General features: G+C 57.7%; 57 protein-coding genes, 2 tRNA genes and 1 riboswitch (1 of these 60 only partly in view). Of the genes, 26 read left to right on the forward strand and 33 right to left on the reverse strand.

The window, feature by feature from the left end; genetic code table 11:
* The first annotated feature begins 236 nt into the window (after positions 1–236).
* Together ACJ5NV_RS17160 and ACJ5NV_RS17165 are read left to right on the forward strand one after the other, a co-directional pair.
* Positions 237–313, forward strand: a tRNA-Met gene (locus tag ACJ5NV_RS17160).
* 192 nt (positions 314–505) lie between these two features.
* Positions 506–706, forward strand: coding sequence for a hypothetical protein (locus ACJ5NV_RS17165; protein WP_411645681.1), 201 nt, complete (start codon positions 506–508; stop codon positions 704–706).
* Between the two features lie 470 nt (positions 707–1,176).
* On the opposite strand, the gene ACJ5NV_RS17170 is transcribed toward ACJ5NV_RS17165, so the two are convergent.
* From ACJ5NV_RS17170 to ACJ5NV_RS17200, 7 genes are all read right to left on the reverse strand, one after another.
* Positions 1,177–3,750, reverse strand: a complete 2,574-nt coding sequence (locus ACJ5NV_RS17170; protein WP_411645683.1) for an ATP-binding protein — start codon at positions 3,748–3,750, stop codon at positions 1,177–1,179.
* Between the two features lie 129 nt (positions 3,751–3,879).
* Positions 3,880–4,284, reverse strand: coding sequence for a response regulator (locus ACJ5NV_RS17175; protein ID WP_411645684.1), 405 nt, complete (start codon positions 4,282–4,284; stop codon positions 3,880–3,882).
* A gap of 380 nt (positions 4,285–4,664) precedes the next feature.
* Positions 4,665–5,348 carry a hypothetical protein gene (locus tag ACJ5NV_RS17180; protein ID WP_411645686.1) on the reverse strand — a complete coding sequence of 228 codons (684 nt, stop codon included), beginning with the start codon at positions 5,346–5,348 and terminating at the stop codon, positions 4,665–4,667.
* Positions 5,345–5,812, reverse strand: a complete 468-nt coding sequence (locus tag ACJ5NV_RS17185; RefSeq protein WP_411645688.1) for a hypothetical protein — start codon at positions 5,810–5,812, stop codon at positions 5,345–5,347. Before ACJ5NV_RS17185 ends, ACJ5NV_RS17180 begins: the two co-directional genes overlap by 4 nt.
* Positions 5,790–6,290: a hypothetical protein gene (locus ACJ5NV_RS17190; protein ID WP_411645689.1), complete on the reverse strand. Its 501-nt coding sequence runs from the start codon at positions 6,288–6,290 to the stop codon at positions 5,790–5,792. The genes ACJ5NV_RS17185 and ACJ5NV_RS17190 overlap by 23 nt, the downstream gene beginning before the upstream one ends.
* Before the next feature lie 197 nt (positions 6,291–6,487).
* Positions 6,488–7,015 (reverse strand): site-specific integrase, encoded by a 528-nt coding sequence (locus tag ACJ5NV_RS17195; RefSeq protein ID WP_411645691.1) that lies wholly within the window; start codon positions 7,013–7,015, stop codon positions 6,488–6,490.
* Positions 6,993–7,385 carry a hypothetical protein gene (locus ACJ5NV_RS17200; protein ID WP_411645693.1) on the reverse strand — a complete coding sequence of 131 codons (393 nt, stop codon included), beginning with the start codon at positions 7,383–7,385 and terminating at the stop codon, positions 6,993–6,995. Before ACJ5NV_RS17200 ends, ACJ5NV_RS17195 begins: the two co-directional genes overlap by 23 nt.
* A gap of 6 nt (positions 7,386–7,391) precedes the next feature.
* On the opposite strand from ACJ5NV_RS17200, the gene ACJ5NV_RS17205 reads away from it, so the two are divergent.
* Positions 7,392–7,571, forward strand: a complete 180-nt coding sequence (locus tag ACJ5NV_RS17205) for a hypothetical protein (RefSeq protein WP_411645695.1) — start codon at positions 7,392–7,394, stop codon at positions 7,569–7,571.
* Positions 7,572–7,676: 105 nt separating this feature from the next.
* Complete coding sequence (locus tag ACJ5NV_RS17210; protein WP_411645696.1) at positions 7,677–8,300, forward strand: dioxygenase family protein; 624 nt, start codon at positions 7,677–7,679, stop codon at positions 8,298–8,300.
* 78 nt (positions 8,301–8,378) lie between these two features.
* Here ACJ5NV_RS17210 and ACJ5NV_RS17215 read toward each other — a convergent pair whose 3' ends face one another.
* Entirely contained in the window at positions 8,379–9,266 is an 888-nt protein-coding gene (locus ACJ5NV_RS17215; RefSeq protein WP_411645698.1) for a LysR family transcriptional regulator, read from the reverse strand.
* A 115-nt stretch (positions 9,267–9,381) separates the two neighbouring features.
* Between ACJ5NV_RS17215 and ACJ5NV_RS17220 the strand changes: the two genes are divergently transcribed.
* The gene (locus tag ACJ5NV_RS17220) at positions 9,382–9,744 is read left to right on the forward strand and encodes a DoxX family protein (RefSeq protein WP_411645699.1); all 363 of its coding nucleotides are present in this window, start codon (positions 9,382–9,384) and stop codon (positions 9,742–9,744) included.
* Positions 9,745–9,814: 70 nt separating this feature from the next.
* Positions 9,815–10,861 (forward strand): Atu2307/SP_0267 family LLM class monooxygenase, encoded by a 1,047-nt coding sequence (locus ACJ5NV_RS17225; protein WP_411645701.1) that lies wholly within the window; start codon positions 9,815–9,817, stop codon positions 10,859–10,861.
* Here the strand turns inward: ACJ5NV_RS17225 and iolB are convergent.
* The 11 genes from iolB to ACJ5NV_RS17280 form a co-directional block, all read right to left on the reverse strand.
* Positions 10,858–11,664, reverse strand: a complete 807-nt coding sequence (gene iolB, locus ACJ5NV_RS17230) for a 5-deoxy-glucuronate isomerase (RefSeq protein ID WP_411645702.1) — start codon at positions 11,662–11,664, stop codon at positions 10,858–10,860. The two genes, ACJ5NV_RS17225 and iolB, sit on opposite strands and share 4 nt — an antisense overlap.
* Positions 11,657–11,866 carry a hypothetical protein gene (locus ACJ5NV_RS17235; RefSeq protein WP_411645703.1) on the reverse strand — a complete coding sequence of 70 codons (210 nt, stop codon included), beginning with the start codon at positions 11,864–11,866 and terminating at the stop codon, positions 11,657–11,659. The genes iolB and ACJ5NV_RS17235 overlap by 8 nt, the downstream gene beginning before the upstream one ends.
* Positions 11,863–12,768 carry a myo-inosose-2 dehydratase gene (gene iolE, locus ACJ5NV_RS17240; protein ID WP_411645705.1) on the reverse strand — a complete coding sequence of 302 codons (906 nt, stop codon included), beginning with the start codon at positions 12,766–12,768 and terminating at the stop codon, positions 11,863–11,865. The genes ACJ5NV_RS17235 and iolE overlap by 4 nt, the downstream gene beginning before the upstream one ends.
* The gene (iolD, locus tag ACJ5NV_RS17245; RefSeq protein WP_411645707.1) at positions 12,769–14,598 is read right to left on the reverse strand and encodes a 3D-(3,5/4)-trihydroxycyclohexane-1,2-dione acylhydrolase (decyclizing); all 1,830 of its coding nucleotides are present in this window, start codon (positions 14,596–14,598) and stop codon (positions 12,769–12,771) included.
* Positions 14,599–14,608: 10 nt separating this feature from the next.
* Positions 14,609–16,531, reverse strand: a complete 1,923-nt coding sequence (locus tag ACJ5NV_RS17250; protein WP_411645708.1) for a bifunctional 5-dehydro-2-deoxygluconokinase/5-dehydro-2-deoxyphosphogluconate aldolase — start codon at positions 16,529–16,531, stop codon at positions 14,609–14,611.
* A complete protein-coding gene (iolG, locus tag ACJ5NV_RS17255) occupies positions 16,524–17,519 on the reverse strand; it encodes an inositol 2-dehydrogenase (RefSeq protein WP_411645710.1) in 996 nt (331 codons plus the stop codon). The genes ACJ5NV_RS17250 and iolG overlap by 8 nt, the downstream gene beginning before the upstream one ends.
* 94 nt (positions 17,520–17,613) lie before the next feature.
* A complete protein-coding gene (locus tag ACJ5NV_RS17260) occupies positions 17,614–18,396 on the reverse strand; it encodes an ATP-binding cassette domain-containing protein (RefSeq protein ID WP_411645712.1) in 783 nt (260 codons plus the stop codon).
* Position 18,397: 1 nt separating this feature from the next.
* Positions 18,398–19,519 (reverse strand): ABC transporter permease, encoded by a 1,122-nt coding sequence (locus ACJ5NV_RS17265; RefSeq protein ID WP_411645714.1) that lies wholly within the window; start codon positions 19,517–19,519, stop codon positions 18,398–18,400.
* A 128-nt stretch (positions 19,520–19,647) separates the two neighbouring features.
* Entirely contained in the window at positions 19,648–20,568 is a 921-nt protein-coding gene (locus tag ACJ5NV_RS17270) for a sugar ABC transporter substrate-binding protein (RefSeq protein ID WP_411645808.1), read from the reverse strand.
* 134 nt (positions 20,569–20,702) lie between these two features.
* On the reverse strand, positions 20,703–21,521 hold the full coding sequence (locus ACJ5NV_RS17275) for a MurR/RpiR family transcriptional regulator (protein WP_411645716.1): 819 nt from the start codon (positions 21,519–21,521) through the stop codon (positions 20,703–20,705).
* 400 nt (positions 21,522–21,921) lie between these two features.
* On the reverse strand, positions 21,922–22,215 hold the full coding sequence (locus ACJ5NV_RS17280) for a P27 family phage terminase small subunit (RefSeq protein WP_411645718.1): 294 nt from the start codon (positions 22,213–22,215) through the stop codon (positions 21,922–21,924).
* Between the two features lie 204 nt (positions 22,216–22,419).
* On the opposite strand from ACJ5NV_RS17280, the gene ACJ5NV_RS17285 reads away from it, so the two are divergent.
* Positions 22,420–23,067 (forward strand): hypothetical protein, encoded by a 648-nt coding sequence (locus ACJ5NV_RS17285; RefSeq protein WP_411645720.1) that lies wholly within the window; start codon positions 22,420–22,422, stop codon positions 23,065–23,067.
* Positions 23,068–23,583: 516 nt separating this feature from the next.
* Here ACJ5NV_RS17285 and ACJ5NV_RS17290 read toward each other — a convergent pair.
* Positions 23,584–23,659, reverse strand: a tRNA-Lys gene (locus ACJ5NV_RS17290).
* Between the two features lie 100 nt (positions 23,660–23,759).
* On the opposite strand from ACJ5NV_RS17290, the gene dapF reads away from it, so the two are divergent.
* The 4 genes from dapF to ACJ5NV_RS17310 are packed head-to-tail and all read left to right on the forward strand — an operon-like array spanning position 23,760 to position 27,087.
* Positions 23,760–24,569 (forward strand): diaminopimelate epimerase, encoded by an 810-nt coding sequence (dapF, locus tag ACJ5NV_RS17295; protein ID WP_411645722.1) that lies wholly within the window; start codon positions 23,760–23,762, stop codon positions 24,567–24,569.
* Positions 24,569–25,828 carry a tRNA (N(6)-L-threonylcarbamoyladenosine(37)-C(2))-methylthiotransferase MtaB gene (gene mtaB / locus ACJ5NV_RS17300; protein ID WP_411645723.1) on the forward strand — a complete coding sequence of 420 codons (1,260 nt, stop codon included), beginning with the start codon at positions 24,569–24,571 and terminating at the stop codon, positions 25,826–25,828. Before dapF ends, mtaB begins: the two co-directional genes overlap by 1 nt.
* A 3-nt stretch (positions 25,829–25,831) precedes the next feature.
* Positions 25,832–26,464: a glutathione S-transferase gene (locus ACJ5NV_RS17305; protein ID WP_411645724.1), complete on the forward strand. Its 633-nt coding sequence runs from the start codon at positions 25,832–25,834 to the stop codon at positions 26,462–26,464.
* A gap of 23 nt (positions 26,465–26,487) precedes the next feature.
* On the forward strand, positions 26,488–27,087 hold the full coding sequence (locus ACJ5NV_RS17310; protein WP_411645726.1) for a glutathione S-transferase: 600 nt from the start codon (positions 26,488–26,490) through the stop codon (positions 27,085–27,087).
* 3 nt (positions 27,088–27,090) lie between these two features.
* Here ACJ5NV_RS17310 and ACJ5NV_RS17315 read toward each other — a convergent pair whose 3' ends face one another.
* Positions 27,091–27,738, reverse strand: coding sequence for an outer membrane protein (locus ACJ5NV_RS17315; protein ID WP_411645728.1), 648 nt, complete (start codon positions 27,736–27,738; stop codon positions 27,091–27,093).
* 424 nt (positions 27,739–28,162) lie between these two features.
* On the opposite strand from ACJ5NV_RS17315, the gene petA reads away from it, so the two are divergent.
* From petA to ACJ5NV_RS17330, 3 genes are read left to right on the forward strand one after another with little or no spacing between them, the layout of a single operon-like run.
* Positions 28,163–28,723 carry a ubiquinol-cytochrome c reductase iron-sulfur subunit gene (petA, locus tag ACJ5NV_RS17320; RefSeq protein WP_411645729.1) on the forward strand — a complete coding sequence of 187 codons (561 nt, stop codon included), beginning with the start codon at positions 28,163–28,165 and terminating at the stop codon, positions 28,721–28,723.
* A gap of 12 nt (positions 28,724–28,735) precedes the next feature.
* Positions 28,736–30,085: a cytochrome b gene (locus tag ACJ5NV_RS17325; RefSeq protein ID WP_411645731.1), complete on the forward strand. Its 1,350-nt coding sequence runs from the start codon at positions 28,736–28,738 to the stop codon at positions 30,083–30,085.
* A 16-nt stretch (positions 30,086–30,101) separates the two neighbouring features.
* Positions 30,102–30,965 carry a cytochrome c1 gene (locus tag ACJ5NV_RS17330; protein WP_411645733.1) on the forward strand — a complete coding sequence of 288 codons (864 nt, stop codon included), beginning with the start codon at positions 30,102–30,104 and terminating at the stop codon, positions 30,963–30,965.
* 47 nt (positions 30,966–31,012) lie between these two features.
* On the opposite strand, the gene ACJ5NV_RS17335 is transcribed toward ACJ5NV_RS17330, so the two are convergent.
* Genes ACJ5NV_RS17335 through thiB form a run of 3 tightly spaced genes read right to left on the reverse strand, consistent with a single transcriptional unit; the run spans position 31,013 to position 34,216 of the window.
* Complete coding sequence (locus ACJ5NV_RS17335) at positions 31,013–31,735, reverse strand: thiamine ABC transporter ATP-binding protein (protein ID WP_411645735.1); 723 nt, start codon at positions 31,733–31,735, stop codon at positions 31,013–31,015.
* Positions 31,722–33,251: a thiamine/thiamine pyrophosphate ABC transporter permease ThiP gene (locus ACJ5NV_RS17340; protein WP_411645737.1), complete on the reverse strand. Its 1,530-nt coding sequence runs from the start codon at positions 33,249–33,251 to the stop codon at positions 31,722–31,724. The genes ACJ5NV_RS17335 and ACJ5NV_RS17340 overlap by 14 nt, the downstream gene beginning before the upstream one ends.
* Positions 33,227–34,216, reverse strand: coding sequence for a thiamine ABC transporter substrate binding subunit (gene thiB / locus ACJ5NV_RS17345; protein WP_411645738.1), 990 nt, complete (start codon positions 34,214–34,216; stop codon positions 33,227–33,229). Before thiB ends, ACJ5NV_RS17340 begins: the two co-directional genes overlap by 25 nt.
* Positions 34,217–34,252: 36 nt before the next feature.
* A riboswitch (TPP riboswitch) is annotated at positions 34,253–34,350 on the reverse strand.
* Between the two features lie 90 nt (positions 34,351–34,440).
* Here thiB and aroC point away from each other — a divergent pair.
* Positions 34,441–35,544, forward strand: a complete 1,104-nt coding sequence (gene aroC, locus ACJ5NV_RS17350; RefSeq protein WP_411645740.1) for a chorismate synthase — start codon at positions 34,441–34,443, stop codon at positions 35,542–35,544.
* Between the two features lie 11 nt (positions 35,545–35,555).
* On the opposite strand, the gene ACJ5NV_RS17355 is transcribed toward aroC, so the two are convergent.
* Positions 35,556–36,419 carry a DMT family transporter gene (locus ACJ5NV_RS17355; RefSeq protein WP_411645809.1) on the reverse strand — a complete coding sequence of 288 codons (864 nt, stop codon included), beginning with the start codon at positions 36,417–36,419 and terminating at the stop codon, positions 35,556–35,558.
* Between the two features lie 630 nt (positions 36,420–37,049).
* Entirely contained in the window at positions 37,050–38,066 is a 1,017-nt protein-coding gene (locus tag ACJ5NV_RS17360) for an NAD-dependent epimerase/dehydratase family protein (RefSeq protein ID WP_411645742.1), read from the reverse strand.
* A gap of 112 nt (positions 38,067–38,178) precedes the next feature.
* Here ACJ5NV_RS17360 and ACJ5NV_RS17365 point away from each other — a divergent pair, with 112 nt between their 5' ends.
* On the forward strand, positions 38,179–38,718 hold the full coding sequence (locus ACJ5NV_RS17365) for a TetR/AcrR family transcriptional regulator (RefSeq protein ID WP_411645744.1): 540 nt from the start codon (positions 38,179–38,181) through the stop codon (positions 38,716–38,718).
* 217 nt (positions 38,719–38,935) lie between these two features.
* On the opposite strand, the gene ACJ5NV_RS17370 is transcribed toward ACJ5NV_RS17365, so the two are convergent.
* Both ACJ5NV_RS17370 and ACJ5NV_RS17375 read right to left on the reverse strand, forming a co-directional pair.
* A complete protein-coding gene (locus tag ACJ5NV_RS17370) occupies positions 38,936–39,640 on the reverse strand; it encodes an anti-sigma factor (protein WP_411645746.1) in 705 nt (234 codons plus the stop codon).
* Positions 39,637–40,185 carry a sigma-70 family RNA polymerase sigma factor gene (locus ACJ5NV_RS17375; RefSeq protein ID WP_411645748.1) on the reverse strand — a complete coding sequence of 183 codons (549 nt, stop codon included), beginning with the start codon at positions 40,183–40,185 and terminating at the stop codon, positions 39,637–39,639. Before ACJ5NV_RS17375 ends, ACJ5NV_RS17370 begins: the two co-directional genes overlap by 4 nt.
* A gap of 738 nt (positions 40,186–40,923) precedes the next feature.
* Here ACJ5NV_RS17375 and ACJ5NV_RS17380 point away from each other — a divergent pair.
* From ACJ5NV_RS17380 to ACJ5NV_RS17420, 9 genes are all read left to right on the forward strand, one after another.
* The gene (locus tag ACJ5NV_RS17380; protein ID WP_411645750.1) at positions 40,924–41,982 is read left to right on the forward strand and encodes a C4-dicarboxylate TRAP transporter substrate-binding protein; all 1,059 of its coding nucleotides are present in this window, start codon (positions 40,924–40,926) and stop codon (positions 41,980–41,982) included.
* Positions 41,983–42,047: 65 nt separating this feature from the next.
* Positions 42,048–42,575 carry a TRAP transporter small permease gene (locus ACJ5NV_RS17385; RefSeq protein WP_411645752.1) on the forward strand — a complete coding sequence of 176 codons (528 nt, stop codon included), beginning with the start codon at positions 42,048–42,050 and terminating at the stop codon, positions 42,573–42,575.
* Positions 42,575–43,912, forward strand: a complete 1,338-nt coding sequence (locus ACJ5NV_RS17390; RefSeq protein ID WP_411645754.1) for a TRAP transporter large permease — start codon at positions 42,575–42,577, stop codon at positions 43,910–43,912. Before ACJ5NV_RS17385 ends, ACJ5NV_RS17390 begins: the two co-directional genes overlap by 1 nt.
* A gap of 14 nt (positions 43,913–43,926) precedes the next feature.
* On the forward strand, positions 43,927–44,730 hold the full coding sequence (locus ACJ5NV_RS17395; RefSeq protein ID WP_411645756.1) for an IclR family transcriptional regulator: 804 nt from the start codon (positions 43,927–43,929) through the stop codon (positions 44,728–44,730).
* 21 nt (positions 44,731–44,751) lie between these two features.
* Positions 44,752–45,195 (forward strand): PaaI family thioesterase, encoded by a 444-nt coding sequence (locus tag ACJ5NV_RS17400; protein ID WP_411645757.1) that lies wholly within the window; start codon positions 44,752–44,754, stop codon positions 45,193–45,195.
* A 26-nt stretch (positions 45,196–45,221) separates the two neighbouring features.
* Positions 45,222–46,715, forward strand: coding sequence for a class I adenylate-forming enzyme family protein (locus ACJ5NV_RS17405; protein ID WP_411645759.1), 1,494 nt, complete (start codon positions 45,222–45,224; stop codon positions 46,713–46,715).
* Positions 46,716–46,725: 10 nt separating this feature from the next.
* Complete coding sequence (locus ACJ5NV_RS17410; protein ID WP_411645761.1) at positions 46,726–47,940, forward strand: acyl-CoA dehydrogenase; 1,215 nt, start codon at positions 46,726–46,728, stop codon at positions 47,938–47,940.
* A 180-nt stretch (positions 47,941–48,120) separates the two neighbouring features.
* Positions 48,121–48,597, forward strand: a complete 477-nt coding sequence (locus ACJ5NV_RS17415; RefSeq protein WP_411645763.1) for a peptidase associated/transthyretin-like domain-containing protein — start codon at positions 48,121–48,123, stop codon at positions 48,595–48,597.
* Between the two features lie 19 nt (positions 48,598–48,616).
* Positions 48,617–49,201 (forward strand): ferric reductase, encoded by a 585-nt coding sequence (locus tag ACJ5NV_RS17420; RefSeq protein ID WP_411645764.1) that lies wholly within the window; start codon positions 48,617–48,619, stop codon positions 49,199–49,201.
* A gap of 23 nt (positions 49,202–49,224) precedes the next feature.
* Here ACJ5NV_RS17420 and zapE read toward each other — a convergent pair whose 3' ends face one another.
* Complete coding sequence (zapE, locus tag ACJ5NV_RS17425; RefSeq protein WP_411645811.1) at positions 49,225–50,289, reverse strand: cell division protein ZapE; 1,065 nt, start codon at positions 50,287–50,289, stop codon at positions 49,225–49,227.
* 44 nt (positions 50,290–50,333) lie between these two features.
* Positions 50,334–50,819 carry a GNAT family N-acetyltransferase gene (locus ACJ5NV_RS17430; protein ID WP_411645766.1) on the reverse strand — a complete coding sequence of 162 codons (486 nt, stop codon included), beginning with the start codon at positions 50,817–50,819 and terminating at the stop codon, positions 50,334–50,336.
* A gap of 105 nt (positions 50,820–50,924) precedes the next feature.
* Between ACJ5NV_RS17430 and ACJ5NV_RS17435 the strand changes: the two genes are divergently transcribed.
* Positions 50,925–51,539, forward strand: coding sequence for a hypothetical protein (locus tag ACJ5NV_RS17435; RefSeq protein ID WP_411645768.1), 615 nt, complete (start codon positions 50,925–50,927; stop codon positions 51,537–51,539).
* Positions 51,540–51,639: 100 nt separating this feature from the next.
* Here the strand turns inward: ACJ5NV_RS17435 and ACJ5NV_RS17440 are convergent, their stop codons facing one another.
* From ACJ5NV_RS17440 to ade, 3 genes are all read right to left on the reverse strand, one after another.
* Positions 51,640–51,930, reverse strand: coding sequence for an HU family DNA-binding protein (locus ACJ5NV_RS17440; RefSeq protein WP_411645770.1), 291 nt, complete (start codon positions 51,928–51,930; stop codon positions 51,640–51,642).
* Positions 51,931–52,063: 133 nt separating this feature from the next.
* The gene (locus tag ACJ5NV_RS17445) at positions 52,064–53,545 is read right to left on the reverse strand and encodes an AMP nucleosidase (RefSeq protein WP_411645772.1); all 1,482 of its coding nucleotides are present in this window, start codon (positions 53,543–53,545) and stop codon (positions 52,064–52,066) included.
* Positions 53,542–55,056: the 3' portion of an adenine deaminase gene (gene ade, locus ACJ5NV_RS17450; RefSeq protein ID WP_411645774.1), read on the reverse strand. Its footprint extends 285 nt past the window's final position; only the last 1,515 of its 1,800 coding nucleotides appear in the window; its start codon lies beyond the right edge, outside the window — the gene reads right to left on this strand; its stop codon occupies positions 53,542–53,544. Before ade ends, ACJ5NV_RS17445 begins: the two co-directional genes overlap by 4 nt.

The following is a 55,056-nucleotide window of genomic DNA, read 5'->3' on the forward strand; positions in this document are numbered from 1 at the left end:
GCAGAAGGTTGGGTAGCAGAGCAAAACGACGAAAAACTCTGGCCCTCAGTGGCAGAAGGTTGGGTAGCAGAGCACAGAGCCGGGAAATTCCAGCTCCAGGCGGTCCAAGGTTGGGTAGCAGAGCAACAGGTTGCGTGCGTTCAACAGTGCTCTGCTGCAAATCTTGACCAAAATTAGGATTCTTACTAAACAGGGGTTGTGATCACCCCACGAACCTCATACACAGCAAAAATTGGCGCGGGATGGAGCAGCTCGGTAGCTCGTCAGGCTCATAACCTGAAGGTCGTAGGTTCAAATCCTACTCCCGCAACCAAAAAACAACGCATTATCAAATGCTTATACGCCGCCCTCCGGGGCGGCGTCTGCGTTTCTAAACCCCGTGGAAGCACTGTGGAAGCAAGCGAGGCGAAGTCAGTGCTGTGGTAACACTGCAACGGGCAAGCCTCATCAATCCAACCGAGTCCAACCAGCACGATCCCGAAACATACTTTTAGGAGATTCTAGCATGACCAAGACATCTAAACTGGACGGGTTCACAACTGCACAGCCTCGGAATGAGACACCGATGGAAAAGACGACCCGCGCAGTCAAGGAAATCACCGACGCAGAGACGAAGAAACGCCAAGACAAGGTCGCCCGCCTGCGCAAGGCACGCCACGAGAGCGAGGCCAAAGACCGGCGCGAAACGGACGCCACAAAGAACTAGCAAACACGACAGGGCAGGCTAAGTCGGCCCTACAAGCGGCGTCTAGGCCACTGAGCGGGGGTGTGCCGGCTCCCGGCCCATAAGAGACATTCACCAACCAACTCTGATACTGCGGTCGCATTCCGCATTGCCGACATTCGTGCACTGTACAGCATTTTGGAGAGGGTCAAACGTCGATCAGCTGACGGAGATGTTGTAGATATTCCTATCTTGAATGGGTTGCGCTTCAAGGCCGAAATCTAAGAGCTCGAAGGCGGGGCTGGTTGGTCGCCAGTGGGTGCAACCGAAACCAGGGCGATTATTGGCACGAACAATCTGATTGCGGGAGACCGAGTGGAATTGGAAGAGGCAATCAACGCCATTTGAAGCACAGAAGTGATCGCTTTTGCCGATTTTGGTGCTAGGGTCGCCCCGTTTAGGCGGCAGGCGTACTGCCCAAGTCCGCGATTTTGGCTTTTTCCCAAAACCGCTTATGACCCCAAAGCGTCCGCAACAGCATTCAGAAAGTCGGATTTGGCGACAGGCTTCATCAGGCGTATGTCCGCTGGACGCAGACCATTGCCATGGACGGTTGCCTCGCTGGCATAACCGGACAGGAAGATCATGGGCAATTCCGGATCCAAAGCCCGAATTGCCTTGGCCAGAGTCGTGCCCTGAAGCGTGCCGGGCATGACGATATCGGTGACAAGCAAATCAAAGGCCGCCGAGCTTTGGAACACCCTCAGCGCATCATCCCCGCTTGCCGCCTCGACCACATCATAGCCTGCACTGCGCAGCATGGTTGCAAGCACCTGCCGGACCTGCAGTTCGTCTTCGACAAGCAAGATCCGCCCAGCATCATGGGCTGTCGCATCGAACCGCGCCGTAGCATCGTCCGATGGGCAAGGCGCCGGTGCATTCACGGCGGGAAAGTACAGCTTGAACGTCGTGCCAACACCAAGCTCGGTATAGACTTGGACCGTACCGTTCGATTGTTTGACGAAGCCTTCCACCATGGCCAGTCCCATGCCAGAGCCTCCGCTTGGCCCCTTGGTTGTGAAGAAGGGTGAAAAGATCTCCTTCAGCGTATCGGGGTCGATGCCTGATCCGGTATCACTGACCGCAAGCATGACATAGCGGCCCGGTTGCAACTCTTCGTCACGCTGATCGGCGTAGCTTTGGTCGATGCGCACATTGGCCGTTTCGATGGTTAGCTTGCCTTGCCCTTTCATGGCGTCGCGGGCGTTCAGCAACAGATTCAACAGCGCGCTTTCAAGCGACGCCCGATCAAGCTTTGTGTGCCAAAGACCGGCCAGAAGCGAGGTTTCGATCTCGATCGCCGCTGGTAGGGCGCGTTCCATCCAGTTTTTTGAGTTTCGGACGACACAGTTAAGTTCCAGCATTTCGGGGGCGAGACGCGCCTTGCGCGCGTGGGCGAGCATGGCCCGCGTAAGCGCCGCCCCCCGTGCGGTCGCTTCCAGTCCGGCCTGAATGTAGCGCTGACGTACGATGTCTGCCTCGTCATCCTTGAGCAACTCGAGATTGCCCATGATGATCGCGAGAAGGTTGTTGAAGTCATGCGCAATGCCGCCGGTCAGCTTGCCAATACTTTCCATGCGCTGCGCGCTTTGGGCGATCTTGGCTTGGCGTTCCGCATCCTGCTGCGCGGCCACTTCGGCGTTGACGTCGATCAGAACCCCTTCAATGCGATAGGTGCCATCGCCCAGGTCCGTGGCTTGGCCGTGGAAATCAGCCCAGCCCGGGGGTACTTGATGCCGCACATACACCGGCGTGCCGGTTCGAGCGCTTTCAACGATCTTTTGAAAGACCACCTGAAACACGTCATTCGGAAGCAGGTCGCCCAACACGTTTGGATCGTCGTAGGCCTGCTGAGGGGAAATGCCCCAGATATCAATAATCTTGTCGCTAAGGTAGATGTTCTTTACGATCCGGTCGGGTGCAATGATCGCTTGGAAGACCAAACCCGGAAGGCCCTCGATCGCCAGTTTGAGACGTTCGGCGGTCTCGTTGTTTTGTGTGCGCAGGTTCCAGATGTCGGTCAAGTCAATGTTCAGACCGAACAGCGTCGCATTCTGCCCATTCTGCGTTTCGTTGAAATGCCAGACCCGCTTGACATACAACATCTCGCCGGTGGTCTTGTAAATCCGGCCAAAATCATGCGTCATGGCGTTGTCACCACTTATTGCTCGGACGCCATTGCCCAGCATTTCGTCGCGATCTTCGGGATGGATCAGATCTGCGTAGGCTTGTGCGCGTTGCTCTGGCGGTACGTCTTGAATGCCGTACATCTCAAGAAGGCTATCGCTCCAGAAGAAGCCACTGGCGTCGGGCGTTGCGTCAAACGAACCGGTACCGGCATCGTCGGGATTGTTGCTGAACGCACCGACACCGGCCTCTTTGAACAACAATTGCATCTGGCGGTCGCGTGTCGCGCTCTGACGCCTTGCATCACTCAAGCGCGCAAGATCCCGAACTACGAACCATACCAGAGAGACGGATACAGCCTGCGCGGCGAGGGCGATGCCCAAAATCGGCAAGCCCGACAGAACATAGGCAAAGCCGGTCCGGTTGGCTACAACCAGATATCCGACGACGACCACCGTGCAGGCCAATGCGATAGCAAGTGGAACCGTGCGTATCGGAGGATTGGGCCATTTTTCGAACGGCGCCAGCCTTTGCATCCAAAGACCTGCAAGGACATAACCTGCCTCTACCGCTACGCCAACGGGGTGCAACTCGCCCCCCATGACATAGCGGGTGACACCAGCGAAGAGAAACGCGATCAGCCCGCTCAGCGGCCCGCCGATGTACGCCGCAAAAACTAATGGGCCAGAGACGCCGTTTATCAGCCCCGCTTGGTTTGGCAGTTCATATCCGGCGCGCACCATAAGCGCCGAAGTGATGCCGAAGGCCAGACCAAGCAAGCTGCGGTGCACCGCCCCAGTCCGTGGCTTGTTCCGGTACAGGAAGACGAACGCCAATGTCGCGCCAAGCAAAGTGGTCGCCACAGCGGTGTCGATGATGGATGCGAAAATTTCACTCATCGCAGGACGCTCGTTTTTTGGGTTTCCGTGATGAAGAACACTCAGAAAAAGCTGCCGTCACAGCGGCATGCGATGAAAGGGAGCGGGTATGAGGCCGGAATTGAGGGGGGGGGGTATTCCTTTCGCATGTCAATCGTCACGCGTTGCTATCTGATCAAGGAACTCCGCTTCGTTTTCCAGAATGTCGAGGAAGCGTTCTTTCGGGATGGGTTTATAGACATTCTTGCCCACCGATAGATCACGCGCCGCGGCGATCATCTTTGCGGCCACGATCGGCGCATCGTCCCCACCGGTCATAAAACGTAGACGCATTGGTCTGGGCACGGAGAGAATGTCATCGATTGCCTCGATGCCATCTTTTTCTGGCATGTTGATATCGATCAGCAAGAGGACCGGCTCATCCCCCTGAGCCAACAACGCTTTGATGCCGGCCCCCGAGTTGCACGTCTGGACATTCCAACCAGCGCGTTCAGCAAACGATCTATATACGTTCGTAAGCTCGGGATCGTCTTCAGCGATAATTAGATGGCGCATGAAATGGTCCGATTGAATTGATTTCTGTATCTGTAATTTGCCGTCAAGCTAATAGCGTTTTTCACCCCTTTCGGGTGAGCATGCACCAAACTGTGTTTTGCGGCAAGCATTGCGGACCAGGGTCCGAAGCTGCAAGGCGGACGGCCAATGCGGCATCACAAATAACTTGATGCATGTTCGCTACACGCTGGAGCTCGGACGCCGTACGGAAGCTCCCCTGATACATAAGAACGGAATTGCTTGCACATCTATGGCTAACGACCCCTTCCCACCCTCTGCCTGTAACTTTAACAGATCGCTGAGGTCAGGTCCAAAGTCCGCTTTAGTCGTCGCGCCAAAAAGTCACGCAACCGCAGCGAAGGTCTCCTTCCCGCCCAACTTTACGTCCACCGATAGCGCCCACTGGCCTTCTGCAGCCGTTCCTCTAAAGTCTTCGGGTGTTCTTCGCTGTAGCGCTGCAGGGCATCGATGTGGCGTTCCATGAAGTCGTAGAAGTCTGCCGGTGCCACGTCTGACACAGCCGCGCGGCTGACGAATAGTCCCAATAGTTGCCGGTCCAGTTCGCGCATTTTGGCGGTGCGGTTGGCATAGATCACTTGGTCGGGTTGTACGCCGCAGCAATGTGCAGACAGGTCATTGCCGATGGTGTCTTCGAATAACCGCCACAGCTCATGTACGGGCCACCGGGCGCGGTTGCTGTCATTTGTGGGGATGCAGTAGCGCAAGCGCCCCAAAGCGTCGTTATACGCATCCCCCAGCGTGTCGCGCAGGTCTTGCCATGTATGCATCTCGAACCTGCCGCGCAGTTGCTTTTGCCCCAAGCGCAACTCGAACCGCCAGATTTGGCTTTGGTCGCGGTCGCTCAGGTCAAGTGGTGCCTGTTGGCAAGAATAGCGTTCCGCATTCCAGATTTCCAGCCAACCGTCTTTGGCCTTCTGCATGATCTCGATACGCTTGTCGTAGATCGCGAGCTGGCGGTTATTGACAGCCCCGGCGCGCAGGCCCGTCACGCGCCCGCCGGTGGCTTGCGTCGCGGTCTCATCGATCCCGGTATATTCTGTCACCTTGGTCCGGGTGGGGTGATCAGGGCGAGCCTGTCAGGCTCAAACCAAGGGGCCAGTATGTCCACGGCAAAGTCCACGCGCGAGACGCGCAGCTGATGCTCTGCGTAAGGAATGCCAAGGGCGGTCATCATGTCCCGGAAATGCCGTTCTGCGTGGTCCAGCCCGCCAGTTGCCAAACCGAACGCGCGGAAATCGACTGTTACTCCGGGATTATTGGGAACACGGTCGTCGGGGTCTTGGAACATCCAGACGGCCCCAAGCTCTCCGGTGTGGCAGGTGAAATTGCGTCCACCACCTTGCGTGACCGACAGAACCTGTCTGCCAAAATGCAGATCGCAATCATTGCCCGATTGTCTGGCATGGGCTTTGGCTCCGGCCAGTTCCGCGCGTAGCTCTGCCGTGATCTCTGTCTGAATGGTGAACCGCAGACCATCAAAACCACTATGCAGGATTTGTCCGTTCATCTGCGCTGGCCTTCAGGACAGGTTCGCCACGCTGTGCGGACCGCTGCAGGGCATGCCAGGCGTATTCTGTTGCCCGCCCCATCCAGGGCATGTGCGAGTGGAGCTCCGCAGCGATTTCATCTGCCCAATTCAGATCTTTGGCCATGACGATCTGCATACTCCCGACAGAAGGTTTCAGTCGGTCATACTCTTCGCTCTTAAGGTGAGAGACGCCGGCGGCTGCGACACGGCGCTTCGATAGCTTATTTGCCTTCGCTGTAATGCGGCGCTTGTCGCTGTATGACAACTCAACGCTGTCAGATGACTCATCTCCGAAAACGTCGATGTCATCAAAGCCTGCATAGCTGTCGTTGGCTTCGCTCGTCACGTTTTGAAATTTCGATTTGCGGACTGCTTTCAAGAAGTCTGTCAGGTGATCAGCGATCACATTTGGGTCCGTTTCATAGAGGGGTACGTCGATAATTTTGATACGCTTCACAGTCAGTTTCCATATCCAAAAGACAGGTCAGGAACCGGCATTATGAGCACATCTTTGGAAATTCTGAAACGCGCAGCGCAATACCGATCCCGGCTAGGGACAAGTCAGATCGCGGATATGAGGTTGTTGTAGCTTCGCATATTCATGCTCAATAGAGGCACCTATTTGCACGGCGAGGTCAAGCCCCGAAGTATACGTTACTCGGAATCTAAACTATTTGCAGGCAAATCTGAAGCATCGGCAATCTGAAGGCGCCTCCTCCATGCCAGAAGATCACCACCGCCTTCCTGCTCGGTCCAGCATTTATAGGCACGTCCAAAATCCAGCGGTACAAGATCGTAGCCAGCACGTTTCAAGGACATACTCAGCGACTCACCGGCAAACGGTTGATCGATACCCTGTCGGCTAGGAAACACATACCCCTCATCAACGCCATGTGCGTGTGTCGATGCCCTCTTGAGGATCTGCAGCAGCCCGTCATGCAATTTCACCTCAACCATTACACCTCCAGCTTTTTGCATCGCTGGGAACCGCCATATCGCCGCTTCCATGTCGAACTGCTGCCAGGTTGCCAGACGGCACTCTTTTGCGTGGCGGGTCGATAGCAGAATAAACCTGATCGGTAAGAACGATGCGGGCCGACGATGATCCTGCTCGATTTGTTTTAGGAACGTGGGAAGTGCATCAAGGATATCACGCCAGTCATTCGTCTGTTCGACACGCACGGGCAGCAATCCGGGTGAAGCTGATCTCGACACCCATCCGCCGCAGGGGCGGGATGATCCGGCGGATGGCTGTTGAGAGCTTGTTTTCCTGCCGTGGGAAGCTGTAGGCGTCTTCTGTCAGGAGCGGATAGCGGTTGCGCAGGACGGTCTTCAGCTCGGTCATGGTGCCGGACCAGCGGGTGTCCTCTTTGGCCAGTTTGAGGATCGCCAATCCCACAGCCTGATTGGGTATGTGGATGATCTGGTCTATACTGCAGAACTGAACTACGCACAGGAGTTTTTGCGAGACTGGCGTTTGGACGTCGAAATCTAAACCGCCATCGGTCAGTTTGAAGCGGTCTGTGCTGGTGCCGGCATCGGCATTTGCCATGACTTTATGGCGTCAGACAAAGCAGGTCTTGTTCGGCTTTGTCCCAAAAAAGCAGTTACCCGCACCTATTGGACAGTCTGGAACAAAAATCAGCGTAGTACCCGCCGCGTGCGTACTGTCGCTGATCTGATCGAGAAAATCATGCGCGAGGACAGAGCGCTTGTTCGACCTTTATCAGATGAGTGAGCGCGCGACGTAAAGGGGATCGGTCTTGATGAAAAAAACATTGGTCTGAGCGACAAAAAGACCAGCTGCTTCGTATAATGATCGAACCACAACTGGAGACGCCTTATGAAAAACTCAAATCACCCACGCCGCAGAGTGTTGACTTGGGCCCTCGGCGTTTTTGGATTTGCCACGGCCAAACCGATCCTCGCTGCAGCGCAAACACCAAGCGCAACAGAGGGTCCCTTTTATCCAACACCCACGATGCGGCGCGCTGATGTGGACAATGATCTTGTCAAAATTCTTGACTCTGTCCAAGAGGCCGGCGGCGACGTTTTCATGTTAAAAGGGCGTGTTCTTGATGGTGATGGTGTCCCTCTAGCCGGGCGGCGCATCGAAATCTGGCAATGCGACATGAACGGCAAATACCTGCACACAGGGGACCGTCAAAACATCGAATTTGACGCGGCGTTTCAGGGCTTTGGCCATGACATTACAGGGGATAGTGGTGATTATGCGTTTCGGACGATCAAGCCCGTAACCTACCCCGGTCGCACACCGCACATTCATGTCAAAGTCTTTGACGGCGACCGCGAAGTTTTGACTACGCAGTTCTATATCGCTGACCATCCCGCAAATGGCCGCGACCGGATTTTTGGTAGGCTATCCCAAAACGATGCGGCGGCCGTCTCTATGGTCTTTGGAGTCGTTGACGGTATCGAACAGGCCGTTGTGGATGTTGTCGTGTGATCGCTGAAGCGACACCGATGGCTTAACAGATGATCTCGTCTTAATATGCGCGCTTGATCAAGCCACGCCTGACAGGTTTCAACGCGAGCGGCCTTTGGTCAATGGGCTGTGTGCCTTGATACTGTTCAACATGGCCTGCACCTTTTGGGTGTGGTGCAAATCGACATGGGTCACGAGCCAACCGGAAATTTTCCATTCCGCCTGCGCGGGGAGAATGGGATGTAGATTGCCACGCCTTTGTGCCTCTATATTTCCCATAAAGCCGATGCCCAGCCCTGCGCTAATGGCTTCTTCGATTACACCGATATCGCGCGAAGATAAGGCCACCATTTCGGGGCGAATATTGTCCTTGATCCAACTGCCGAACGGTAGTCGTTCGTGGGGAAATTCGGGCAGGACAAAAACATGGCCTGCAAAACCGTCAGACACATCAGGTGCCCCACGCCGCACCAAATAGCTGTCATGAGCATAGAGGCTAAAACCGATATCGCCGAATTGCGTGACCACGTAATCAGGATGTTCGGGCTTGCCTCCTGCGCGCAGGGCGATATGGGCCTCACCGTATTCCAGTCGGGCCAGATCCTCGCCTACGTCAACCTGAACGACGCACTGTGGATTTTCTGCGCGGAACCCGTCAATGGCCCCCATCAGCAAACCTGCAAACGGAGGTAGCAACGTGAGTTTTATTTCGCCCTCGATCTGGGCGTTACCACCCCGCACGCGTCCGGTCAGATCCTCGATCAGGTCTTCGGCTTTCTGGCCGACACGCAAAACATCCTGCCCCACCTCGGTCAACGAATAGCCGCGTGCATGCCGGATAAAGATTTTGGCTTTGAACTCATCCTCCAGCGCGTCGATATGACGGTTCACGGTGGCGCGGTGCAGCCCAAGCGCATCTGCGGTAGCGCTGACCGTACCCAAACGCGCCACATGATAGGCCGTGCGTAATTCTGTCCATTTGTCCAATCTAGCAACCTGTACATTATCCGCGCATATCCTGCAATATTACGCACATTGATTGCAAGATTGCGACACTCTAAATGAAGACTCAACGAAAACAAGAGACCTAAGGACAATCCAAATGAAGTATCTCTCTCTCGCCCTGCGCGGCCTTCTGACACTCGCGTTCGTCGCGGCAGGCCTTGCCAAATTGGCAGGTGTAGAAATGATGGTTGGCACGTTTGACGCGATCGGCGTTGGCCAATGGTTCCGCTATGTGACAGGCGCAATCGAAGTTGCGGCGCCGATCTTGCTCTGGCTGCCAGGCAAGCAAGTAGCTGGTGCAGTTGTACTTGGTGCAACAATGGTTGGCGCCGTTCTGGCACATCTGCTTATTCTCGGTCCATCCGCTGTGCCGGCCGTAATTCTTGGACTGATCTGTGTGGCTGTCATCTATTTGCACCGCGCACAGTTGAAAGACCCGCTCGGTAAGGCCGCAGCCTAGAAACAATAATCAGGGGTCCGCACAAACCGGTGCGCGGCCCCTTTTCGTTTACTTGCAGGCAGGAACAGTTATGGAAATCGGCATCGACAGCTTTGCAGCCTTCCTTCCCGAAATGGACAACCGCAGCCCAGCGGGGGCTGTCCAGCGCATGGAAAACCTTCTGGCAGAAATCGAAACCGCCGACCTTGTCGGTCTCGACAGTTTTGGCGTGGGCGAACATCACCGCGCAGAATTTCTGGATGCATCCCCGGCAATCATTCTGGCAGCCGCCGCCGCACGCACAAAGAATATCCGGCTGAACAGTGCAGTCACGGTGCTAAGCGCAGCGGACCCCGTGCGCGTCTTTCAGGATTTCGCGACGATCGATCTGATCACGAACGGGCGCGCAGAAATCGTGGCAGGACGCGGATCGTTTGCCGAAGCCTATCCGTTGTTTGGTTTTGCACGCGAAGACTACGATGCGTTATTTGCCGAAAAACTAGGGCTGCTGATGCAGTTGAATGAAGAAACCCACGTCACTTGGCAGGGCCGCTTCAGGCCTGCGCTGACCGGACAAGGGGTGTTCCCGCGACCGGTTCAGGAAAAGTTGCCAATCTGGCTTGGGGTGGGCGGCACGCCGGGATCGTTTTCGCGTGCAGGCTCTCTGGGGTTGCCATTGATGATCGCCATCATCGGCGGCAGCTTTGAGCGGTTCCGTCCGCTTGTCGATCTCTATTATGCCGCGGGCGCGCAGGCGGGTCATAGCCGCGAAGATCTCAAGATTTCGATCCATGCCATAGGTTTTGTCGCTGAAACCGATAATGCCGCCCGCGATGCGTTCTATCCCGGGTGGGAACGCATGTTCCGCAAGATCGGGCGCGAACGCGGCTTTCCACCCCCTAGTCGTGCGCAGTTCAATGCGCTTTGCGGCCCTGACGGCGCCTTCCTTGTGGGCAGCCCCGCAACCGTCCGCGACAAGGTGATCGCTGCTGACGCAACAATGGGGGGCATCTCGCGGATCACGTTTCAGATGAGCACGGCTGCTTTGGAAACCGAACAGATGCAAAAGTCGATTACACTGTTAGGTACTGAAGTCGCACCGGCTGTGCGGGGTATCATCCGGTCGGAGCCGGACTAGGCGTCGCGTTCCATGATCCATTCGACCTCGGGTGCCGCAACAAAGCGCCATTTGCGCTTGGGGCCCGCCATGACGTTGAGGTAATACATCTCAAACCCGTAAGGCGCACCGCAAGGATGGTGGCCGCGTGGCACGCAGACAACATCGCCGTCGCTGACCGCCATCGTCTCATCAAGTTGGCTGTCATCGGTATAAACCCGCTGGATACCAAACCCCGACGCGGGGTTCAGGCGGTGATAGTAGGTTTCTTCCAGATAGGTGATGCGCGGGTAGTCGTCTTCGTCATGGCGGTGCGACGGATAAGACGACCAATGACCTGCGGGTGTAAACACCTCGGTGACAAGCAGGCTGTCGCAATAGTCTTCGTTTTCCATTGCGATATTGTTGATGTGACGTGTGTTGGTGCCTTTGCCGCGTTCGGTGAGGGTGATGCCGTCGGGTCCAATGCGGCGCGCCTTGTGGCCACTTTTGCCTGGGGCAATGCAGACGGCCACCACGCAGTCGGTCTCAGCCGTGGCTTCCCATTCGGTGCCGTTGGGCAGGTACAAACAATGGGGCGGTGTCTTTTCAAAGACGTTCATGCGTTCGCCCAACACGCCCCAATTCTGATCCGCGCCTGTGATCTTGGCCTTGCCTTCGACCATCACGAGGATCACTTCGTTGTCGCCAGTGGCCTCAGCCGCTGTGTCGCCCGCTTTAAGTTTATAAAGCGAGAACCCGACATACCGCCAACCTGCAGATTCAGGAGTGATCTGATGAACTTTGCCACGATTACCAAAAGGTTTCTTGAGCAGATCAGACATCGTTGTTTCCTTTATCTTCGGGATCAAAGGCTATGAAAAACGCATATGTGCAAATTGCAAAAAGGGCCGCAGCAAATGCAACCCATCCCGGGTGGCCGAACGTTAGTTCAAACAGGCCATAAAACCCGACCGCAACCAACGTGAGAACCCGCCGTATCAGTGGTTTGAAGAACGGATGGTTGAGGCCAAAGAGTTTTATCATTTCGTCACGACCAGCCCAGCCTTGGCACAGGCGGCCAAGATATAGTCATACCCCATTTTCGAATATGTATCAGGAGCTGCGCGTGCGGGGTCTTGTTCCGCCTCGACAACGATCCAGCCTGCGTAATCCATTGCCTTTAGCTTCGCCGTCACAGCGTCAAAGTCGATACACCCATCAGGGTCACCGGGTACAGTGAAGGCGCCGCCTGCCACCGCGTCAAGAAAACTGGCGTCATTGGCATGGATTTGATCGAGAACAGGTTGGCGCACGTCTTTGTAGTGCACGTGGTGCACGCGGTGCGCCCATTTATCCAGAACGGCAACAGGGTCAGCCCCTGCAAAATGCAAATGGCCCGTGTCATACAGCAAACCCAGTTCGGGGCTGGAGCCCTCCATCAGCCAATCGATGTCTTCGGCGTCCTGCACCATCGCGCCCATATGGTGGTGATAGGCCAACTTCACCCCTTGCCCTTCGCTCCACTTGGCAAGTTCTGACAGCTTGGCCGCATAGGCCAATACCTCGTCCCGCGTTAGCTTTGGACGGGTCGACACGGGCACGCCCATCGCGCCCTGAATTGTGTTGGAACATTCCGCATAAACGATGCACGGTGCGTTCAGGGCCGCGAATTGTTCTACCTGCTCGGCAATGGCTTCTTTTTCCTGCTCAACGGTTGACACCATCAGGTTAGCCGAACACCAGCCGCCACAGAGTGCAACCCCGTATTCATCCAAGTAAGTTCGTAAACCTTCGGTATCGGTTGGCATTCTGCGGCCGCGTTCAACGCCGCTGTAGCCAATGCGTGCAGCGTCTTCCATGGCGCCTTCGGTGGTGTAGTCTTTGGTTAGCTCTGGCAAATCATCGTTCTGCCAAGCGATCAAGGAAATGCCAATTTTAACGGCCATTTAGTCGATCCTTTGGGATTTTTTGTTTTCTTGATAATTCGCAAAGGCCTCAACGACCTCGCCGCGCTCGGATACTTCCGGAACGCCCACGTCCCACCACGTTCCACCATGTGGCGTAGATGGGTAAGGGTCTGTGTCGATCACAACGACATAGGGGCCTTTGATCTCGTGACGTTTGGCAAGTGCGGCTTCCAGTTCAGTGATCGTGCTGACCTTGATCGAAGTCGCACCCATTGACCCGGCATGCGCCGCGAAATCAATGTTGGAATTCTCACCGCCCGTTGAATGCACCAGCAGATTGTTAAACTCAGCCCCGCCGGTGCCCATTTGCAAACGGTTGATGCAGCCGTAGCCGCGATTGTCGGTGATCACGGTGGTGAAAGGAATACCGAGCATCGCCGCCGTCGCCATTTCAGAGTTCGCCATCATGTAGGTGCCATCACCTGCAAAACAGATAACGTCCCGTTCCGGCTGCGCCATCTTGATGCCCATGGCACCCGCAATCTCGTAGCCCATGCAAGAGAACCCGTATTCCATATGGTAAGCGCCGGGCTTGCCCGCTTTCCACAGTTTGTGCAATTCACCAGGCATGGTGCCTGCGGCACACATGGCCACGGTGTCCTCAGTGGCGCTGCGTTGCACCGCCCCGATAACCTGCATGTCGGTGGGCAGTGCGTCGTCCTTTGGCGCATCTGTTAGCGGGTCGACCTTGTCAAACCAGTCCTCTTTCAACGCAGCGGCTGGCATGTCGGCCCTGTAACTGCCCAAAGCGGCACCCAGTTCGGTAAGACCCACTTTGGCATCGGCCATAAGCGGCATCGCGCCGTGCTTTGCTGCATCATAGGCCGCCGTATTCAGGCTGATGATCTTGCGCGCAGGATTGGCAAAAAGCCCCCACGATCCCGTTGTAAAATCCTGAAAACGCGTGCCAACGCCCAAAACAAGATCGGCTTTGGCGCAGACCTCATTTGCAGGCTCGCCGCCTGTGACACCGATGGGCCCAAGGTTTAACGGGTGATCCCAAGCCAGCGCTGATTTGCCCGCCTGCGTTTCGGCCACGGGAATGCCATGCGTTTCGGCAAAGGACTGCAAATCGGCGCATGCATCAGAATAATGCACGCCGCCGCCCGCCACGATCACGGGGTTTTGGGCCGCTTTCACAGCCTCGGTCACGCGGGCCAGTTCGCCCGTATCGGGACGAATTCGGCGCTGATACCAAATCTGCGGCTCAAAGAAACTGACGGGATAATCAAAAGCTTCTGCCTGCACGTCTTGGCACATGGACAAAGTCACGGGCCCGCAATCGGCAGGGTCGGTCATCGTGCGGAAGGCACGCGGCAAGGCTGTCAGCAGATGTTCGGGCCGCGAGATGCGATCAAAGTAACGGCTGACCGGCTTGAAACAATCATTCACGCTCACGGTACCGTCGCCGAAGTTTTCGATCTGTTGCAACACCGGATCAGGACCACGGTTTGCAAAGACATCACCAGGCAAAAACAAGACGGGCAAGCGGTTCACATGGGCAAGGCCAGCCGCCGTCACCATGTTCAACGCACCTGGTCCAATGGAAGAAGTCACTGCCATGGCCCGTTTGCGTTTGAGCTGCTTGGAATAGGCAATCGCCGCATGGGCCATCGTCTGTTCATTGTGGCCCCGATACGTGATCAGCGTGTCTTTGGCGCCATGCAGCGCCTCACCCAAACCGGCAACATTACCGTGGCCAAAAATCGCCCAGCATCCAGCGATAAACGGCACCCCATCCTCGTTCATCTGGGCATTGATATAACGCACCAAGGCCTGCGCTGCGGTCAAACGGATCGTCTTTGTCATGGTTTGCTCCTTAGGCTGCGTTCAGCCGGGCTTCTTGGCGGGCATGGTCCCAAATATCGCAAAGCCGCTGAAAGCGGTCCGCCATTTGAGACATGGCTTCAGCATCAGACATATCACCCTTTAGCCACGCGCGCGCCGCATCGCCAAAGATTGTGCGACCCACAGCGAAACCTTTCACAAGCGGCTGTTTGGCCGCCATGGCGAAGCTTGCTGCCAATTCGTCCTCTGAGGCGTCCAACCCCAACACAACGATACCGCGGGTCCGGGGATCGTTGCGCTCGATCGCGTGGACTGCGTTTTGCCAAGCTTCATCGGTTGTGAATGGCTCTAGCTTCCACCAATCGGGGTAGACGCCAATATCATAAAATTGCTGGATCAAGGTGGCCGTTGTCTTGTCATCAACAGCGCCCACTTTCGACGGGATCACCTCAAGCAGAAATTCCAGATTGTTGCGACGCGCGGCCGTAAACAGGCGTTTCACACGGGCCTCTTGCATGGCGCGTGTCTTGTCGTCGTCGTCCGGATGACAGAATACCAACAGCTTGACCACGTTTTCACGGGCCCACTCCCTGAGGCGACCGAAATCTTCGCCCAAATCGTCCTCGAACTGGATAGGGCGCGATCCGGGGTCCTCTGTCGGGCGGCCAATCCAAAGGCCATTTCCCGTGGCACGATGCAGCGCGCGACGCCCGATACGGTTATCACACAGGATACCATACCCGGGTTGACCATTCTGGACCTGAAGGGCGGCATCAAGGCAGAGCTCTTTGAACGCGCCGCCTTTTTCAAGGGAATAGCCGTCCATCTCTTCCAGCTGCAAACGGTGGTCAAAGGCGAAAGTGCGCACCTGATCCCATGTGCCGTTCGTCAGTGTATGGCGGTTCGTGGCCCAATGCACTTGTTCAAGCACGGCATCGTTGCGCAAATCAGGCCGCTGGACACCGCGTTCAAAGAAGAACTGCAACTCATCCCAGCTGGGATAGGCAGGTGTGCATCCATGGCGTGATACCGCGAATGCACCACAGGCATTGGCGTATTTCAATGCGGTTGGCCAATCTTCGCCATCAAGCCAGCCTTTCAGAAGGCCGGACATGAAACCGTCGCCCGCACCAAGAACATTGAACACCTCAATTGGGAAACCGGGTCCGGCTTGGCCTTCGTCCAGGGTGTCCGGGATGTCACTGGTAAAGGCCACCGCGCCATCCGCACCGCGCTTGCACACAAGCGTTGCACCGGACACAGCACGCACAGCGCGCAGGGCTTCGATCGTGTCGGTTGAGCCGCCGGCGATGTGAAACTCTTCCTCTGTCCCGACGATCATGTCAAACAGATGCAGCGAAGTCTGAAGCTTTGCTGTCACCGCCGCGCTTTCCACAAAACGGCTTTCGCCATCGCCGTGGCCTGCGACCCCCCAAAGGTTCGGGCGGTAATCAATATCCAGCGCGGTTTTTTGGCCGTTCTCACGCGCCAGCCTGAGCGCCTTCAATGTCGCGGCTTCGACCTGCACATTGCTCAGATGCGTCCCCGTAGCGACAACGGCGCGGGCGGATTTGATGAAAGCAGGATCGATGTCATCTTCGGTCAGCCCCATATCCGCGCAATTTTCACGATAAAAAATCAGCGGGAACTGGTCCTCGTCGCGGATGCCCAATAGAACCAGAGCCGTCAAACGCTCCGCATCAACTTTGACGCCGTCAGTATTGACGCCTTCGCGGGCAAGCTGTTCGGCGATAAAACGACCCATATGTTCGTCGCCCACACCTGTAATGACAGCCGATTTGAGGCCCAGACGCGCGGTGCCACAGGCGATGTTTGTGGGTGATCCACCGATATATTTGTCAAAAGATCCCATATCCTCAAGGCGCCCGCCGATCTGCGCACCGTAAAGGTCAACAGAAGACCGTCCGATTGTGATTAAATCTAGCTTAGACATCTTCGATCCTCACTGGTTTACCCTCTTTGGCTGACAGTGTTGCGGCTTCGGCCATTGCAAGCGCATTGACGCCCTCTTCAAGGGTGACCGGCATTTTCGTGCCTTTAGTGACTGCCGTGACGAAGCTGTCCCACTCTGCGGTGTAGGCGGACATGTAACGCTCCAGGAAGAACAACGTTGGTTTCGCCTCTGTCACACCGGAACTGGTGGATTTCACGACAAGGTTTTCGAGTAGGTTTTTCGCCTGTAACATGCCGTCAGAGGCGAGAACCTCAATGCGCTGGTCATAGCCGTATGCCGCACGGCGAGAGTTTTTGATCACTGCGATGCGCCCGTCCGCATAGGTCATCGTCACAACGGCGGTGTCTACATCCCCAGCCGCGCCAATTTCCGGATCGACAATGCTGCTACCAACTGCGGTAATATTCACCGGCGTCACGCCGAGTATGAATTGGGACATGTCAAAATCGTGGATCATCATGTCGCGAAACAACCCGCCGGACACTTTGACGTAGGACACGGGCGGCGGGGCCGGATCAAAGGATGTAATGCTGAGCAATTCAGCCTTGCCAATCTCGCCTGCATCCAGTGCCTTTTTCAAAGCGTTGAAGCTGGGGTCAAACCGGCGGTTGAACCCGATCATTACGGGCTTGCCGGTTTTAGCGACAACCTTCTGGCAGGCGCGTGCACGCTCAAGGCTTAGATCAACGGGCTTTTCACACAGCACGGCTTTGCCAGCCTGCGTGGCTTTTTCCATAAGGTCGGAATGGGTGTCCGTCGACGTCGCAATCAGGACCGCATCAATGGCGGGATCTGCGATAATGTCGTCGGTTGTGCGTGCAGCACAATTGAATTCAGCAGCCAGCTTTTCTGCGTTTTCGGGGAAATGATCCGAAACAGCAACCAGTTCACTTCCTGCGTAAGACGAGATCGCCTTGGCATGGACCCAGCCAATACGACCTGCGCCGAGAAGACTAACTTTCAACATTTGGTTTGCTTTCGTAGGTGCTTCGTGGCCATTGGCCAAATGAGCGTAATAAGGGAAAACAGCCGAGCCTTCGGTCGGCTGTTGTGAGATCACTTTACTGCGCAGCTTTGCCCATTTCAGGTACCAGTTTGGTAAGTTCCTCACCGCCAGCCATCATATCGTGCAGCTCGTCATATTCGATCTCGCCACGTTTCGCTGTCCCAAGCGTTTGCCCGCGGTTGAGCACTGTAAAGCGATCGCCAACAGCCAAAGCGTGACGCACGTTATGCGTAATGAAAACGACGCCGATACCCTGTTCGCGCACTTTGTGAATTGTGCTCAAAACGTTGGCCGTTTGACGCACACCCAAAGCGGATGTGGGTTCATCAAGGATCAGGATTTTCGCGCCGAAGTGAACAGCGCGCGCAATGGCGACGGTTTGGCGCTCACCACCAGACAGGGTGCCAACGGCCTGATCAGGTCCCCGCAGGTTGATGCCCATTTTACGCATCTCTGTCATGGTGATCTCATCGGCCTTCTTCTGGTCCAAGAAGTTCATTCCAAGCACCTTCTTGACGGGTTCGTTCCCCATAAAGAAGTTCCGGCTGACACTCATCAACGGGATCATGGCAAGATGCTGGTGCACGGTCGCAATGCCTGCTTCCATCGCATCGCGTGGGTTCTGAAAGCTCATCGGCTTGCCTTCAAAGAAGATCTCGCCTGATGTGGGCTTGTGAACCCCCGACATCGTTTTGATGAAGGTGGACTTGCCCGCACCATTGTCACCTAAAAGGCAGTGACATTCGCCCGGCTTGACGTCGACCGAGACACCCGCCAGCGCGATGACGGAGCCAAAGTGCTTTTGGATATTCTTCATTTCGATAATGGGATCAGACATATTAACGCTCCCCTGTGATCAAGCGACGGATGTATGTGTTCAGGATAACCGCACCCAACAGGATGGCGCCCAAGAACACACGGAAGAGGGAGCTTTCAACGCCCGCAAAGAATAGACCCTGCTGCACGACCCCAAAGATCAGCGCGCCCAAGGCGGCCCCGATCACCGATCCGTACCCACCGGTCAGCAATGCTCCCCCGATAACAACCGCAATAATCGCTTCGAATTCTTTGAGCAGACCACGATCCGCGCCCGCAGACCCGAACTCCATCACCTGACAAGCAGCGAAGACGGTCGCGCAGAAAGCTGTAAACATGAACATCAGCACTTTGACCTTGTTCACCGGAACACCGGAGTTGCGTGCAGCTTCGGCGTCGCCACCGGATGCGAAGATCCAGTTTCCAAAGCGCGTGCGTGTCAACAGGATATGACCAAAAGTCACCAGCGCCAGCGCCCAGACTATCAGCATCGGGATGCCATCGACAACAGGTTCTCCAATGCGATTACCGCGTTCAAACACACCAATAATGCCCGCATCGCCCAGCATCTGGAAGAAAGAGCCGCCGATTTTGCCGCCAAAGATCGTCGCAAGCCAATCGCCCTCGGCTGCATCACTGATACCGCCAATAATTGTCTTCCGCTCAAGGGCTTGCGGGAAGAAAATGGTAAATCCACGCAGGATGAACAGGAATGCAAGGGTCACGATAAAGCTTGGCAGCCCCGTGCGGATCACAATCCAGCCGTTGACCGCGCCAATCGCGATACAGATGACAAAGGTCATCAGAATGGCCATCCAAACAGGCCAGCCAAGTGTGATTGAGAAGATCGCTATCATCATACCGGCAAAGCCGATCATGGATCCGACCGACAGGTCGAATTCGCCAGCGATCATAAGCAGGCAGGCACCCACCGCGATAATCATGAATTGTGCCGCAACAACGGTCCAGTTCATCACACCCGGTGCGCTGAACATGCCGCTATCAAACGCTGTCAAAAGAAAAAATGTGAAAACCGCGATGGCACCTACGATGCCACCGAGTTCAGGACGGATTAGAGCCTTTCGTACGAAGGATTGTTCCTTGATCCGTTCGTCCGATGCTCCCGCTTGCGTACTGCCGGTCATGGCGCACCTTCCTCTGGTTTTTAATTGTAAAGTAGTTTGTCTTCAGGCTCGGGACATCTCGAACGAACGCCACGACTCAGGATTTGTCGGGACCAGACAAATCACCCGGTCCCGACAGGGAGGAGTGCTTAGCGGTATTCGCCTGCGAACTGCTCAACTTTTTCCAGGCCGTCGGCGGTCACGAAGCCAGGACCGGAGTTGATGTTGTTGCCCGGCAGAACGCCGTAACGGTGGTAGTTGGCCATAACCACAACCGGCAGGTAGGCCTGCAGGAATGGCTGCTGGTCGATACCCCAGTTGACTGTACCGTCTTTCAGACCTTTAACGATTTCGTCACCTAGATCGAAAGTACCAAAGTAGATGTCGCCAGCCATACCGTTTTCTTGCAGAGCAAGGATAGTTGGGTCAGCAGAAGTTGGCCCAAGTGTTAGGATAGCGTCTGTTTCAGGGTTGGCGTTCAGGTAAGCAAGAACACGGTTCTTAACTTCCGCCGGATCCTGACCGGAATCGATCATCTGGCTGCCGAGCTCTACGCCCAGACCGTCTGCGAAACCTTGGCAACGCTCAGTCGAAGACGGGGAGCTGATGTAGTGGTTAACGCACAAGAAGGAACCAATGCCGTCACCTGCAGCACGCTGACCAGCAGCGAAACCTGCGTCGTACTCAGGCTGGCCGACATACATCAAAGCGCCGAGTTCACGGGCCTGATCAGGAGAGCCGGAGTTGATAATGATGATGTCAACACCGCTATCAACTGCAGATTGAATTGAGCCGGACAGCACATCGTAATCTGCAAGTGTTGTAATGATGCCATCAGGGCCAGACGCAGCGGCCTGCTCTATGATACGCGCCATATCTGCCAAGTCACCAGTTGGCGGGTTGCGGTATTCAACCTCAACACCCATCTGGTCGCCGGCAAGGGCCACACCGTTTTTGATTGTGTTCCACCAACTGTCGCTGTCTGGAGCGTGGCTTACGAGAACGTAGCGTTCGCCTTCAGCTTGTGCCGGTGCGACGACGCCTACAACTGCGAAAGCAGCCGCAGCCATTGCGGTAAAAGTCTTTTTCATTTGAACCTCCCATTGGTCGTTACCGGTTCCTTCCTCCGAACCGAACAGGACGAATCAACCGTCCTCCATTTGGAATTTACGTTCCATAATGCTTATAGAGCAACACAAATTTTTCATTTTCTTGATCTTAAGGCGCCAGTGGCCACTGCCAAAGAGATCGCAAGTGACAGTGTTGCGGACAAAGACCGGAACGCACCAAAGTCAATTTCCGAGACAATGAGAGGCACAACAGATTTCGATTTAAACGGCAGACTGGGCGTATCGCTGAGCGCGACTATGGGAAGCCCACGGCGGGCTGCTTCCTCGGCAAGTTCTATAGTCTCGGGACTATAGGGGGCAAATGTAATTGCGATCAACACGTCCCCGTCACGCATGGCTTCGGTATGGGTCAATCGCCCCGATCCCCCATGTAAAACGCTGGGAATATGGAGCTTTTCGAACGCATAAGACAGGTATGATGCAACGGGATGCGCGCGACGCAACCCCATCACATGTATCACCTGCGCACCCGCAAGTGTTTGAACCGCCTTCTCCAAAGCTGCTTCGTTTACAGTGCCAGACAGCTGTTCAAGTGACTGGCGCCCCGCTTCCACAAACTCTGCCAAGATCGCCGTCGGGCTATCATCCCCAAAATCGCGCAGATTTTGAATTCGCTCATTGTAATCGGGCATCTTGGTATGCATGCTGTGACGCACCAACTTTTGCATGTCCGAGTAGCCAGCAAAGCCAATGACCTGACAAAATCGCATGACGGCAGACGGCTGCACATTTGCCCTTTCACTGATTTCAGCAACGGTCGAGAAGGCAATTTCGTTCGTACTTTGAAGAAAATAATCCGCACACTGACGCAAACGCTTTGGTAACGTTGCCCGTAAGCCCATAATTTTTGCATTAAGTTCCTCCATGTTCTCAGGTGGTTGGACGTCTTCCATCTTGCACGCTCCTTGCACTGCGTGTCGGCAAGATAGAATGAAGTCTGGAAAAATGGAATGCATATACCAAGACGTTTCGGACAACATCCGTCAAAGTTCAAAGGTCAACCAAGTGTTGATCGCTATGTGTTCAGTCACGCACATGACAATATGCACCCACCTAGTGACGGCTTCAGCTCATGCTATACTCACTGCACAGTTCCCGAACCGCTACAGCGCTTGCTCTTCATTTTCGCTGGCTTCCAGTGTCCATACGCACATCCTCGGCCCAATGCGTGACCGGATCAGGCAGGGTGTCTCCGCCCGCGTTCAGGTCAGGTCAGGTAATCCCCGGATGGATCGCCCGGAAAGTAAAAGCTAATTTGCCCGGGCGACTGTAGCGCCCGCTCGGACGCGGGTGTCATGCCAACTCACCCGCCAGTGCACGGATTTGCCGAAATGTCTCATTCACCTGGGCCACCTCCGGCTTGGCTTTCTCTTGTGCCCCGTCGCGGGTTTTACTTGCGTAGGTCTCGCCGTCCTCGATCGCGACGAGAAGCTTTTCGTGCCGCAGGACCACCCGGGCCAGTTGCGTGAACATGAAGATATTGGCTGGGTTCAGCCGGTCGCGGGTCGGGTGACAGAGCGGCAAGGCAAGCCTGCGGAACACCGCGCGCAGATCTGCTCCCAGATCATCGGGTTCGGTCTCGAACATGCGGCGCGGCGGCGGCGTCCGTGTTCGACAGGTCCGCCGGAACCTTGTACGCGATAGCGCTGAACCACCTTTTCACCTTCAATGTGGAGAACTCTATTCAATTTCCGCGTTGCGCGTAAAAAGGCTCCTTCTCCGGCCCTCGGTCGATGCGGATTTGTTTCACCCCCTCCCCTACCCCTATGACGCTGCGCACAGCGTGGAGTGGTGGCGACAGGTCTGTCGCCGACTTGGATGGGCTGGCGATGGCCGTCTCCCGCTGAGGACGTGGTTGTTCGTTGCGGCGCGGGTTCCACCTCACATCCCCTGCAGACGCGAGAGGGCCGCACGCCCTGTCTTGGTCACGCTGGCGGAGCGCGACCAGCCGAAGCGCTGCAGCAGCTGGCTGATGGTGAGTCCCTGGAGGCAGATACCCGGCCGGGATATCTGGAGCAGGTTGCCAAACTCGATGCGGCCATCGGACACATGATGATCCGCGATCTGACATACGAAGTCGGCATGGAGATGAAGCAGGCGATGGAAGCCAATGGCCGATCGGTGTCCTACGTCACGCGCCTCTTCAAGCAATTGCGCGCCGTGGCTGCCTATGGCCGCACCTCGCGCCTGCCAGACGCGCGCGATGCGGTCGAAACACTTGCAGGCATAAAACTATCGACACCTGCTGGCTCCAGCGTTTTTCCAACACGCAAGGAAGTCACGTCTGTTGTGGCGGAAGCTGACCGGAAGGGGATGCATGCCTTCGCATGCGGGTATTTGATGTGTTTCGAGTTGAGCCTGCGTGCCGTCGACATTCGGGGGCAATGGCTGGACACCGACTCGCCCTGCGGTCTCCATCGAAAAGGCAAGATGGGCTGACTTGGGACATGATCACCCCTGACCTCTCGCGCATGACGAAGGTGATCAGCAAGACAGCAAAGTCCATGCCGGATGCCTATGTATTCGACCTCACATTGCTGCCGGACGTTCAAATGAGGTTGACGAAGTTGCGCGCGCGGGAACACGGGTCTGGGCATCGTCGCTGAGAGGACCGGATTGCCTTACACGACGCAAAGCTGGTCCCGTGCATCCCTATCGAATTAGAAATCATCTTGGTTTGCGCCCCGAGTTCACCGCGAAGGATGTCCGAGCCGGTGGCTTGACCGAGGCGCGTTCGCTCGTGACCGACCCTCTCCTGTTGCGTGATACCGGGCAGCACAAGCAAGTCAGCACCACCAACGGATACCTCCGGGGCCGCTCCGACGGGGCCAATCAAGTCGTGCAGATGAGAGGGGTGAATCGGAAGACGAAAAAGTTGTGAAATCGTCATGACTACACACATGTTACCGCACGTTACCGCAGCAGTTTTCAAAATCGTCTAAGTCATTGATTTTGTGGTGAGCCGTGATGGGTTCGAACCATCGACCTACTGATTAAAAGTCAGTTGCTCTACCAACTGAGCTAACGGCCCACGTGTGGGGCTACTTAGAAAGACCAGAGCGGGCGGTCAACCCCCAAATGCGACTCTGCTGGATAAGTCGTGGCGCATTGTCTATATGGCCGCAATGAGCATGGAAAATCTGACATATTTACCCTTTATGAAGATGCATGGGCTGGGCAATGACTTTGTCGTCGTGGACGAACGGGGAATCGCTCCACGCGTGGATGCTACTGTCGCGATGGCTATGGCGGATCGACATCGCGGGGTGGGGTTTGACCAGCTTGCTGTGCTCTCTGATAGCCCCGATTCCGATGTGCATCTGACTTTCTGGAACAGTGACGGGTCTTTGTCTGTGGCCTGCGGAAATGCGACCCGTTGTATTGCGCGTTTCCTGATGGATGAAACCGGGAACGACCACCTGACGCTGCGCACCGATCATGGCATGTTGCAGGCCCGCGATGCCGGGGGCGGTCTGACGACCGTGAATATGGGCCAGCCTGCTTTGAAATGGGACGCGGTGCCGCTGGCCCGCGAGATGGACACCTTGGAACTGCCGATTGATGGGGGGCCGACCGCGACGGGTATGGGCAACCCGCATTGCACTTTTTTTGTGCCCGACGCTGAAGCCGTCGATCTGGCTGCACGCGGCGCTGCGATCGAACATCATCCGCTGTTCCCCGAACGCACCAACGTGCAATTTGCCAGCCTGATCGGGCCTGACCATCTGCGCATGCGCGTGTGGGAGCGTGGGGTTGGTGTCACGCTGGCCTCTGGTTCTTCATCCTGCGCTACCGCCGTCGCGGCTGCCCGCCGTGGGCTGACCGGGCGCGACGTGACGATCACGCTGGATGGTGGCGATTTATCTGTCTCTTGGCGCGATGATGGCGTCTGGATGACCGGCCCGACGGCGCATGTGTTTGATGGTCAATGGCAGCTCTGATGGATCGCAAGACGCCCATATTTTCCAACCATGGCTGCCGGTTGAACGCCTATGAGACTGAGGCGATGAAGGACTTGGCCGCGACTCATGGGGTCGAAGACGCGGTGATCGTGAACACCTGCGCTGTCACAGCAGAGGCCGTGCGCAAGGCCCGTCAGGACATTCGCAAGCTGCGCCGCGAAAACCCAAATGCCAAGCTGATCGTGACAGGATGCGCCGCCCAAACAGAGCCGGAGCGCTTTGCCGCGATGGGTGAAGTGGATGTGGTGCTGGGTAATACCGAGAAAATGGACCCGGCCACATGGCGCGGCATGGCCCCTGATATGATCGGGCAGACCGAACCGGTACAGGTTGATGACATCATGTCAGTTACTGAAACCGCGGGTCACTTGATTGATGGGTTCGGCACCCGCAGTCGCGCTTATGTACAGGTGCAGAACGGCTGTGATCATCGCTGCACCTTTTGCATCATTCCCTTTGGTCGTGGTAATTCCCGATCTGTTCCGGCAGGTGTTGTTGTGGATCAGATCAAGCGGTTGGTGGGCACCGGCTATAATGAGGTCGTGCTTACCGGTGTTGATTTGACCAGTTGGGGCGCGGATTTGCCCGGTACGCCGAAACTGGGCGATCTGGTGATGCGTATCCTGAAACTGGTCCCTGATCTGCCGCGCCTGCGGATCAGTTCCATCGACAGTATCGAGGTGGACGAAAACCTGATGCAGGCCATCGCAACAGAGCCGCGTTTGATGCCGCATTTGCATCTGTCGCTACAGCATGGCGATGACATGATCCTCAAACGGATGAAGCGCCGCCATCTTCGTGATGATGCAATTCGTTTTACCGAAGAGGCGCGCAAATTGCGCCCTAACATGACCTTTGGCGCTGATATCATCGCAGGTTTCCCGACCGAGACGGAAGATATGTTCGCCAATTCGCTCGCGCTGGTGCAGGACTGTCATCTGACGTGGTTGCATATCTTTCCCTATTCGCCCCGCCCCGGCACGCCCGCTGCGCGCATGCCGCAGGTGAAGGGGCCGGACATCAAGGCGCGCGCGGCTCGGCTGCGCAAGGCCGGGCAGGCGCAGGTTGCCACGCATCTACAGGCGCAGCTTGGCGTGACCCATCAGGTGCTACTGGAAAGCCGGCGTATGGGCCGGACAGCCCAATTCGCTGAGGTGCATTTTGATAGCGACCAACCCGAAAGCCAGATCGTCGCGGCTCGGATCACCGGTGTCGCAGACGAACATTTGACCGCCTGACCGATGTCTGCACTGCCCATCTTATGGAGCTTTCGCCGCTGCCCTTATGCGATGCGCGCACGGCTGGCGATCCAGTCAAGCGGGGTGCAGGTGGCGCTGCGGGAAATCCTCCTGCGGGACAAGCCAGCGCCGTTTTTGGCGGCCTCACCCACCGGCACTGTGCCGTGTCTGCAATTGCCAGACGCGTCGATCGACGAAAGCCGCGATATCATGCTCTGGGCGCTATCCCGGCAAGATCCCGAAGGCTGGCTGGACATGCCAGCGGAAGGTCACAGCCTGATCGACCGCTGTGACGGGCCGTTCAAATCCGCGCTGGATCACACGAAATATGCGGTGCGATACCCCGATCTGGACGAAGCTGAAGAACGGGCCAAGGCGCTGGCGTTCCTGTGCGACTTGAATGAACTGCTTAGCAGTACGGCTTTCCTAACGGGTCCCCGCCGAACCCTTGCCGATATGGCGATCCTGCCTTTTGTGCGCCAGTTCGCCAATACCGACCGCGCGTGGTTTGATGCGCAGGCGTTGGTACCACTGACCCGCTGGCTGGATGATTTCCTGGCCTCTGACCGGTTCGCTGGGATCATGCATAAATACGTCCCTTGGCAAAACGGGCAGGATCAGGTTTTGTTCCCCTGAAATCACCCAGAAAGGACCTTGTCATGCAGCTATTGATGTCACCCGCATCCCCCTTTGTGCGCAAAGTGCGTGTATTGCTGCGCGAGACGGAGCTGCTGGATCAGGTGGAAGAACGCGCGGTGGCCACAACGCCATTAGCCTCTGACCCCACCGTTGTGGCCGCCAACCCGCTGGGCAAAATCCCGGCGCTGATCCGTGACGATGGCCCGGCGCTTTACGACAGTCGCGTCATCACCCGCTTTTTGAATGATTTTGCCGGTGGCAGTCTTTATCCTGAAAGCCGTATCTGGGAGGTCCTGACGCTTGAGGCGACCGCAGATGCGATCATGGAAGCCGCAGTGCTAATGACCTACGAAGCGCGGTTTCGCGCGGAAGAGCGGCAATCTTCTGAATGGATAGAGGCACAATGGGGTAAGGCAGCCCGTGCCGTGTCCGCCGTGAATAACCGCTGGATGAGCCACCTATCCGGGCCATTGAATATCGGCCAGATCGGGATGGGATGTGCGCTGTCATATCTTGATCTGCGTCATGACGCGCGGGGCTGGCGGGATGGCAATCAGGCCTTGGCCGACTGGCACGCAGCATTCGCCCTGCGCGACAGCATGGTTGCGACCGCCGCGTAAGGATCAGAAATTGAAACTGACGCCGAAATTGACCGCGTTGGTCACGATGTCAGTTTCCAGCGTGGCGCCGGTTTCCAGATCAGCGGTGTTGGACGAAAACGTCCCCTTATATTCGCCAAATACGGACCACTGATCGTTGATGGGATAGGTGGCGCCCGCGATCCAGGTCGCCGCCGGGCCGGTCATCTGATAGCCAAATGTTTCAGAGGAATCGGTCGTGACCTCCACATGTGGCAGGGACACACCGATGCCGCCACCAACGTAAGGGGTCATCTCGCCCAATGCGCTGCTCCACCGGCGATAGGCGTTCACCGTCAGTGTGTTCAGCCCGTCAGTGAACTCCAATACACTATAGCCATCAGGCAGTCCGCCGTCTTTTGGATAGACTTTGTTGTGCGTGAAATCGATTCCATAGCCGAATCTGTCCGTCTCCCATCGCGTCGCGCGGATGCCGTAATAGACCGGCGCTTCGGCTGATCGGCCTTCCCAGCCTACCGAAAAATCACCATTGGGGATTTCATCATCACCGCGCACGTTCACATCCGATGCAGGCGCAGATTGCGCGCCGCCATAAAAGCTCAACTCTACCTCTGCGTGTGCAGAAGTGATGGCTGCCAGTGTAGCAATGCAGAGTGCAATGGCGTGCTTCATCGTGATCTCGGTGCAAGTGTTTCTATATGTGAAGTAGGACAGCCACCTCATGCTGACAATAAAACATTAAGTGAAAACTAACCGCAGCAGAGTGAGTGTGTCCGCACTGTCACAAGCACGCAAAGATTGCGCGGATTCTTGCCGCAACACGCTGCAGGATCGGCGGTTTACTGTTTATTTTCTTTGTTGAATCAATGCGGTCTTGTTCGCGCATCGCGATCATTTTCGGTTCCGATGATTCTTTGACGGCCTTTACCAACTGTTCGCTCTTTTCGCTCAGAGAGGAAGGCAGTATTCACTGCGCTCTAATGTCCGCTGGACGTATCAGCTTTTGATAGCTAAACAGCGCCGGAATGGATTGGTGGCGACGCCGGTCTGCCTTTTGTATGGGCATCAGGCCCAGAAACTATCGGAGATGCACCCCGTGTCACATGCAGAAGATCACCAGGGCACCCGCCGCGACTTCCTTTACTACGCCACGGCTGGCGCTGGTGTGGTTGTCACGGGCGCTGCCGTATGGCCGCTGGTCAACCAGATGAACCCATCAGCTGACGTTCTGGCGCTTGCGTCGATTCGCGTCGATGTCAGCGGGGTTGAACCCGGCACACAGCTGACGGTGCTGTGGCAGGGTAAGCCGGTTTTTATCCGGGCCCGGACCGAAGAAGAAATCGCACAGGCCCGCGCGGTCGATGTTAGCGCGCTGCCTGATCAGGGCGCTGAAAACGCAAACGCGGCTGACGGCGCTGATGCGTCTGATGAAAACCGCGCGCTGACCGAAGATGGCGTCTGGCTCGTTCAGATGGGGGTTTGCACGCACCTTGGCTGTGTCCCGCTGGGCGAACAGGGCGATTTCGGCGGCTGGTTCTGCCCTTGCCACGGGTCGCACTACGATACGGCTGGCCGGATCCGCAAAGGCCCTGCCCCCCGCAACTTGCCCATCCCGCTCGCGTCCTTCGCGGACGAGACGACAATCCAACTCGGTTAAGGAGAGAGCGCCATGTCCGGTATCCCCCACGACCACTACGAACCCAAAACGGGCGGTGAAAAGTGGCTTCACGCGCGTCTGCCGATCGTTGGTCTTCTGTATGACACCCTGATGATTCCCACCCCCAAGAACCTCAACTGGATGTGGATATGGGGCATTGTGCTTACCTTTACACTGGTCTTGCAGATCGTCACCGGGATTATCCTGGTCATGCATTATGTCCCGCATGTCGATATGGCGTTCGCTTCGGTCGAACACATCATGCGCGACGTGAATGGCGGCCATATGATCCGCTATTTCCACATGAACGGTGCATCGCTGTTCTTCTTTGCCGTCTACCTGCACATTTTCCGCGGTCTCTACTACGGCTCTTACAAAGCCCCGCGCGAGGTGACTTGGATCGTCGGCATGCTGATTTACGTGCTGATGATGGGCACGGCCTTCATGGGCTACGTTCTGCCTTGGGGGCAGATGTCCTTCCACGGCACGGCTGTGATCACCGGCCTCTTCGGCGCGATCCCCTTCATCGGCGAAAGCATCCAGATCTGGCTGCTGGGTACACCAAACGGCGCGATCGCGCAGCCTGCGCTGAACCGCTTCTTCTCGCTGCACTACCTGCTGCCCTTCGTGATTGCCGGTCTGGTGGCTGTGCATATCTGGGCTTTCCACTCCACCGGGAACAACAACCCAACCGGGGTAGAAGTGCGGCGCACCAGCAAGGAAGACGCCGCCAAGGATACCCTGCCCTTCTGGCCTTATTTCGTGATCAAGGATCTGTTCGCGCTGGCGATCATCCTCGCGATCTTTATGGCCGTCGTCGGCTTCATGCCCAACTATCTGGGCCACCCGGATAACTACATCCCGGCCAACCCGCTGGCGACGCCCTCGCATATTGTGCCCGAATGGTACTTCCTGCCATTCTACGCCATCCTGCGCGCCTTCGACCAAGAGGTCTGGCTGGTGATCCTCGTCAATTGGGTCAGCTTCGGCATCATAGACGCGAAATTTTTTGGCGTGATCGCAATGTTCGGTGCCATCGTCGTGATGGCGCTGGCACCATGGCTGGACACATCAAGCGTGCGGTCTGGCCGTTACCGCCCCATGTTCAAATGGTGGTTCGGACTTCTGGTGATCGACTTTGTCGTACTGATGTGGGTGGGCGCACGCCCGGCGGAAGGGATCTACCCCTATATCGCGCTCCTCGGTGCGACCTACTGGTTCGCTTACTTTCTGGTGATCCTGCCGCTTCTGGGTGTGATCGAAAAGCCGATGACACCACCGGCCACGATCGAAGATGACTTCAACGCGCACTACGCGCCGAAAGCCGGGGGCACGAAAACCCTCGTCAAACCGGCCGAGTGAGAGAGGACCAAGAGAGATGATCCGTAAAATCACACTCACAGCCGTTACTGCGCTGGCCATGGCTGCGACACCATCAATCGCCGCCGAGGTGGAAACCGAAATCCACGATTTCGATTTCCCGTTCGAAGGTCCCTTTGGCAGCTACGACCAGATGCAATTGCAGCGCGGCCTGCAAATCTACACCGAGATTTGCTCCGCCTGCCATGGTCTGGAACAAGTGGCCTATCGCAACCTCGCGGATGATGGTGGGGTTGGCTGGAACATGGACGAGGTTCGGGCCTATATCGACTATCAGGGTGCCGAAGTTTTCGACCAAAGCCTGTTTGACGGCGAAGGCGACTTTCGCGCCGCAACGCCCGCAGACCGGTTCCCGGAATCGGGTCTGTCAAACGCGCCCGATCTGTCGCTTATGGCCAAAGCCCGCGCCGGTTTCCACGGCCCTTACGGGACAGGTATCAGCCAGTTCGTGAACGGGATGGGTGGTGCCGAATATATCGCTTCAATCCTGACCGGCTATCATGACGAACCCGAATGCGCCCTCGAAGGCGAACCCATGGACGGCTACTACAACGTTGCCTTTGCCGCGGGCGGTTACCCTGATAGCTGTATTGATGACCACGGGCACCATATGGTTCCGGGCAGCTGGATCGCCATGGCCCCACCGCTGTATGGTGACGATGTGGTCTTTGCAGATGGGCACGCATCTGATCTGGATCATGTCGCACAGGATGTCTCCGCCTTCCTGATGTGGACGGCAGAGCCAAAGCTGGTTGCGCGCAAGCAAGCAGGCCTGACCGGGTTCATCTTTTTGGCTGTCCTGTCGGTCCTGCTGTATCTGACCAACAAACGGCTCTGGGCACCGCATAAGCACAAAGACTGATCGCGATCAGCATCACATACAAAGGCCCGCCATTTTGGCGGGCCTTTTCAGTTTCGTAAGATGGGTTTTAACCCATCCTCCCCTAAATATGCGGCCAAAGCGGGGGGCGGATTGTCAAAAAGCGCGGAGGTGTCCACCGGCGCGGCGGCTACCCCTTCGGACACAAGTATGACAGCATCCGCAATCCGCATGGCATCAGCCGGATCATGGGTGACCATAATCACCGTCCGCCCGACCGCAGCCAGCTTGCTGCGGACAAGGTCGAGCATTTCGGCCTTCAGTGCCGGGCCCAATGCCGAAAATGGTTCATCCAGCAGGACAAGTGGCCGGTCCGCCAGCAACACACGGGCCAGTGCCGCGCGGCTTTGCTGTCCGCCGGACAAAGCACCCGGCTTGCGCTGCGCCATCCCGGTCAAGCCGACCTCTTCCAACACATCATTGATGCGCGCGGTCTCGGCCTTGACGATCCGCAAGGACGGGCGCAACCCCAGCCGCACATTCTGCGCGACGGTCAGATGTGGGAACAGGTTGTTATCCTGAAACAACATGCTGACCGGACGGTCGCCGGGGGTGGTAGTCGTGATATCCGTTTCATCCCACAAAACACGGCCTTCATCAGGGTCCAAAAACCCTGCAACGGCAGAGAGCAGCGTTGACTTGCCCGCGCCCGACGGGCCGATCAGCGCGGTGATCTTGCCTGCGGCCACGGTGAAATCCGCGCGCAGCGCGAATGCGCCTTGTTGTATCAGCAGTTTGTCACATCTCAGCACGCCCACGACCTCCCCAATCACAAACCCAAAACAGGGCGAAACTCAGCACCAATAGCAGCAGTGCGGCACCGGCTGCGGCCTCCATCTGATAGGACCCCATCAAACGATACATGGCCAGCGGCAGCGTTGCCTTTTCCTGCCCAGCAAACAGCGTGATGACGCCAAGATCGCCCATCGACAAGGCCGCAGCCAACCCGGCCGAAAACCCCAATGGGCGACGCAAGCGCGGCAGCACCACGATCCGAAGCCACGACCATCCACGCAGGCCCAGTGATGCGCCCAGTCGCCCGAAATCCACCGTGATACTCTGTGCCTCGGGCGCGATGGCGCGCAAGGCAAAGGGCAGGGCGAGCGTGGCATTGACCAACATGGTCACCAGCAGCGCCAGATCCACCGGATTGACGAAGGGAAAGACAATCAGGAATGCGCCCGTCCCCACAACCAGCCCCGATGCGGCCAGCGGCAGCGCGCCGATCACAGCAACCATCCTGCCACCGCGCAAGGCCAGCGCCAGCGCCATTGCGACGCACAGTACTGCCGATCCAAAGGCGACGAGGATAGAGCGCAGCGCAGCCATCCACACGGTGTCCGGCATCGCAAACAGCCCGGTGGCACCGCGCGCAACGACCATGCCAAGTGGCAACAGAAGAAACAGACTGACCGCACCCATCATCAGATAGTCCAACCAAGCACCGCGCAGGTCCCAGCGCTGCACCACACGATCCAACCCCGCGCCCATCGCGTCACGCCCGGTGATCCGCCAGACCACCGTCGCCGCAATCACGCAAAGCCCGAATTGCACGCAGGCCAGCAGGGCGGCGCGGCCCAGATCGAAATCAAACCGCAAGGCCTGATAGATCGCCAGTTCCACAGTGGTGGCGCGTGGTCCGCCCCCAAGCGTCAGCGCGACGGCAAAGCTTGTCAGGCAAATCAGAAAGATGACCAGAAACGCGCCGGGTACGACGGCGCGCAACATGGGCCATTCCAACAACTGACCGACGGAGGCATTCAGGCTGGCCGCCAGACGGAACCGCTCTGCCGGGATCGCCAGCCAGCCCTGCAGGATCAGCCGGATCGCCAAGGGCAGGTTGAAAAAGACATGGGCCAGCACGACACCGTGAAACCCAAAGATCGACACCGGCGGCAGCCCCAGCCAGATCAGCGTGACATTCAACACCCCACCGCGCCCGAAGACGGCAAGCAGGCCGACCACAGCCACGATCACGGGCAACAAAAACGGCGCGCCCAAAAGGGTGATCAGCATCCCCCGCCCGACAAAGCGCCGCCGGGCCAGAGCGCGGGCCACCGGGATGGCCAGCGCGACGCTGATCAGTGCTGAAATCAACGCCTGCACCAATGTGAACCGGATCGCGGCCCAGTCAGCAGGGCCCAATCCGCCGCCCCATTCGGCCCGCCATGCCACAGCGGCCAGCGTGCCAAGGGTCAGCGCCAGAACCAGCCCTGCCGCGACCAGCCCCGGCCAGCGCGGATTTATTGCGAGAGCGCGTTGCGCCATTCGTCCAGCGCCGCGTCACGTATGCTGTCTGCTTCCTGATCCGGGAACAGCAACGCCTTTTCAGGTGTCATCAGCGTCTCGAACCCATCGGGCAGACCCGCCGCAGGCGTCACGGCAGGGTACATCCAGTTGGTCGTGGGGATCGCGCTTTGGAACGCATCGGTCACCATGAAGGCGATGAACTGATCGGCCAGTTCCGGTTGATCCGTGCCAGCCAGCTTCCCGGCGACCTCGACCTGTATATAATGGCCTTCGGCAAAGCCCCAGGCGGTCTTGCTGTCATCCTCTTCCGCGATCAGGTGATACGCGGGCGAGGTTGTATAAGACAGCACCGCGTCGGATTCGCCGTCAAGGAACATGCCATAAGCCTCCGACCAGCCGGGGGTTACGGTGACGATGTTGTCGGCCAGCCCCTCCCAAATTGCGCCGGCCTCATCACCGTAAGCGGCCTTGACCCACATCAGCAGGCCCAGACCGGGGGTGGAAGAGCGCGGATCCTGAATGATGATCTTCAGGTCGCTGTCGGCAAGTTCTTTCAGCGAAGCAGGTGCTGCGTCACCGGCATTGCCGACAAAGGCAAAATAACCCCAGTCAAAAGGCAGGAAATCAGGGTCATCCCAGCTAATGGGCAGATCCAGATCGGCGGTCACACCATGCGGTGCAAACAGACCTGTGTCGCGCGCGGCACTCGTCAGGTTGGTATCCAACCCCAACACGATATCCGCATCGGTGCGCGGCCCTTCCAATTGCAGACGCGCCAAGAGGGCGGCCCCGTCACCGGCGCTGACGAATTGCAGATCGCAAGCGCAGGTTTCTTCAAAAGCCGCTTCGATCACCGGGCCGGGGCCCCATTCGCTGACAAAACTATCGTAGGTATAGACTTGCAGTACCGGGGTCTCGGCCCATGCGCCTGTGGCCGCAAAGGCGAGTCCCGCGACAACTGGCAGACAGATTGGTTTTTGCATCTTATCCTCCAAATGCGACGGGCGGATTGGGGGATAGCGGGATCGCCATACCTTCCCTCCGCCGGTCTTAACCGGTTCAGGTTCAACGGGTCCGCTTGCGCATCTCAGCCAGATTGGCCCCCCGAGGTTTGCCTTTGCTAGGACGTATCCTGCGCGGTGACAAGGGAAACCTCTTGAGGCTTATTGGTATGGCGGCTAGACCCATGCGGCAAAAGGGGGCAGTCATGTCAGTCAACAGCTTTGGTCATCTGTTCCGGTTCACCACGTGGGGTGAAAGCCACGGGCCTGCTTTGGGGGCGACGGTGGATGGTTGCCCGCCGCGCGTGGCGTTGGAGCCTGCGATGATCCAGCAATGGCTGAACAAGCGCCGTCCGGGGTTGAACAAGAATACAACCCAGCGGAATGAACCCGATAGCGTGGAAATTCTGTCAGGCGTGTTTGAAGGGCAGACCACTGGCACACCAATCCAGCTCATGATCCGCAATACTGACCAACGGTCCCGCGATTATGGCGATATCGTCAACAGCTTTCGCCCCGGTCATGCTGACATCACCTATCACCAGAAATACGGCATTCGCGATTATCGTGGTGGGGGTCGGTCGTCGGCCCGTGAAACCGCGTCGCGGGTTGCGGCGGGTGGCGTGGCGCGCGAGGCGATCCGTGCGATTGCGCCGGGTGTGCAGATCAAAGGCTATATGACCCAGATGGGCGCCAAGCAAATCGACCGATCCCGCGTGGATTGGGAAGAGATTGATCGCAATGACTTTTTTTGCCCGGATGCTGTGGCTGCAGAGGAATGGGAAGCCTATCTGCAATGGCTGCGCAAGGATGATCACAACTCTGTCGGGGCGATTATTGAGGTTGTCGCGCGTGGCGTGCCTGCGGGTATTGGCGCCCCGATCTATGCCAAGCTCGACACGGATTTGGCGGCAGCGATGATGTCGATCAATGCAGTCAAAGGCGTTGAAATCGGTGAAGGTATGGCGGCGGCCGCCCTGACCGGTCGCGATAATGCGGATGAGATTTTCATGGGTGCGGATGGTCCGGAATATAGTTCGAACCACGCGGGTGGTATCCTTGGCGGGATCAGCACGGGGCAGGATATTGTGGTCCGTTTTGCGGTAAAACCTACATCTTCGATCCTGTCACCGCGCAAATCGATCCGCATGGATGGCAGTTCGACAGAGGTGATCACCAAAGGCCGCCACGATCCTTGCGTCGGAATTCGTGCGGTGCCTGTGGGTGAGGCGATGATGGCCTGCGTGATCTTGGATCATCTGCTGATGGATCGGGGTCAGACGGGTGGCGAGCGTGGTGTGATTGGGTGAAATCACCCGCCCTATGTTTGTTTCGACAATTGCACGGCTAAAATGCCCCCGGCGATGATGGCCACGCCAAGAATATCAAGAAAACCAATTGCTTCACCCAGAACCACGGCGGCTATCGCCACGCCAAGGAATGGGTTCAGGAAGTGAAAGGTTGAGGCGCGGACCGCGCCGATCCGCCCCACCAGCAAGAACCAGACCACCGTAGCGGCAAGGCCGGGGATCAAGGTGGTGTAGAGGAAGGCTGTGACCAGTTGCCAGGTCCACGTGACGTCCCAAGTTTCAAAGGCGAGCGCCGGGACCGACAGCATGGCACTGCCCACAAGCATCTGTAATCCAACGATCATTAGCACATTGCCGCCGGAAGACGCACCCAGCACGGCCAGCGTGGCGATGGTCAGTGAGACCACCCCGATGATGCAAAGCACCAGACCGTAAAGATCGACCCCGCCTTGCAGTCGCGCGCCCATGATCAAACCGACACCGAGCACGCCTGCGACCAGCCCGGCGATGCCCAAGGGCCTGATCCGTGTTCCGAACACCAGCCACCCAGCAAGGGCCACGAGCAGCGGCATGGTTGATGCGATGATAGCCGCGAGCGAGGCGTCGATTGTTTGCATCGCGACGAAATTCAGCCCTAAATACAAGGCGTTCTGGCAGATACCAAAGATCAAAACCCCCGTCCATTGCCGTCGGCTTAGACGGGCCGATTGGCCCAGCGCCCATGCGATCAGCACCCCGATCAGCCCTGAAATCAGGAACCGCAACGCGAGCGCTGTCAGCGGCGGGGCGTAGTCGACGATCACCCGCGCAGAGGTAAAGGCCGAGGACCACATGAAAGCAAAGGCAAGGCCCATGAGAATAGCTTTGATATCCATGGTTTGGCGTAACGCGTTTTCGTAGCGGGCGGAAAGTGCTGATTGCTGATTTTGCGGTTTCGCAAGGCTGGCATGTCGTTGCGACATGACATCCGCGCAACGTTCGGTGGTGTTGCGTAGGGTGCGCCGTGCGGTGGGTGCGTCACCACGGCGAATCAAAGGTTAATGCAGGCGATTACAGTGGTATCAGGGGCTGGGTGAGGCGTCGGAAAGTTGTCGGACTTGCGTCGGACCCAAACGCAGACCACCCCGCCTTTAACGGTGCGTGCGGTGCAAATGTGAATCCGACGTTAAGGATCGCGCCACAAGGGGTCGATTCCAGTAGAGGGCAGGAGCGTATCATAAGAGCAATCTTGAGCGTTACAGCGCTTCATCGCATCTTTTTGCACGCATGACGGCATATTTTGCGTCTCAGATAGACGGTACGGGAGAAGTCTCAACTGCCGGGTCTTATCCGTACACCTGCCGTTGCGCTCTAAGGTGGCAAAGGAGCAAGATGCGGGACAAAGTGAGCTTTCGATGCGCTTGTATCAAGGACCGGTTTGGGTCGCTCAATGATAGATCTTTTCCAGTGAGAACTTGAGTGTGGCACCTTGTCTGCACCACACCCCAATTCTCATTTTTTGCGTATCAAACCAAATCCCACTCAATCAAACTTTGCGCCGTAGCGACGCAGCTGTCTGAAAGGGGGATTGGCGTTCGGCCCAATAATGCGCGGCCAGGTGCTTCGTCCAAAGTTGGGTTATAGCCCAGCTCTTTAAGGCTTCCTCGCATGTCTGCATCAAACAAGGCGACAAGCCGGATGAACCAATCGGGGGCCTGAAACTTTGGCATCTTTTTGCTGTACGCTGGGAACGCCTTTTTCAGGCAGGTCGCCATCTGCATAATCGAATACGATTCAAAGCTGGCAATCGTACGTGCGCCGGCGGCCGCAGGGTCAGTAAGAGCGGCGACATGCATATCCGCCAAGTCACGTACATCAACCGAGTGCAGATAAAGATGCGGCGCGACTGGCGCTTTGCCGCGAAAAAAACGCTGGAACAACGCACCCGATGTTCCCGGATCGGAATCCAACAAAGGACCGACGATAAAGGCTGGATTGATCACGGCCAGCTCTGTCTTGCTCGTGCTTGGTTTAAGAATTTCCCATGCCTTCTGTTCAGCGCGAATTTTGCTTTCCACATATGCATTCACGTCCCCGTCTGGATTAGCCCAATCGGAGGCGTCCAAATGGGTTGGACCTGATTTGCCCCGCCCCGGCACAATCGCCGCGATAGACGACGTCAAGACGACCCGCGCAACACCCGCATCACGGGCCGCACTCAATGCGCGCTGCGTGCCCCCAACCGCTGGGGTGATCAGCTCGGCCTTGTCCTTGGGCATGGACGTCACGAACGGGGATGCCGCGTGAATCACAAAATCCACGCCTTTGCAAGCCTCAGTCCAGCCTGCATCCTTGGTCAGGTCAAGCTCGACAAACTCAAGATGGCCGACATCGACGCCTGCAGCTTTGATGGCTTCTTTTGTCTTGCTGCTACGCGAAGGCGTCCGCAAACTGCCGCGAACCTTATAGCCATCGCGCAGTAAGGCCACCGCGATATGACCGCCCAGAAATCCTGTGACGCCCGTAAGAAGTACTGTATTCATTGCTTTCTCCAAATTTACGATATGAACAATATTCGTTCATATCGTAAATTCAACCCAGCATTGCCTATTTTCTGCAATTGACGTCAGTCTACTAGAAACCGATGTTGCCCCCATGAAAGACGAACGACAAAATCAGATACTCAACGCCGCGAAGGCCCTGTTCTTTGAACGCGGGCTCCGTGCGACGACTATGGCCGCCATTTCCGAAACGGCGGGCATTGCAAAACCGACCCTGTACAGCCGTTACAAGGATAAGAACGCGGTTTTTCAAGCAGTGGTTACATCCATCTTGGATGAATTGCGCGCCGTGATGGACGAGGAGTTTTCGAAGTCAGGGAATGTTGAGGACCGCCTGACTGCAGCCTTAGTGGCCAAATACTGTGTTGTTTTCGATATGCTTCAATCGCCGCATGTCGCCGAAATGATGGAAGACAAGGTGCTTTACGCAGGCGTGGCGTTTGAAAAGCTGAACACCGACGTCGCCAAACGGATCGAGGGGATGATTTGTGAGGCAGGATACGCGACCCCCAGTGATCTATCGCACCTCATCCTGTCTTGCGCGTTCGGAATTCACAGAAACGCCCGCACCCGAGAAAACGTCGCGCGTGACATCACAACCGTGGTTCATTCACTTCTGACAACGGCAAAATAATTTTCGTTACTAGTTAGTGCGAGGCATATGTCGCTTGTTCCTGATAAATTATTTGCGAAAACGGCCATTCGTGCGTTGCGCAGCATCGGTCGTTCTGGGCTCACAGTGAGATTTCGCCGCATGCACTATCAAAGGCTGCTCAAGTGACGCTCTTGCCCCCTACCGGAGCGGACCCCCACAAGACGGATGCTGTCACCCGTCCCGCCACGTGATTTTATCAAAGCTCGGTCGCGGCGGCTGTCACGCCCGGAATATCGACGGTGCCAAAGACCCGACCAGAGGGGGAGCCGGTGGGGGAGCCGCCGGGCGGTTCTTCACTGACGCCGATGGTCAGCGTGCCTTCGACCGAAGCGATCACCTGCGGCATCGGCAGCCGGATGCTTTCACCCGCAGGCCAAAGCCCGACAGAGCTGGCCGGTTCGCCGGGACCATGGGCCCAGACCTGAAGGATGCGGCCTTCGGGCGCGGCACCGGCGGTGCGGGTCAGGATGACCTCATCCCGTGATTTGTCGACCACGGCCACAACGCGGAAATCACCTGCGTCAGAGACAATTTCAGCGGTATAGAGCGGGCCGGTCCCGTCGGGCGTGTCGACATTGCCAACAAACAGGACGGCGAAGAGTGCGAGGCTCATCGCGGTGACAAGCTGCCACAGCCAAGCGCGCTGCCAGAACGGTGGCCGCTGCGTATCGGGCGCGATCCGCGCCAGCAGGGCCTGTTTGGTTGCGGCACCAGGTGTGACCGGGGCGAGTTCGTCGGTCAGCGTGACAAGCTGTGCTTCCCATTCGCTGACAAGCCGCACGAAATCGCCATCACTGCGCAGCTTTTGCCGTGCTGTTTCAAGCTCTGCACCGTCGAGCAGGCCCAGAACATATTCGGCGGCCAACATGACGTCGTTATTATCTGCGGGTTCAAGGGTCATTGTGCCATACACTCTTTCAGCGCAGCCAATCCACGGCGCAGCCAGGTGCGCATCGTGTTCAGCGGCACGGTGAATTGCGCCGAGAGTTCCTTGTAGCTTTTGCCGTCAAGATAGGCGCCGGTGATTGCATCACGGCGGTCATCATCCAGCGTATTCAGACATTGCACAACGCGCGACGCATCTGATGCGGCGATGACCGATTGTTCGGGCGTGAGCGTGGGCGCTGCGATGCGGTCATTATAATCGGCAATATCACTGACCGGTTTCTGCGCGCGCAGGCGGTCAATGGCGGTGTTTCGTGCGATCGTGATGAGCCAGGTCATAGGGGAGTGCCCGGTCACCTGATACCGGTCGGCATTCTTCCAGACTTTGACATAGACCTCTTGCATGGCATCCTCGGCTGCTGCGCGTTCCTTTAGGACACGTAAGCAGACCGCCAGAAGTTTCGCGGAGGTCGCATCATACAATTGTGAAAAGGCGGATCGGTTTCCCAGAGCGATCTGTGAAATCAACCCTTCGAGTGCTGTCAGCTTGTCAGATGTCATTGATGCACGTCGCTGGAAAGGCATGATTATTTTTCGTCTTCACGTTGCATTATCAGCTTTTTACACGCACGGCCATTGGTGCTTTTGTGGATGACGTTAAGGCAACCTTGCAGTGTGGCGCAGGTGTTTTCGAAAAAGCTTCACGCCTAACCATCTGAAAATAATCGGCAATTATATTTACTCCCGCTTTCCGCGCATTTTTCTGCATAATCTGAAACTTTTTTTCCACATTTATCGTGTTTTCTTGCAAGCGGTTCAGAGCCGGTCACAGTGACAGGAGGTTTGTGATGTTCGTTTTAAAGCGTATGCCGCCCGCTGCTGCCACGCTGCGTGATCGGGCCATCCGGGGTTCGCAGGTTGCATGCTCTGACCGTGGTTCTTGATCTTCCGTTCTGGAAGTCAGCTGTCGCCTTTTACGACAGTGGTTATGATTTTAGGTTTGACGGTGTGGCGGATGTGTCCGCTATCCCGTCTTCCGAGGTGGAGGGTAACGAGTAGCGGTCTGTTACGAGTGTTTGTTTAACCCGTTTCTTTACCTACCCAGGTGTAGACATGGCCGCCATACGAGTATCCACACAGGCAGCCCTCGGTGCAAACCGGGGGCTGTCAGTATTTATGGCGCTCACATTATAAGTCCTCTGAGGCAGTCCTGACTGGGTTGCCAAGGACAGAATCCTCCTCTAGCGTATGTTTGTGGAACACTATTCTGCATAGTGGAATTTCTAGGGAGGAGATTCAATGAAAACGCATCAATTGATGAATCGTGCGCTGACGGCGGCTGCGCTATGTCTGGCCACCGCAAGCAGTGCATTTGCCGAAATCCGGCTGATCCTGGGTGAACCAGGCCCGAACCGTGGTGCCCGTGCTGCCGCAATGCAACATTTCGTGGACGAGGTGTCAGCCCGGACCGATGGCGAGGTGGTGATTGACGTCCAATGGGGCGGTGCCCTGTTCAAAGCGAATGCCGCCGTAGGTGCCATCGCGGATGGCGTGGCCGATCTGGGCACGATCATCGGGGTCTATTTCCCGCAGGAAATGGTGGCCTATGGTATCGCCGATCTGCCGCTTGTGAATGCGGATAGCTGGGTGGGCATGCGCGCCACTGACGCGCTGATCCGCAATTCTGAGCCGATCCAGGCCAGTCTGGCAAATCAGAACCTTGTCTATCTGGGCACGTTCACCACTTCAGAGGTCAATATCGGCTGTAAGGATGCCGCCATTCGTTCGGTCGAGGATATCGAGGGCCTGAAGGTGCGCGGCGTGGGGGCCTATGGCGATACGTTCCGTGATTACGGTGCCAATATGGTGCCGATGTCGATCTATGATGCGTATCAGGGTCTGGATACCGGACTGCTCGATTGTTCGCAGGGCTACAGCTATGCTGTTGGCGCGCTCCGTCAGGAAGAGGTGATGACCTCTTATACCTTGCTGAACTGGGGTCAGGTTGGTGCGCTGGGCATTTTCATGAACAAGGACGTTTATGACGGCCTGTCGCCTGATATCCAGACAGCACTGGCCGAGGCGGGTGTGTCTATGGCTGACAAGCTGGGCGAGCTGATCACCGCAGATAACGAAGCGGCCATCGAAAAGATGCGCGGTGCGGGTGTTGAGATCATCGCGTTGGACACGGCAGAGCGGGACAAGCTGGTTGAGCGTGGCGAAACCTACGTCACCGAATGGATCGCGCAGGCTGGTGGTGCCGGGCTGGACGGGCAGGCGCTGCTGGACAGCTATAATGATCTGCTGGTCAAATATGCTGAAGAGCGGGATGCACAGGGTTACCCCTGGACCCGCTGATCGCTGAACCTGCATTGGTGCGCCGCTTTGCGGCGGCGTGCCAAGGGTCCTGAAGGTATGTGCTGATGCTGAAACGTTTCGAACAGTTCCTGCTCGATCTGGCGGCGGCGGCCGTGGCGGGCTTGTGCCTGCTGATCACGGTCAGCGTTGTGCTGCGGGCGACGGTCAATTCGGGTATCCCCGATACGGTCGTCTTGGTGGCTGAACTGATGGTGGCGGCCATCACATTGCCTTTGGCGGCGGCCACGCTGGCCCGCGCGCATATCGTGATCGAGCTGCTGGCCCAGAACCTGCCCCGCCGGGTGCAGGATTGGCTGGTCGTGCTGGGCAGTGTCATCGGCCTTCTGGCCCTGTTGCCCCTGCTTTATGCGGGTTGGCATGAGGTGAGCAAAACATTTGCGTCGGGGTCCTACTACTTTGGTCAGTTGAACCTGCCGAAATGGCCGGGCCGGCTGATCTTTCTGGTGGGCCTTGGGTTTTGCTGGCTGCGCTTGCTGATCATGGTGGTGGGCGATCTGCGCACGATCCTGCGCGGGGATCATATTGATGCCAGCGGCGGCAGCACAAAAGAAATGATGGCGGAGCAGGAATAATGGACGGAACTGTCGTTGGTCTGGTCGCCTTTGCCAGCGTGATCGGCCTGCTGGCGATCCGGGTGCCGATTGCCTTTACACTGGCGCTGGTGGCCGCATTGGGCAGCTTTGTCATCTATGCCTTTCGCACCGGTGATTTCACCCCGTGGCGGGCGTTGCGCCCGACCAGTTCGATGGTGTTTTCGAATTCGTTCGATCTGATCCATTCCTATGATCTGTCGATGATCCCGCTTTTCGTGGCGCTGGGTCATATCGCTTATCGCGCCGATATCACCACCCGCATCTACCACGCCGCGCGGGTCTGGTTGACCCATGTGCCCGGCGGTGTCGCGATGGCGAGTGTGGTCGGCTGTGGCGGGTTTTCGGCGATCACCGGGTCGTCGATTGCTTGTGCCTCGACCATGGGCCGCATCTGCACGCCAGAGATGCTGCGGATGGGCTATGACAAGCGGTTGGCCACCGCGTCTGTTGCTGCGGGCGGGACGTTGGGATCGCTGATCCCGCCGTCTGTGCTGTTCATTATCTATGGTATCTTTACCGAAACCTCGATTTCGGCCCTGTTTCTGGCAGGCATTCTGCCGGGGCTGATTTCGCTGCTGGGTTTCTTGCTGGTGATCTGGATCTGGGTGTGGCGTGATCCGGACGCGGCACCAGTCTATGACCAAAAGGTCACTATGGGCGACCGGATGCGCGCTGCCTTGGATGCCTGGCCTGCGATTGCGCTGTTTGTGATCATTGTCGGCGGTATCTATGGCGGTATCTTTACCGCGACCGAGGCTGCGGCGATCTGTGTGTCTGCTGCCGTGTTGATCGGCTTTGCCCAGCGCACATTGACCCTGCGCGCGCTTTGGGAATCCCTGCGCGAGACCTGCATCCAGACAGCCAGCATTTTCTTTATCGCAGCGGCGGCCAAGATATTTGTCGCCTTCATCGCCCTGACCGGCGTGGCCCCGGCCATTGTCGGCGCGGTGACAGAGGCGCAGCTGTCCCCCGCTGTTTTGTTGCTTGCGATTGCGGTGATCTATCTGCTGCTGGGCATGTTCCTTGATCCCATCGGGATCATGGTGCTGACCCTGCCGCTGATGATCCCGCTGGTCGAAGGTTACGGGTTCGACCTGATCTGGTTCGGTGTTGTCGTGATCAAGCTGCTGGAGATCGGGCTGATCACCCCGCCGGTTGGCCTGAACGTGTTTGTTATTGCCAATGTCGTGGGCCGTGAAGTGCCGATTGATCGGATCTTTGCGGGCATCTTACGGTTCCTGACCATCGACGTGCTGGTGCTGATCCTGATTATGTCTTTCCCGATTATATCCCTGCTGATTCCGGGTAGCATGTGATGGATCAATCCGAGGTGAGCACCAGTACAGACCGCCGTTTTGCCACGACCCTTGCGCGCGGGTTGAGTGTGCTGCGCGCCTTTCGTCCGTCTGACAGCGGGCTGACCAACGCAGAGATATCCGAACGGACCGGCCTGCCGAAATCGACCGTGTCGCGTTTGACCTTTACCTTGCAGGCGCTGGGCTATCTGACCCATGCCCACCATCATGATCGCTATCGCCCCGGCCCTGCGCTGTTGGTGTTGGGCAATACGGCGGCGACCTCGATCAGTTTTGTCGATATGGCTGGACCGCTGATGCAGCGGCTGGCGGATGAAACGGGCACGCTTGTGCTGTTGCTGGTGCGCGATCACGCGAAAATGCTGATCGTCAAGACATGGCGGCCGCGCAAGGTGGCTTCGCTGTGGCTGGAAGCGGGGCATCGGTTGCCGTTTAACGGATCATCCTCTGGCCAGACATTGTTGGCGGCCCTGTCGCCCGAGGCGTTTGCCCGCGTGGTTGAAGAGGCGGACGGCGATCGGGACCTGACACCGGAACGTGCGGCGGAACTGCGCCGCGAAACCGGCGGGCAGTTGATGAAGCAAGGTTTTGCCATTGCTGACCCTGCCAGCTATTTCGCAAGCCAGATTCACGCGGTCGCTACGTCGTTCCAGCCCAAGGATCTGGCAGAGCCGGTCATCTTTACCTGTGGCGCCATGCCCGAAATGCTGTCCGTTGATCGGATGCAGCAAGAGGTCGGCCCCCGTTTGCGCGCCACAGTGGGCGAGCTGGAGCGGATGCTGGGCCATGCGCCGGGCGGGCCGCGTGGTGATCTGTGATGACTTCAACAAGGTAACGACATGACGCGCGTATTGCCAAAAGACGGCCCCGGTATCATCCGGGATGAAACAGGGGTGCAGCGCCTGTTGGGCTATGTGCTGGACGTGGGTCAGGGTGACGGGTGCGCCCGCTGTCATCTGGAAATCACCGCAGAGCATGGCAATCGCCACGGCATGTTGCATGGTGGTGTGACCACGGCGATGCTGGACAATGCGATGGGTGCGACTGCCAGCCTGAGCATTGATGAAACGGGCCTGATGCCCTGCATGACGATTTCAATGACGGTGAACTTTCTCGCCCCCGCGCGACCCGGACTGATGTTGATCGCGACCGGGCGCAGGACCGGCGGTGGTCGTGCGACGATTTTTGTAGAGGGCGTGGTGGAAGCAGAGGACGGCAGCGTCATTGCCACCGCCAGCGGCGTGTTCCGCCCGGTCCCGCCGCACCGGATGCCAGAAAGGTGAGCCATGTCACGGGGGGAGCGGACGCAATGAAAATCCATGAACTGGTTGCACGGGCCATGCAGGCCACGCCGGATGCGCGCGCGATCCGCGATGTGGATGGCCGCGAAGCAAGCTATGCCGCACATTGGCAGGCGATCACCGATACGGCTGCCCTGCTGCAAGAACATGGGCTAAAAGCCGGTGATCGTTTGATGATCGCGGCAGAGAATTGCCATGCGACCGCAGTGCTGATCTTTGCCACCAGCCTTGCAGGCGCTGTGGCCGTGCCGGTGAATGCGCGGATGAGCACACCTGAGATTGCCCGCATCACGACCCATGCCAGCCCCCGCCTGATCGCCTATACGACCGGGTTTTCAGGCGATGCCACAAAACATGCCCAAGCCGCAGGCGCGCGTGACTTCAGCTTGGGGTTCGGGGCTTTCGCCCTGTCCGCACCGTTGCCTGTATCCGGCGATGATGCGACCGCTGACACCGCCGTGATCCTTTATACAACGGGCACCACGGGTGATCCGAAGGGTGTGATGCTGACCCATGGTAACCTGTGTTTTGCTGGTGATGCCTCGGCCAAGCTGCGCAATATTCGCGGGCATGATCTGGTTTACGGTGTGTTGCCGATGACCCATGTGTTTGGTCTGGCCTCGATGCTGATGGCCACCAGTACCAGCGGTGCGGCGATGCAGTTGGAATCGCGGTTCCAGCCGGACCGGCTTTATACTGCGCTGAAGGCTGGCGCGACGATCTTTCCCGGTGTGCCACAGATGCATGCGCTGCTAATGAGCTATGTCGCCGATCATGGTCTGGCCGGGCTGGGTGACGTGCCGCTGCATTATGTCAGCTCTGGCGGTGCGCCGCTGGACCCGGCGTGGAAACGCAAGGCAGAGGCATTTTATGGGCTACCCCTGCAGAACGGCTATGGGCTGACGGAAACGACGGCTGGTGTCAGCGCGACGAAAAACCCGCTCGGAAGTGCCGATATCAGCTGTGGCCCGCCTTTGCCGGGGGTGGAGATCATGTTGGACACGGGTGTGCCTGCCGCCACAGATCCCGGCGTGGGCGAGGTGCTGACCCGTGGCCCCCATGTGATGGCGGGCTATTTCCGTAACGCGCAGGCCACGTCGGATGCGATGCAGGATGGCTGGCTGCGCACGGGTGATCTGGGCCGGATTGATGACACGGGTGCGTTGCATATCGTGGGCCGCGCGAAAGAGCTGATCATTCGTGGCGGTTTCAACGTGTACCCGCCAGAGGTGGAGGCCGCCTTTAACGACCACACTGCTGTTGTACAATGCGCGGTGGTCGGGCGCAGCCTGCCCGGCGGTGACGAAGAGGTGCTCGCCTTTGTGCAATGCGCCGATCCGAAGACGCTGGATACCAATGAGCTGCGCGCCTTTGTGGCGGCGCGGCTGACCGGCTATAAGCGCCCCAACAGGATCATCGCCGCAGCGACCCTGCCTGCGGCCCCGTCGGGAAAGATATTGAAACACAAGCTGATTGCGGTTTTTGCCGATCAGCTGAGCTGAGGAGAGAATAATGCCAAAGGAATTTGCTGCCGGTTATGGCCCTGATCTGGCCCCGTTCAACTGGACCGATCCGTTTCTGCTGGAGGACCAGCTGACCGAAGATGAGCGGATGCTGCGCGACGCCGCCGGTGCCTTTGCCGCCGCAGAGCTGGCCCCGGTCGTGCAGGAGGCATATGCGCATGAAACAGCGAACCCCGATCTGTTTCGCAAGATGGGCGCGGCAGGTCTGCTGGGCGTGACGATTCCCACCGAATATGGCGGGCTGGGCGGCAGCTATGTGACCTATGGCCTTGTCGCGCGCGAGATTGAGCGCGTGGATAGCGGCTATCGGTCGATGATGTCGGTGCAATCGTCGCTGGTGATGTATCCGATCCATGCGTATGGGTCCGAAGAACAGCGCCAGAAATATCTGCCCGGTCTGGCGGATGGTACGCTGATCGGTTGTTTTGGCCTGACAGAGCCTGATGCAGGGTCCGACCCCGGTGGCATGAAAACCCGCGCGGTCAAGACCGAGACGGGCTATCGCCTGACCGGGTCAAAAATGTGGATTTCTAATGCTCCCTTTGCCGATGTGTTTGTCGTCTGGGCGAAATCCGAGGCGCATAGCGGCAAGATCCGGGGTTTTGTCCTTGAAAAAGGCATGCAGGGTCTGACCGCGCCAACAATCAAAGGCAAGCAGAGCCTGCGTGCTTCGACCACCGGTGAGATCGTGATGGACGGCGTCGAGGTTGGCGAGGATGCGTTGTTGCCAAATGTTGAGGGGCTGAAAGGCCCGTTTGGCTGTCTGAACCGCGCCCGCTATGGTATCGGCTGGGGTGTGATGGGCGCTGCAGAATATTGCTGGCTGGCAAGTCGCCAATATGGGCTGGACCGCAAGCAATTCGGCAAGCCACTCGCGCAGACGCAGCTTTTTCAGAAAAAGCTGGCCGATATGCAGACAGAGATCGCGCTGGGCTTGCAGGCCTGTTTGCGCGTGGGCCGTTTGATGGATGAAGGCCGTGCCGCGCCAGAGATGATTTCGTTGATCAAGCGGAACAATTGCGGCAAAGCGCTGGATGTGGCCCGGTTGGCGCGCGATATGCATGGCGGCAACGGGATTTCCGAAGAATATCAGGTGATCCGCCATATGATGAACCTTGAGACGGTGAATACCTATGAGGGCACCCATGATGTGCATGCGCTGATTTTGGGCCGGGCGCAGACAGGCTTGCAGGCGTTTTTCTGAAAAACAGCGGCAGAGGTCCCGGATCGGGGTCCGGGACTACGTTGTCCTACATTTGCAACGCTTGTTTTTGCGGTCCCGGGCTTGATCCGGGACCTCTTGCCTGGGCGATGACCGCTCTTCGCGAAAACGTTATTCTATGGGCCTGCGCTGTCAGCTATAATGGTGCAGAGGTGACCACGAATGACTGTTATTCTGCCCAATAGACGCGTTTTTCTTGCCACCGGTGCCGCAGCGGTCGCCACCGGCACGCTGCCTGCGCGGGCGCAGGACGTTGCCCCGACCACGTCAATGCGGGGCGGGGCGAATAATTATCGTCCGGGTGCGCCTATCGTCGAACGGATCGGCAATGGCGGGTTTTGGATGATGGGCACGGTGCGCCGCGCGGGCGATGGTGCCCCGCTAGAGGGCATTCGCATTCAGGTCTGGGCGCATACGACCGAAGGGCATGAGCGTGACCCGCACAGCCATGGTGCGACGCTGACCGGTACTGACGGCTCGTTTCAGCTGGAAATGCCGCAGATCGTGCCTGCATTTGGTCAGCCTCATGGCCACCTGGCCTATGATGATCCCGCCTTTGACAGCGTGTTTTTGCGCCCGGTGATGGCTAGTGCCGCTGTGACCAGCCTGCACGCGGATTTCGTGCTGCAACCTGCCTGAGAATGACCCAAAAGCTGCTATGACCCTGACCCGCGCGATCCTGATCTGGGCGGTGCTGGTGCTGGTGATCGCGGTGCCCTTGGCGCTCTCTGGGGTCAGCCCGCTGCTGGCGTGGCGGCAGCCGATCTATATTATCGGTGGTTTTGCCGGGATTGTGGCGCTGGCGTTGATGCTGGTTCAGCCGCTGGCAGTCGGGGGCTATCTGCCGGGGTTTCGGGGCATCGGCGGGCGACGACTGCACCTGTGGGTTGGTGTCTTGCTGGTGCTGGCGGTGGTTGTGCATGTGGGCGCACTTTGGATCACCAGCCCGCCGGATATGATTGATGCGCTGACCTTTACTTCACCCACGCCGTTTTCGGCTTGGGGTGTGGTCGCGATGTGGGCTGTCTTTACCTCTGCCACATTGGCGGGCTTGCGGCGGCGGATCGGGCTGCGCCGCTGGCGGCGTGCGCATACGGCGCTGGTCCTGCTGGTCGTACCGGGTAGCATCGTGCATGCCCTGCTGATCACTGGCACGATGGAGATTTGGTCGAAGACGCTGCTTTGCCTGCTGGTCGGGGCCGCGACATTGCGCACCATCATCGCCCGCCGGGTCTGGGCGTGATGCGGTGTCATAGGTTGTGACGGTCAGTCTGCCGTTGCACGCCCCCAGCCGTCCGACTGCATTTCCCGCAGGCGGCTGGCGGTCCGTTCAAATTCGAACGTGCCTTCGCCTTCGAGGTAGAGCATTTCGGGCTGCGCCGCGGCAGAGCAGATCAGCTGCACTTTTGCTTCGTAAAGTGCGTCGATCAGGGTGACGAAGCGCTTGGCCTCATTAAAGTTGCTACGCGACAAGGCGGGGATATCTTCGAGGATCAGCACCCGCACCGCGTCGGCCAATGCCAGATAATCTGCCGCACCCAGCGGTTTACCGCATAGATCAAAGAATTTCGCGCGGGCGACCCCATTGGCGTAATGCGGCAGCGTGACCGCGCGCCCTTTGACCTGCAAGGTCAGGGGGTCGGATGTGCCGCCGCTGATGTCATGCCAGATCTGAGCGATGGCCGTGCGGGCATCGGCGTCGATCGGGCTGAAATAGCTGGGAGTTCCGGCCAGCCGGTCCTGCCGATAGTCGGTGTCGCTCGCCAGTTCATGCACCACCATGTGATGTTTCAACAGATCAATGAATGGCAGGAAAAGCTGCCTGTTCAGCCCGTTTTTATACAGGTCATCCGGGGGACGGTTTGACGTGGTGACGACGGTGACATTGGCCGCAAAAAGCGCCTCGAACAGCCGTCCGACGATCATCGCATCGGTGATATCGCTGATCTGCATTTCGTCAAAGGCGAGGAAACGTACATCTTCGGCAAGTTTGGCAGCCACGGGGGCAATGGCATCATCCACACCGCGTTTGCGCGCGGCGTTCATTTCCGTATGGACCCATTGCATGAAAGCGTGGAAATGGCGGCGCTGCTTGGGCGCATCGACCAGATCATAAAGCAGGTCCATCAGCATGGATTTTCCGCGCCCGACCCCGCCCCACATGTAAAGCCCCGGAATGGCGTCGGGTGCCTTGCGGAAAAACCCAGTCTTGACCGGGGCGGCGAGGGCGCTGCGCACCCGTTCGAGTTCCGGCAACACGGAAATCTGCGCCGGATCGCGGGTCAGCTTGCCTGCCTGCACGGCGGCGTCATATGCGTCTTGCACTGTCATGGCCTGTGGATAGCGTGAGGCCCGCGTGTTTAAAACCCGTGAAGTTACAGTCGTTTCTGCATCAGGATCAGGTCCAGCCATTGATCCTGTTTGCGCCCCACCTCTGGCAGGTGTCCGACCTTTTCAAAGCCTTGGGCGGCGTGGAATGTCACCGCGTCGGGGTTCGCGCTGCTGATCCCGGAAATCAGTACATGCACCCCGTCAGCGCGCGCGATCTCTTCCAGCCGTGCCATCAGCGCGCGGCCAAGACCCTGTCTGCGTGCCGCTGGACCCAGATGGATGGTCAGTTCCTGCGTGTGCCGGTAACCGGGCCCGCTGCGAAAGGGGAAATAATGTGCAAAACCAAGGATCTGATCACCGCGCACACCGATGATGAACCTGTCGCCTTGCTCTGCGATGGTCCGTGCGATCTGGGCGGGGGCCTTTTCATCGGTGGTGAAGGTGATCAGCGTATTGCGGATCAGGGCGTTGCTGATCGCGGCAATCTCTGCTGCGTCTTCGGTTTTGGCGGGGCGGATGGTCCAGTCCATAAGGTTACCTGTGTTGCGTCAATCTAAGGCATTGGTTGCAACGAATGATGCGGCTTGGGCGTTGCTTTCCCAGTATCATCGACCGCGTGAAAGGATGGGTGCGACATGCTGGACTGGATTGCAGAGAATGCAGGCCCATTGCAACTGGCGATCAGCATTCTGACCGGGTTGGTCTGGCTGGCCTATCTGCATATCATCTGGTTGAATTTTCGCCGACAGCGGCAGGCGGTGATCCTGATCAACCGTTCCATCGCTCAGGATGAGAACGCCCATTGCTTTGTGACCAACATGGGCGCAGAGCCGATCTATCTGATGGAGGTCATGGCGCGGGTTGTGACCGATGAAAAGACCTATCACGTCAAGGTCACGGAGCGCGAAGAGATCGCGCTTGAAGAGGTCGAAAACCCGCTGAGCCGCACCAACCAAGGGCCGATCAAATCGGGTGAGTTCATCGACATCGGGTCTTTTCTGGATCTTTTGCACCGGGCAGAAGCGCGTATCGGCACCGAAGGCCTGTTTCACACGGTGCGGCAGATGGATTTGACAGTGGCTGCGGCGGGCGGCCATGCAACGCATCTGATCGCGGCCCGACGCGGGTTCAGGGCGGACTGGAAAGACGGCAAGCCGTATTTCGTGCCAGAACAGCTGATGACCCGCCAGATCCGAAATTTGTTTCAGCGGCGCAAGGTTGTCGCAATGCTGGAAGAACAGATCGAATGATCCGGGCCTTATCGCATTCCGCCCAGACACGCCAAACACCAAACAAAAAAGGCCGCCCCCCAGGGCGACCTTTTCGACGTTGGGCATTCTGCCCGGTGTCTTAGCCGTTCACGCTATCTTTCAGCGCTTTTGCGATTGTCATTTTGACAACCTTGTCGGCTTCTTTCTTGATTTGCTCGCCGGTGGCCGGGTTGCGAACCATACGCTCTGGGCGCTCACGGCAGTAGATCTTGCCAACGCCGGGCAAAGTCACGGCGCCGCCGCCGGATACTTCGCGGGTGATGATGCCGGTTACAGCATCCAGCGCAGACCCTGCTGCTTTTTTATCCATGCCTGTTTCATCGGCAAGTGCAGCAACAAGCTGCGCTTTTGTCATTGGTTTTGTCGCCATTTTACTGGTCTCCCTCGTTTGCCCGACCTGTGGGCATCTTGCTTGCACATATAACGGTATGTTGTGGGACACCACAACGATTAGTGTAAGTTTACAAGGGGAAAACGCATGATTTAGGTGATTTTCCGCCGGGTCACAGGAAAGCTGTTTCCTCAAAGCTACGCAATTTCCGGCTATGGATACGTTCAAGCGGCATCTCGCGCAACCGTTCCATGGCCCTGATCCCGATCATCAGATGGGCCGCAACCTGTGTCTTATAGAAGTCAGAGGCCATGCCGGGAAGTTTCAATTCCCCGTGCAGCGGTTTGTCGCTGACACAAAGTAGCGTGCCATAAGGCACCCGGAACCGGAACCCATTGGCGGCGATGGTCGCACTTTCCATATCAAGCGCGATGGCCCGGGATTGCGACAGCCGCTGCACCGGGCCGGCCTGTTCGCGCAGTTCCCAGTTCCGGTTGTCGATGGTCGCAACGGTGCCGGTCCGCATGATGCGTTTGAGTTCATAGCCTTCCAGCTCTGTCACATCGGCCACGGCGGTTTCCAGCGCGATCTGGATTTCCGCCAGCGCCGGGATCGGCACCCAGACGGGCAGATCATCGTCAAGCACGTGGTCTTCACGCAGATACCCATGCGCCAGCACGAAATCCCCCAACCGCTGCGAATTGCGCAGCCCGGCGCAATGCCCAACCATCAGCCAGGCATGGGGCCGCAGCACGGCGATATGGTCTGTCGCGGTCTTGGCATTTGATGGCCCGACGCCGATATTGACCAGTGTGATCCCTGCCCCATTGGCCCGCTTCAGGTGATAGGTCGGCATCTGTGGTAGCTTGGCCGGTGTCGGCAGGGGCGAGTCCGGCTGCGTGATTTCCACATTCCCGGTGCTGACAAAGCTGGTGTAGCCGCTATCGGGGTCGGCCAGCATGTGCCGCGCGTAGGCTTCGAACTCTTCGACATAGAACTGGTAGTTGGTGAACAGAACATGGTTCTGGAAATGCTCTGCCGCTGTGGCGGTATAATGCTGGAGCCGTGCCAGCGAATAATCGACCCGCTGCGCGGTGAAGGGTGCCAAGGGCCGAGCCCCATCGGGATAGGTGAAACCTTCGCCATTGACGATACTGTCGTGGGTGGTGCTCAGATCCGGCACATCGAATGTGTCGCGCAGGTTGAACTCCATCGAGCCTTCTTGCGGGACGGTCAGCCCCGGATCATTGGCGGCAGCGAAATGCACCGGCATGGGCGTCTCTGACGGGCCGATGATAACCGGCATGCCGTGGCTTTTGATCAGCAAGCCGATCTGCTGACGCAGGTAATTGCCAAAAAGATCAGGCCGTGTGACTGTCGTGGCATATGTGCCCGGTTCGGCCACATGACCGAATGACAGCCGGGTGTCGGTCTTGGCGTAGCTGGTCGTGGTCAGCCGGATTTCGGGATAATAGGCGCGGACCCGCGTTTCGGGCTGACCGTCCCGCAGGGCTGCGACGAAGTTATCAGACAAGAACCGGACTGCTGTGTCGTAGAGTTCCAACAGACGCTCGACCGCTTTGCCTGCATCGGTAAAGGCCTCTGCCTTGGGAACGTCAGGTGTGCGGATGTTGACCTTATGCGCCATGTTCATGCGTTTTCCTCGAACAATTCCGTGATTTCAAATTTATCCACGTCCACCAGCCCCAAATCAGAGATGCGCAACGAAGGGATGACAACGAGCGCAAGGAGCGAATGCTGCATATAGGCGTTGTTCAACGTGCAACCGCATTCTGCCATGGCCTGCACCATCCGGTCGGCCTGTGCGGCGACATCAATGGCCGGGCTGTCGGACATCAGCCCTGCAATGGGCAGTTTCACCAGCGCGATTTCTGCGCCGTCTTTCCAAACGGTGATCCCACCGCCCACAGCGCCCAGCCGGTTCGCGGCTGCGGCCATCATTGCGCGATCAGTCCCGACGACAATCATATGGTGGCTGTCATGCGCCACGGTCGAGGCCATGGCCATCTTGCCGGTATAGCCAAAGCCCGACACAAACCCGTTGGTCACCTGCCCGGTGCCCCGGTGCCGTTCGACCAGTGCGATCTGATAGGTGTCGCCTTCACCCGAGACCAGCCCGTCAACCACGGGCAGTTCAGCGGTGAGCGCTTCGGTCGGGGCTTGGTTTTCGACGACGCCAATCACCTTTGCCGTGACCTTATTCGCGCCTTCGGGGGCGGTGATGCCGAAATCATCGGCGCTCAGCACCTTGCCCATGCGCACAGTGGCGCGCGCATCGTCGGGCCAGTCGTAATGCGGGCAATCCACGGTGATTTTGCCATCTGTTGCCACGGTCTGCCCGCGTGCGATCACATGTTCAATCGGCAGCGTTTTCAGGTCAGAGGTCAGGATCACATCCGCCCGCCGCCCCGGCGCAATGGATCCCAGTTCACGTTCCAGCCCGAAATGGGTGGCTGTGTTGATCGTGGCCATTTGCAGGGCGATCAGCGGATCACATCCGCAATCAATCGCATGGCGTACAACCCGGTTCATATGCCCGTCATTGACCAGCGTCCCGGCCATGCAATCATCGGTGCAGAGGATAAAGTTCCGCGGGTCCAGACCCTTTTCCGTGACAGCGGTGATCTGGCTTTCCACATCATACCACGCCGACCCAAGACGCATCATGGATTTCATACCGTTGCGGACACGGGCCAGCGCGTCGGCCTCTGCTGTGCCTTCATGATCGTCAGCGGCACCGCCCGCCACATAGGCGCTGAATGCCACGCCTTTGTCTGGGCTGGCGTAATGCCCGCCAACGGTCTTGCCCGCGTTCATCGTTGCGGCCATTTCAGCCAGCATCTGCGGATCGCCATTGATCACGCCGGGAAAGTTCATCATCTCGCCCAGCCCGATGATACCGGGCCATGCCATCGCCTCTGCCACGTCCTCTGCCGAAATCTCAAACCCGGTGGTTTCCAGACCGGGGGCAGAGGGCGCGCAGGAGGGCATTTGCGTGTAGATGTTGATCGGCTGCATCAGCGCCTCATCATGCATCATCTGCACGCCGCGTAGACCAAGCACATTGGCGATCTCATGCGGGTCGGTGAACATGGTCGTGGTGCCATGCGGAATAACGGCGGCGGCGAATTCGGCGGGGGTCAG

This window comes from Loktanella agnita (genome assembly GCF_046640325.1).
In the GTDB taxonomy this organism is placed as follows: Bacteria; Pseudomonadota; Alphaproteobacteria; order Rhodobacterales; family Rhodobacteraceae; genus Yoonia; species Yoonia agnita.

What these genes read in the sequence shown, in the direction of transcription:
- ACJ5NV_RS17200 (WP_411645693.1), bottom strand. Translation starts at nt 7,385, where the DNA reads ATGGCAAATGCCGATGCCGGCACCAGCACAGACCGCTTCAAACTGACC.
- thiB (WP_411645738.1), bottom strand. Translation starts at nt 34,216, where the DNA reads ATGCAAAAACCAATCTGTCTGCCAGTTGTCGCGGGACTCGCCTTTGCG.
- ACJ5NV_RS17360 (WP_411645742.1), bottom strand. Translation starts at nt 38,066, where the DNA reads ATGAATACAGTACTTCTTACGGGCGTCACAGGATTTCTGGGCGGTCAT.
- ACJ5NV_RS17250 (WP_411645708.1), bottom strand. Translation starts at nt 16,531, where the DNA reads ATGTCTAAGCTAGATTTAATCACAATCGGACGGTCTTCTGTTGACCTT.
- mtaB (WP_411645723.1), top strand. Translation starts at nt 24,569, where the DNA reads ATGGATCGCAAGACGCCCATATTTTCCAACCATGGCTGCCGGTTGAAC.
- ACJ5NV_RS17170 (WP_411645683.1), bottom strand. Translation starts at nt 3,750, where the DNA reads ATGAGTGAAATTTTCGCATCCATCATCGACACCGCTGTGGCGACCACT.
- iolG (WP_411645710.1), bottom strand. Translation starts at nt 17,519, where the DNA reads ATGTTGAAAGTTAGTCTTCTCGGCGCAGGTCGTATTGGCTGGGTCCAT.
- ACJ5NV_RS17175 (WP_411645684.1), bottom strand. Translation starts at nt 4,284, where the DNA reads ATGCGCCATCTAATTATCGCTGAAGACGATCCCGAGCTTACGAACGTA.
- ACJ5NV_RS17310 (WP_411645726.1), top strand. Translation starts at nt 26,488, where the DNA reads ATGCAGCTATTGATGTCACCCGCATCCCCCTTTGTGCGCAAAGTGCGT.
- ACJ5NV_RS17415 (WP_411645763.1), top strand. Translation starts at nt 48,121, where the DNA reads ATGACTGTTATTCTGCCCAATAGACGCGTTTTTCTTGCCACCGGTGCC.
- dapF (WP_411645722.1), top strand. Translation starts at nt 23,760, where the DNA reads ATGGAAAATCTGACATATTTACCCTTTATGAAGATGCATGGGCTGGGC.
- ACJ5NV_RS17270 (WP_411645808.1), bottom strand. Translation starts at nt 20,568, where the DNA reads ATGGCTGCGGCTGCTTTCGCAGTTGTAGGCGTCGTCGCACCGGCACAA.
- ACJ5NV_RS17365 (WP_411645744.1), top strand. Translation starts at nt 38,179, where the DNA reads ATGAAAGACGAACGACAAAATCAGATACTCAACGCCGCGAAGGCCCTG.
- iolD (WP_411645707.1), bottom strand. Translation starts at nt 14,598, where the DNA reads ATGACAAAGACGATCCGTTTGACCGCAGCGCAGGCCTTGGTGCGTTAT.
- iolB (WP_411645702.1), bottom strand. Translation starts at nt 11,664, where the DNA reads ATGTCTGATCTGCTCAAGAAACCTTTTGGTAATCGTGGCAAAGTTCAT.
- zapE (WP_411645811.1), bottom strand. Translation starts at nt 50,289, where the DNA reads ATGACAGTGCAAGACGCATATGACGCCGCCGTGCAGGCAGGCAAGCTG.
- ACJ5NV_RS17275 (WP_411645716.1), bottom strand. Translation starts at nt 21,521, where the DNA reads ATGGAAGACGTCCAACCACCTGAGAACATGGAGGAACTTAATGCAAAA.
- ACJ5NV_RS17165 (WP_411645681.1), top strand. Translation starts at nt 506, where the DNA reads ATGACCAAGACATCTAAACTGGACGGGTTCACAACTGCACAGCCTCGG.
- ACJ5NV_RS17430 (WP_411645766.1), bottom strand. Translation starts at nt 50,819, where the DNA reads ATGGACTGGACCATCCGCCCCGCCAAAACCGAAGACGCAGCAGAGATT.
- ACJ5NV_RS17380 (WP_411645750.1), top strand. Translation starts at nt 40,924, where the DNA reads ATGAAAACGCATCAATTGATGAATCGTGCGCTGACGGCGGCTGCGCTA.
- ACJ5NV_RS17405 (WP_411645759.1), top strand. Translation starts at nt 45,222, where the DNA reads ATGAAAATCCATGAACTGGTTGCACGGGCCATGCAGGCCACGCCGGAT.
- ACJ5NV_RS17340 (WP_411645737.1), bottom strand. Translation starts at nt 33,251, where the DNA reads ATGGCGCAACGCGCTCTCGCAATAAATCCGCGCTGGCCGGGGCTGGTC.
- ACJ5NV_RS17325 (WP_411645731.1), top strand. Translation starts at nt 28,736, where the DNA reads ATGTCCGGTATCCCCCACGACCACTACGAACCCAAAACGGGCGGTGAA.
- ACJ5NV_RS17225 (WP_411645701.1), top strand. Translation starts at nt 9,815, where the DNA reads ATGGAAATCGGCATCGACAGCTTTGCAGCCTTCCTTCCCGAAATGGAC.
- ACJ5NV_RS17420 (WP_411645764.1), top strand. Translation starts at nt 48,617, where the DNA reads ATGACCCTGACCCGCGCGATCCTGATCTGGGCGGTGCTGGTGCTGGTG.
- ACJ5NV_RS17385 (WP_411645752.1), top strand. Translation starts at nt 42,048, where the DNA reads ATGCTGAAACGTTTCGAACAGTTCCTGCTCGATCTGGCGGCGGCGGCC.
- ACJ5NV_RS17375 (WP_411645748.1), bottom strand. Translation starts at nt 40,185, where the DNA reads ATGACATCTGACAAGCTGACAGCACTCGAAGGGTTGATTTCACAGATC.
- ACJ5NV_RS17400 (WP_411645757.1), top strand. Translation starts at nt 44,752, where the DNA reads ATGACGCGCGTATTGCCAAAAGACGGCCCCGGTATCATCCGGGATGAA.
- ACJ5NV_RS17370 (WP_411645746.1), bottom strand. Translation starts at nt 39,640, where the DNA reads ATGACCCTTGAACCCGCAGATAATAACGACGTCATGTTGGCCGCCGAA.
- ACJ5NV_RS17390 (WP_411645754.1), top strand. Translation starts at nt 42,575, where the DNA reads ATGGACGGAACTGTCGTTGGTCTGGTCGCCTTTGCCAGCGTGATCGGC.
- ACJ5NV_RS17265 (WP_411645714.1), bottom strand. Translation starts at nt 19,519, where the DNA reads ATGACCGGCAGTACGCAAGCGGGAGCATCGGACGAACGGATCAAGGAA.
- ACJ5NV_RS17355 (WP_411645809.1), bottom strand. Translation starts at nt 36,419, where the DNA reads ATGGATATCAAAGCTATTCTCATGGGCCTTGCCTTTGCTTTCATGTGG.
- iolE (WP_411645705.1), bottom strand. Translation starts at nt 12,768, where the DNA reads ATGGCCGTTAAAATTGGCATTTCCTTGATCGCTTGGCAGAACGATGAT.
- ACJ5NV_RS17260 (WP_411645712.1), bottom strand. Translation starts at nt 18,396, where the DNA reads ATGTCTGATCCCATTATCGAAATGAAGAATATCCAAAAGCACTTTGGC.
- ACJ5NV_RS17280 (WP_411645718.1), bottom strand. Translation starts at nt 22,215, where the DNA reads ATGTTCGAGACCGAACCCGATGATCTGGGAGCAGATCTGCGCGCGGTG.
- ACJ5NV_RS17210 (WP_411645696.1), top strand. Translation starts at nt 7,677, where the DNA reads ATGAAAAACTCAAATCACCCACGCCGCAGAGTGTTGACTTGGGCCCTC.
- ACJ5NV_RS17445 (WP_411645772.1), bottom strand. Translation starts at nt 53,545, where the DNA reads ATGAACATGGCGCATAAGGTCAACATCCGCACACCTGACGTTCCCAAG.
- aroC (WP_411645740.1), top strand. Translation starts at nt 34,441, where the DNA reads ATGTCAGTCAACAGCTTTGGTCATCTGTTCCGGTTCACCACGTGGGGT.
- ACJ5NV_RS17330 (WP_411645733.1), top strand. Translation starts at nt 30,102, where the DNA reads ATGATCCGTAAAATCACACTCACAGCCGTTACTGCGCTGGCCATGGCT.
- ACJ5NV_RS17440 (WP_411645770.1), bottom strand. Translation starts at nt 51,930, where the DNA reads ATGGCGACAAAACCAATGACAAAAGCGCAGCTTGTTGCTGCACTTGCC.
- ACJ5NV_RS17410 (WP_411645761.1), top strand. Translation starts at nt 46,726, where the DNA reads ATGCCAAAGGAATTTGCTGCCGGTTATGGCCCTGATCTGGCCCCGTTC.
- ACJ5NV_RS17305 (WP_411645724.1), top strand. Translation starts at nt 25,832, where the DNA reads ATGTCTGCACTGCCCATCTTATGGAGCTTTCGCCGCTGCCCTTATGCG.
- ACJ5NV_RS17315 (WP_411645728.1), bottom strand. Translation starts at nt 27,738, where the DNA reads ATGAAGCACGCCATTGCACTCTGCATTGCTACACTGGCAGCCATCACT.
- ACJ5NV_RS17220 (WP_411645699.1), top strand. Translation starts at nt 9,382, where the DNA reads ATGAAGTATCTCTCTCTCGCCCTGCGCGGCCTTCTGACACTCGCGTTC.
- ACJ5NV_RS17235 (WP_411645703.1), bottom strand. Translation starts at nt 11,866, where the DNA reads ATGATAAAACTCTTTGGCCTCAACCATCCGTTCTTCAAACCACTGATA.
- ACJ5NV_RS17205 (WP_411645695.1), top strand. Translation starts at nt 7,392, where the DNA reads ATGGCGTCAGACAAAGCAGGTCTTGTTCGGCTTTGTCCCAAAAAAGCA.
- ACJ5NV_RS17435 (WP_411645768.1), top strand. Translation starts at nt 50,925, where the DNA reads ATGCTGGACTGGATTGCAGAGAATGCAGGCCCATTGCAACTGGCGATC.
- ACJ5NV_RS17185 (WP_411645688.1), bottom strand. Translation starts at nt 5,812, where the DNA reads ATGAACGGACAAATCCTGCATAGTGGTTTTGATGGTCTGCGGTTCACC.